Source organism: Dyella sp. 01N36, assembly GCF_056399745.1.
In genome coordinates, this window is record NZ_JBFTRY010000002.1 from 57,672 (window position 1) to 114,336 (window position 56,665).

At 64.9% G+C, this 56,665-nt stretch carries 50 protein-coding genes (2 of these 50 only partly in view); 31 read left to right on the forward strand and 19 right to left on the reverse strand.

Annotation, left to right across the window (positions count from 1 at the left end):
• The 3 genes in view from AC1DMG_RS00960 to pcp are tightly spaced (at most 24 nt apart) and all read left to right on the forward strand, a layout consistent with a single transcriptional unit that may run on beyond the window.
• Positions 1 to 472, forward strand: partial view of a DUF969 domain-containing protein gene (locus tag AC1DMG_RS00960; protein WP_441602766.1) — the 3' portion only. Its footprint begins 224 nt before the window's first position; 472 of the gene's 696 nt are visible here — the last part of the coding sequence; the start codon falls outside the window, past its left edge; its stop codon occupies positions 470 to 472.
• Positions 473 to 474: 2 nt separating this feature from the next.
• The gene (locus tag AC1DMG_RS00965) at positions 475 to 1,443 is read left to right on the forward strand and encodes a 5-oxoproline transporter, DUF979 family subunit (protein ID WP_441602765.1); all 969 of its coding nucleotides are present in this window, start codon (positions 475 to 477) and stop codon (positions 1,441 to 1,443) included.
• Positions 1,444 to 1,467: 24 nt separating this feature from the next.
• Positions 1,468 to 2,118 carry a pyroglutamyl-peptidase I gene (pcp, locus tag AC1DMG_RS00970; protein ID WP_441602764.1) on the forward strand — a complete coding sequence of 217 codons (651 nt, stop codon included), beginning with the start codon at positions 1,468 to 1,470 and terminating at the stop codon, positions 2,116 to 2,118.
• Between the two features lie 69 nt (positions 2,119 to 2,187).
• On the opposite strand, the gene AC1DMG_RS00975 is transcribed toward pcp, so the two are convergent.
• Positions 2,188 to 4,977, reverse strand: coding sequence for a TonB-dependent receptor (locus AC1DMG_RS00975; protein WP_441602763.1), 2,790 nt, complete (start codon positions 4,975 to 4,977; stop codon positions 2,188 to 2,190).
• A 78-nt stretch (positions 4,978 to 5,055) separates the two neighbouring features.
• Positions 5,056 to 6,150, reverse strand: coding sequence for a glucokinase (glk, locus tag AC1DMG_RS00980; protein ID WP_441602919.1), 1,095 nt, complete (start codon positions 6,148 to 6,150; stop codon positions 5,056 to 5,058).
• A gap of 454 nt (positions 6,151 to 6,604) precedes the next feature.
• On the opposite strand from glk, the gene AC1DMG_RS00985 reads away from it, so the two are divergent.
• The 4 genes from AC1DMG_RS00985 (at position 6,605) to nagA (ending at position 11,281) form a co-directional block, all read left to right on the forward strand.
• On the forward strand, positions 6,605 to 7,891 hold the full coding sequence (locus tag AC1DMG_RS00985) for a sugar MFS transporter (RefSeq protein WP_046970698.1): 1,287 nt from the start codon (positions 6,605 to 6,607) through the stop codon (positions 7,889 to 7,891).
• Positions 7,892 to 7,977: 86 nt separating this feature from the next.
• Positions 7,978 to 9,030, forward strand: a complete 1,053-nt coding sequence (locus AC1DMG_RS00990) for a LacI family DNA-binding transcriptional regulator (RefSeq protein WP_477180105.1) — start codon at positions 7,978 to 7,980, stop codon at positions 9,028 to 9,030.
• A gap of 62 nt (positions 9,031 to 9,092) precedes the next feature.
• Entirely contained in the window at positions 9,093 to 10,127 is a 1,035-nt protein-coding gene (locus AC1DMG_RS00995) for an SIS domain-containing protein (RefSeq protein WP_477180100.1), read from the forward strand.
• Positions 10,127 to 11,281, forward strand: a complete 1,155-nt coding sequence (nagA, locus tag AC1DMG_RS01000) for an N-acetylglucosamine-6-phosphate deacetylase (RefSeq protein ID WP_441602761.1) — start codon at positions 10,127 to 10,129, stop codon at positions 11,279 to 11,281. The genes AC1DMG_RS00995 and nagA overlap by 1 nt, the downstream gene beginning before the upstream one ends.
• Before the next feature lie 167 nt (positions 11,282 to 11,448).
• Here the strand turns inward: nagA and AC1DMG_RS01005 are convergent, their stop codons facing one another.
• Entirely contained in the window at positions 11,449 to 11,946 is a 498-nt protein-coding gene (locus AC1DMG_RS01005) for a hypothetical protein (RefSeq protein ID WP_441602760.1), read from the reverse strand.
• A 342-nt stretch (positions 11,947 to 12,288) separates the two neighbouring features.
• The gene (locus AC1DMG_RS01010) at positions 12,289 to 13,932 is read right to left on the reverse strand and encodes an LTA synthase family protein (protein WP_441602759.1); all 1,644 of its coding nucleotides are present in this window, start codon (positions 13,930 to 13,932) and stop codon (positions 12,289 to 12,291) included.
• 276 nt (positions 13,933 to 14,208) lie between these two features.
• Here AC1DMG_RS01010 and AC1DMG_RS01015 point away from each other — a divergent pair, with 276 nt between their 5' ends.
• The 4 genes from AC1DMG_RS01015 to thrC all read left to right on the forward strand — a co-directional run bounded on the left by AC1DMG_RS01015 (position 14,209) and on the right by thrC (position 20,399).
• On the forward strand, positions 14,209 to 16,197 hold the full coding sequence (locus tag AC1DMG_RS01015) for a bifunctional 2',3'-cyclic-nucleotide 2'-phosphodiesterase/3'-nucleotidase (protein ID WP_477180101.1): 1,989 nt from the start codon (positions 14,209 to 14,211) through the stop codon (positions 16,195 to 16,197).
• Between the two features lie 802 nt (positions 16,198 to 16,999).
• Positions 17,000 to 18,094 (forward strand): homoserine dehydrogenase family protein, encoded by a 1,095-nt coding sequence (locus AC1DMG_RS01020; protein WP_441602917.1) that lies wholly within the window; start codon positions 17,000 to 17,002, stop codon positions 18,092 to 18,094.
• A complete protein-coding gene (locus AC1DMG_RS01025) occupies positions 18,094 to 19,071 on the forward strand; it encodes a homoserine kinase (RefSeq protein ID WP_441602757.1) in 978 nt (325 codons plus the stop codon). Before AC1DMG_RS01020 ends, AC1DMG_RS01025 begins: the two co-directional genes overlap by 1 nt.
• Positions 19,068 to 20,399, forward strand: coding sequence for a threonine synthase (gene thrC / locus AC1DMG_RS01030; RefSeq protein ID WP_441602756.1), 1,332 nt, complete (start codon positions 19,068 to 19,070; stop codon positions 20,397 to 20,399). Before AC1DMG_RS01025 ends, thrC begins: the two co-directional genes overlap by 4 nt.
• A 188-nt stretch (positions 20,400 to 20,587) precedes the next feature.
• On the opposite strand, the gene AC1DMG_RS01035 is transcribed toward thrC, so the two are convergent.
• Positions 20,588 to 21,940, reverse strand: a complete 1,353-nt coding sequence (locus tag AC1DMG_RS01035; RefSeq protein WP_441602755.1) for a GH1 family beta-glucosidase — start codon at positions 21,938 to 21,940, stop codon at positions 20,588 to 20,590.
• 149 nt (positions 21,941 to 22,089) lie between these two features.
• Between AC1DMG_RS01035 and AC1DMG_RS01040 the strand changes: the two genes are divergently transcribed.
• Positions 22,090 to 23,181: an ABC transporter ATP-binding protein gene (locus tag AC1DMG_RS01040; RefSeq protein WP_441602754.1), complete on the forward strand. Its 1,092-nt coding sequence runs from the start codon at positions 22,090 to 22,092 to the stop codon at positions 23,179 to 23,181.
• Positions 23,182 to 23,189: 8 nt separating this feature from the next.
• On the opposite strand, the gene AC1DMG_RS01045 is transcribed toward AC1DMG_RS01040, so the two are convergent.
• From AC1DMG_RS01045 to AC1DMG_RS01080, 8 genes are all read right to left on the reverse strand, one after another.
• Positions 23,190 to 24,011, reverse strand: a complete 822-nt coding sequence (locus AC1DMG_RS01045) for a carbohydrate ABC transporter permease (protein ID WP_441602753.1) — start codon at positions 24,009 to 24,011, stop codon at positions 23,190 to 23,192.
• Entirely contained in the window at positions 24,008 to 24,886 is an 879-nt protein-coding gene (locus AC1DMG_RS01050) for a carbohydrate ABC transporter permease (protein ID WP_441602752.1), read from the reverse strand. Before AC1DMG_RS01050 ends, AC1DMG_RS01045 begins: the two co-directional genes overlap by 4 nt.
• A complete protein-coding gene (locus AC1DMG_RS01055) occupies positions 24,883 to 26,193 on the reverse strand; it encodes a sugar ABC transporter substrate-binding protein (RefSeq protein WP_441602751.1) in 1,311 nt (436 codons plus the stop codon). The genes AC1DMG_RS01050 and AC1DMG_RS01055 overlap by 4 nt, the downstream gene beginning before the upstream one ends.
• Positions 26,194 to 26,196: 3 nt before the next feature.
• Positions 26,197 to 27,654: a glucoamylase family protein gene (locus AC1DMG_RS01060; RefSeq protein ID WP_441602750.1), complete on the reverse strand. Its 1,458-nt coding sequence runs from the start codon at positions 27,652 to 27,654 to the stop codon at positions 26,197 to 26,199.
• 80 nt (positions 27,655 to 27,734) lie between these two features.
• Positions 27,735 to 30,764, reverse strand: a complete 3,030-nt coding sequence (locus AC1DMG_RS01065; RefSeq protein WP_441602749.1) for a TonB-dependent receptor — start codon at positions 30,762 to 30,764, stop codon at positions 27,735 to 27,737.
• 32 nt (positions 30,765 to 30,796) lie between these two features.
• Positions 30,797 to 31,843 carry a LacI family DNA-binding transcriptional regulator gene (locus AC1DMG_RS01070; RefSeq protein ID WP_441602748.1) on the reverse strand — a complete coding sequence of 349 codons (1,047 nt, stop codon included), beginning with the start codon at positions 31,841 to 31,843 and terminating at the stop codon, positions 30,797 to 30,799.
• A 245-nt stretch (positions 31,844 to 32,088) separates the two neighbouring features.
• Complete coding sequence (locus AC1DMG_RS01075; RefSeq protein ID WP_441602747.1) at positions 32,089 to 32,880, reverse strand: carboxylesterase family protein; 792 nt, start codon at positions 32,878 to 32,880, stop codon at positions 32,089 to 32,091.
• A gap of 51 nt (positions 32,881 to 32,931) precedes the next feature.
• On the reverse strand, positions 32,932 to 33,501 hold the full coding sequence (locus tag AC1DMG_RS01080; protein ID WP_441602746.1) for a hydrolase: 570 nt from the start codon (positions 33,499 to 33,501) through the stop codon (positions 32,932 to 32,934).
• Between the two features lie 202 nt (positions 33,502 to 33,703).
• Here AC1DMG_RS01080 and AC1DMG_RS01085 point away from each other — a divergent pair, with 202 nt between their 5' ends.
• From AC1DMG_RS01085 to ilvA, 11 genes are all read left to right on the forward strand, one after another.
• Positions 33,704 to 34,258: a TetR/AcrR family transcriptional regulator gene (locus tag AC1DMG_RS01085; RefSeq protein ID WP_441602745.1), complete on the forward strand. Its 555-nt coding sequence runs from the start codon at positions 33,704 to 33,706 to the stop codon at positions 34,256 to 34,258.
• 397 nt (positions 34,259 to 34,655) lie between these two features.
• On the forward strand, positions 34,656 to 36,263 hold the full coding sequence (locus AC1DMG_RS01090) for a 2-isopropylmalate synthase (RefSeq protein WP_441602744.1): 1,608 nt from the start codon (positions 34,656 to 34,658) through the stop codon (positions 36,261 to 36,263).
• Between the two features lie 16 nt (positions 36,264 to 36,279).
• Positions 36,280 to 37,218 (forward strand): branched-chain amino acid transaminase, encoded by a 939-nt coding sequence (locus tag AC1DMG_RS01095; protein ID WP_441602743.1) that lies wholly within the window; start codon positions 36,280 to 36,282, stop codon positions 37,216 to 37,218.
• Positions 37,218 to 38,627 carry a 3-isopropylmalate dehydratase large subunit gene (gene leuC, locus AC1DMG_RS01100; RefSeq protein ID WP_441602742.1) on the forward strand — a complete coding sequence of 470 codons (1,410 nt, stop codon included), beginning with the start codon at positions 37,218 to 37,220 and terminating at the stop codon, positions 38,625 to 38,627. Before AC1DMG_RS01095 ends, leuC begins: the two co-directional genes overlap by 1 nt.
• Positions 38,628 to 38,811: 184 nt before the next feature.
• Positions 38,812 to 39,396 (forward strand): 3-isopropylmalate dehydratase small subunit, encoded by a 585-nt coding sequence (leuD, locus tag AC1DMG_RS01105; RefSeq protein ID WP_441602741.1) that lies wholly within the window; start codon positions 38,812 to 38,814, stop codon positions 39,394 to 39,396.
• Positions 39,393 to 40,490 (forward strand): 3-isopropylmalate dehydrogenase, encoded by a 1,098-nt coding sequence (gene leuB / locus AC1DMG_RS01110; protein ID WP_441602740.1) that lies wholly within the window; start codon positions 39,393 to 39,395, stop codon positions 40,488 to 40,490. Before leuD ends, leuB begins: the two co-directional genes overlap by 4 nt.
• Before the next feature lie 29 nt (positions 40,491 to 40,519).
• Positions 40,520 to 42,238 carry a dihydroxy-acid dehydratase gene (gene ilvD, locus AC1DMG_RS01115; protein WP_441602739.1) on the forward strand — a complete coding sequence of 573 codons (1,719 nt, stop codon included), beginning with the start codon at positions 40,520 to 40,522 and terminating at the stop codon, positions 42,236 to 42,238.
• A complete protein-coding gene (gene ilvC / locus AC1DMG_RS01120) occupies positions 42,235 to 43,248 on the forward strand; it encodes a ketol-acid reductoisomerase (RefSeq protein ID WP_441602738.1) in 1,014 nt (337 codons plus the stop codon). Before ilvD ends, ilvC begins: the two co-directional genes overlap by 4 nt.
• A gap of 219 nt (positions 43,249 to 43,467) precedes the next feature.
• Positions 43,468 to 45,309 (forward strand): biosynthetic-type acetolactate synthase large subunit, encoded by a 1,842-nt coding sequence (gene ilvB, locus AC1DMG_RS01125; protein WP_441602737.1) that lies wholly within the window; start codon positions 43,468 to 43,470, stop codon positions 45,307 to 45,309.
• A 22-nt stretch (positions 45,310 to 45,331) separates the two neighbouring features.
• Complete coding sequence (gene ilvN / locus AC1DMG_RS01130) at positions 45,332 to 45,574, forward strand: acetolactate synthase small subunit (protein WP_477180102.1); 243 nt, start codon at positions 45,332 to 45,334, stop codon at positions 45,572 to 45,574.
• Positions 45,571 to 47,133 (forward strand): threonine ammonia-lyase, biosynthetic, encoded by a 1,563-nt coding sequence (gene ilvA / locus AC1DMG_RS01135; RefSeq protein WP_441602736.1) that lies wholly within the window; start codon positions 45,571 to 45,573, stop codon positions 47,131 to 47,133. The genes ilvN and ilvA overlap by 4 nt, the downstream gene beginning before the upstream one ends.
• A gap of 94 nt (positions 47,134 to 47,227) precedes the next feature.
• Here ilvA and AC1DMG_RS01140 read toward each other — a convergent pair whose 3' ends face one another.
• Positions 47,228 to 47,584 carry a VOC family protein gene (locus AC1DMG_RS01140; protein WP_441602735.1) on the reverse strand — a complete coding sequence of 119 codons (357 nt, stop codon included), beginning with the start codon at positions 47,582 to 47,584 and terminating at the stop codon, positions 47,228 to 47,230.
• A 259-nt stretch (positions 47,585 to 47,843) separates the two neighbouring features.
• On the opposite strand from AC1DMG_RS01140, the gene ubiA reads away from it, so the two are divergent.
• The 4 genes from ubiA to AC1DMG_RS01160 all read left to right on the forward strand — a co-directional run bounded on the left by ubiA (position 47,844) and on the right by AC1DMG_RS01160 (position 51,123).
• Positions 47,844 to 48,737 carry a 4-hydroxybenzoate octaprenyltransferase gene (gene ubiA / locus AC1DMG_RS01145; RefSeq protein ID WP_441602734.1) on the forward strand — a complete coding sequence of 298 codons (894 nt, stop codon included), beginning with the start codon at positions 47,844 to 47,846 and terminating at the stop codon, positions 48,735 to 48,737.
• Positions 48,738 to 48,920: 183 nt separating this feature from the next.
• Positions 48,921 to 49,349 carry a YciI family protein gene (locus AC1DMG_RS01150; protein ID WP_441602733.1) on the forward strand — a complete coding sequence of 143 codons (429 nt, stop codon included), beginning with the start codon at positions 48,921 to 48,923 and terminating at the stop codon, positions 49,347 to 49,349.
• A gap of 20 nt (positions 49,350 to 49,369) precedes the next feature.
• The gene (locus AC1DMG_RS01155; protein ID WP_441602732.1) at positions 49,370 to 49,792 is read left to right on the forward strand and encodes a VOC family protein; all 423 of its coding nucleotides are present in this window, start codon (positions 49,370 to 49,372) and stop codon (positions 49,790 to 49,792) included.
• Positions 49,793 to 49,857: 65 nt separating this feature from the next.
• Positions 49,858 to 51,123 carry an RNA polymerase sigma factor gene (locus AC1DMG_RS01160; RefSeq protein WP_441602731.1) on the forward strand — a complete coding sequence of 422 codons (1,266 nt, stop codon included), beginning with the start codon at positions 49,858 to 49,860 and terminating at the stop codon, positions 51,121 to 51,123.
• A gap of 6 nt (positions 51,124 to 51,129) precedes the next feature.
• On the opposite strand, the gene AC1DMG_RS01165 is transcribed toward AC1DMG_RS01160, so the two are convergent.
• Together AC1DMG_RS01165 and AC1DMG_RS01170 are read right to left on the reverse strand one after the other, a co-directional pair.
• Complete coding sequence (locus tag AC1DMG_RS01165) at positions 51,130 to 51,267, reverse strand: hypothetical protein (protein ID WP_441602730.1); 138 nt, start codon at positions 51,265 to 51,267, stop codon at positions 51,130 to 51,132.
• 2 nt (positions 51,268 to 51,269) lie between these two features.
• Complete coding sequence (locus AC1DMG_RS01170; protein WP_441602729.1) at positions 51,270 to 51,686, reverse strand: hypothetical protein; 417 nt, start codon at positions 51,684 to 51,686, stop codon at positions 51,270 to 51,272.
• Between the two features lie 193 nt (positions 51,687 to 51,879).
• On the opposite strand from AC1DMG_RS01170, the gene AC1DMG_RS01175 reads away from it, so the two are divergent.
• A complete protein-coding gene (locus AC1DMG_RS01175) occupies positions 51,880 to 52,719 on the forward strand; it encodes a DoxX family membrane protein (protein ID WP_441602728.1) in 840 nt (279 codons plus the stop codon).
• On the opposite strand, the gene AC1DMG_RS01180 is transcribed toward AC1DMG_RS01175, so the two are convergent.
• Positions 52,704 to 53,048 (reverse strand): carboxymuconolactone decarboxylase family protein, encoded by a 345-nt coding sequence (locus AC1DMG_RS01180; protein WP_441602727.1) that lies wholly within the window; start codon positions 53,046 to 53,048, stop codon positions 52,704 to 52,706. The two genes, AC1DMG_RS01175 and AC1DMG_RS01180, sit on opposite strands and share 16 nt — an antisense overlap.
• Before the next feature lie 217 nt (positions 53,049 to 53,265).
• Here AC1DMG_RS01180 and AC1DMG_RS01185 point away from each other — a divergent pair, with 217 nt between their 5' ends.
• Both AC1DMG_RS01185 and AC1DMG_RS01190 read left to right on the forward strand, forming a co-directional pair.
• Positions 53,266 to 53,883 carry a PAS domain-containing protein gene (locus AC1DMG_RS01185; protein WP_441602726.1) on the forward strand — a complete coding sequence of 206 codons (618 nt, stop codon included), beginning with the start codon at positions 53,266 to 53,268 and terminating at the stop codon, positions 53,881 to 53,883.
• 236 nt (positions 53,884 to 54,119) lie between these two features.
• Complete coding sequence (locus AC1DMG_RS01190; RefSeq protein ID WP_441602725.1) at positions 54,120 to 54,632, forward strand: DUF5615 family PIN-like protein; 513 nt, start codon at positions 54,120 to 54,122, stop codon at positions 54,630 to 54,632.
• Here the strand turns inward: AC1DMG_RS01190 and AC1DMG_RS01195 are convergent.
• Positions 54,629 to 55,351 carry a ComF family protein gene (locus tag AC1DMG_RS01195; protein ID WP_441602916.1) on the reverse strand — a complete coding sequence of 241 codons (723 nt, stop codon included), beginning with the start codon at positions 55,349 to 55,351 and terminating at the stop codon, positions 54,629 to 54,631. The genes AC1DMG_RS01190 and AC1DMG_RS01195 overlap by 4 nt on opposite strands.
• A 15-nt stretch (positions 55,352 to 55,366) precedes the next feature.
• Positions 55,367 to 55,573 (reverse strand): hypothetical protein, encoded by a 207-nt coding sequence (locus tag AC1DMG_RS01200; protein ID WP_441602724.1) that lies wholly within the window; start codon positions 55,571 to 55,573, stop codon positions 55,367 to 55,369.
• A 144-nt stretch (positions 55,574 to 55,717) separates the two neighbouring features.
• On the opposite strand from AC1DMG_RS01200, the gene bioB reads away from it, so the two are divergent.
• Positions 55,718 to 56,665, forward strand: the 5' portion of a protein-coding gene (gene bioB, locus AC1DMG_RS01205; RefSeq protein ID WP_441602723.1) for a biotin synthase BioB. 57 nt of this gene lie beyond the right edge of the window; 948 of the gene's 1,005 nt are visible here — the first part of the coding sequence; it begins with the start codon at positions 55,718 to 55,720; the stop codon falls past the right edge of the window.

Consider the following 56,665-nt stretch of genomic DNA (forward strand, 5'->3'; position numbering starts at 1 on the left):
CCTGCGCGAGCACGCCCAGCAATGGATGAACCGCCTGCGCGGCTTCACGCTGGCCCGGCTCTTGATCGGTTATCTGTTCATACGCGAAGTGCTCGCCATGTTCGGGCTCACCGGCGTCGCCGGCGCCGCACAGACAGTGCGCCCGCTGCTGGCGCCGATGGGCGAGGCCGCGGCCGAGAAGATCAAGCCTGACCTGAGCGACGCCGAGCGCGACGAAGTGCGCGCGGTCGCTGCCGCCACGGACAACATCGGCCGCTTCTTCGGCGAGGATGTCTTCATCGCGTTGGGCGCGGTGCTGCTGGTCCAGGGCTTCTACGCCCAGCACGGCATCGATCTCACGCCACTGGCCATCGCATTGTGGGCGCTGCCCACGGCCATCGCCGCCTTCGTGATCCAGTCGGTACGCGTGTGGTTGTTCCAGCGCCGCCTGCAGCGGCGCGCCGCGCTCGCCCGCGTCGAAGCGGAAGCCTGAGCATGTTGCGCATCGAATACGCGTACTGGCTGATTGCAGCTTTCCTGTTCTACACCGCCTGGCGCAACGCGCGTGCGCAACAGATCGCTCGCGCCTCCTTCTGGGCGCTGCTGGGCCTGCTGTTTGCCGGTGGCGACGTGGTGCTGGCGCAACAGAAGGCCGGCAACGCCCTGCCTGCGCAGATCGCCGGATGCATGGTGATCGCACTCGCGCTGCTCGCGCCCCGCCTTCGCCGCCAGGCCCACCCGGAGACGGCCAGTGCATCGGCACGCGAGGCGTCCGCCCTGCGCCTTGGCCACAAGCTGTTTGTGCCCGCCCTGCTGATTCCACTGGTGACCTTGCTGGTGGCCTTGTTCGGCGAACATCTGTCCATCGGCGGTTACGCGCTGTTCGCCAAGCCGCAGATGACCTTGACCGGGCTGACGCTCGCCTGCGTGCTCGCGCTGTTCGCGGCGGCGCGCGTGGCGCAGGCGCCGCTGCATCAGGGCTTGTCGGAAGGCCGGCGCCTGCTCGATGCGATCGGCTGGGCGGCGCTGTTGCCGCTGTTGCTGGCCGCACTGGGCGAAGTGTTTACCCAGAGCGGCGTTGGCGCGGCGATCTCGGCGCTGGCGCAGATGATCCTGCCCGAGGGCAATGCCTTCTTGTGCCTGCTGGTGTTCTCGCTGGGCATGGTGTTGTTCACCGTGATCATGGGCAATGCGTTCGCCGCATTTCCGGTGATGATGGCGGGCATCGGACTGCCGCTGCTGGTGCATCGCTACGGCGCCAACCCGGCCATCCTCGGTTCCATGGGCATGCTGTGCGGCTATTGCGGCACCCTGCTCACGCCCATGGCGGCCGACTACAACCTGGTGCCGGCAGCACTGCTGGAGCTGCGCAATCCCTATGGCGTGATCCGCGCGCAGGCGTGGAGCGCTGCCAGCATCTTCGTCGCCACCTTCGTCATCATGTGGCTGCTGGTCTTTCGCTGACGCCGCACGACTTGAGATCCGATCATGAGCCAACCGCGCATCCTGCTGACCGGTTTTACGCCGTTCGGGAATGAAGACATCAACCCATCATGGGAAGCCGTGCGCGCGCTCGACGGCAAGCACATCGCTGGCCATCGCGTGGTGGCCCGGTTGCTGCCGACGGCCTTCGCCGATTCGCAGCGCGAGCTGGCGCTGGCCATCGACGAGGTGCAGCCCAAGCTGCTGCTGGGCGTCGGGCAGGCTGGCGGACGTAGCCGACTATCGATCGAACGGATAGCGATCAATGTGCAGGACGCCCGCATTGCCGACAATGCCGGAGCACAGCCGATTGACATGGCCATCGTTGAGGACGGCCCCGCGGCGTACTTCAGCACACTGCCGATCAAGGCCATGCTCAAGGCACTGCTCGCCGAAGGGCTGCCGGCCGAAGTGTCCAATACGGCGGGCACCTTCGTGTGCAATCACGTGGCGTATCTGATGCTGCACCTGGCCGAGCAGCATCGCGGACTGCGCGCGGGTTTTATCCACATCCCCTACCTGCCCTCGCAGGCGGCGCGCTTTCCGAACGCGCCCAGCATGAGCAAGGACGACGTGGTGCGCGCCCTGTCCATCGCGTTGGAGGTAGCGGCCACGCAGCACACCGACGATCGTTACGGCGCCGGCGCCCTCGACTGAGCGACGCCGCGACGCATAAAAAGAGGGCCTGGCAAGACGCCAGGCCCTTACCGGGGAGGTTTGGGTAAATCAGAGCTTGAAGTGCGCTTCGAGGATGTACTCGCGACCACTGGCGTATTCGTTGGCCAGTTCCGTCATGCTGGAACCGTAGAACTGCTTGTAGGTCGAGTTGAGCAGGTTCAGCGCGTCGAAGGTGACCGACATGTGATCGTTGAACTTGTAGCCCAGCGAGGCATCGAGTTCCTTGTAGCTGTCGGTATACGAATCGGGCGCACCGGCCACGTAGCCGCCTGCCAGATACTTGCTGCGATAGTTGTACGCAATGCTGGCACTGTACGGACCCTTCTCGAAGTACGGCGAGAGGTTGTACGAGTCCTTGGAGTTGTACGGCAGCGGGCCGCCGGCCGCGGTGCTCGAATCGGAGTACGTGAAGTTGGCACGCAGACCGAAACCGCTGTCACCGAAGGCCTGCTGGTAGCTGATCGCGGCGCCCTTCACCTTGGCGCGACCGCCATTGATCGGCGCGGAGACGCTGTACTGGCAGAAGCCGGCCAAGGTACACATGCCGTTGTTCACCAGCATCTGGCCGGTGGAACCCTGGATCAGTTCCGCCCACGAACCGTTCTGGCGACCCTGCACGGTGGCGGCATTGACCACGTAGTTCAGCACGTTCTTGTAGAAGCCCGAGACCGCGATCACCGACTCGTTGTTGAAGTACCACTCGCCGGACAGGTCGAAGTTCACCGACCGATACGGCTTGAGGTTCGGGTTGCCTGCGGTCGCGGTGAGCACCGTGTCGTTGGCTTCGAAGTACGGCGCCAGCTGGTTGTAGGGCGCGTACGCAATCGTCTCGGAACCCGCGCCGCGCAGGATGATGTCAGGCGCCACGTTCCAGGCGACGTTGAACGCCGGCAACCAGTCGTTGGACGTGCTGGTGGTGCCGACATAGCCAAAACCGGGCGGGAACACGCAATCCCAGGTGCTGCAGGTGCTGGGCACGTTGTAGCCGAAGGAGTCGATCTTGGTGTGCACGAAACGCACGCCAAGGTTGCCGTGCACGTTGTCGTTGCCGAAGTTCAGCTGGGCAAAGCCCGCGCTGTTCTGCTGCTGCACATTGAACGTGTTGTCCCAGTAGTCGACCGGATCGTTGGAGCTCAGCTGGTTGCCGTCGAGCACCGCGTTGTAGATCGACTGGAAGCCCAGCGTCTGCACGTGATGCACGGTGCTGCCGGACAGGCCGATGCTGGACGCGCCGCTCAGATCGCTGATGCCGCCGTAACCGATCTGGTTGAGTGTCTGGTTGGGCACGCCCACGTTGTCGATCAACAGCGACTGGCTTTCCCAGTGCGACGCCCAGCGGGCACCGATCTGCAGGCTGTTGAAGAAGCCGTCGAAGTCCTTGGTGAAGTCGGCCTGGGCATACTCGTCGCGCGCCTTGTACGGCTTGTAGCCGATGTTGCCGCCGAAGTTGTTGTCGGCCCAATAGGCCGGGTTGTTCGCCGTGGCAAGGTCGGTGTAGTTGAAGCCCTTGTTGATGTTCCAGTCGAAGCCGCCGCCGTAGAACAGTTCCTTGAAGGCCTGCGTGATGGTGTTGTCGGAGGTGCTTACGCCCAACTGCCCGTTGATGCGCCAGCCGTCGCCCTTGTAGGTGCCGCGCCAGTCGGCGCCCTTGGTACGGATGAACGACTTGCGTGCGTCGTTATCCATGAAGGTTTCGGCCGTGCTGGTGCACGAGGTGGTGTTGAAGCAGGGCGTGCCGACTTGGGTACCCGCCACCACGATGCCGTTCGGGCCTTCGGTGAGATGCGAGATGCCGGCGTAGTTGAAGCCGGCGATCGGGTACATCGACACGTTGAGGTTGTCGAGGCGATCGGTCATGTACAGCAGGCTGAGCGTGCTGTCGAAATGGTCGTTCGGCTTGTACTGCAGATTGACCAGGATGCTGCTGCGCTTCTCGGTCTGCTGGAAGTCGGCCGCGTTGAGTTCCGTTGGCATCTGGTCGGACGCCTTGAGCGTGCCGGCGGCAATCTGCCCCGCAATGGCCGGATTGGCGGCGGCGATGGCCGATACCGGCGTATAGCCGAAGATTTCCTGGCCCTGGCGATCGGTCTTTTGCTCGTAGTGCGAGAGGGAGACATCCGCACCAAACGTCTTGTCGGCGTTGTGCCAGCTGTAGAACAGCGACGCGTTCGGACGGCTCTGCTCGACCATGTCGTTGTAGTTCACGCCGAACGAACCGCTGAGCGTGTTCGCCGGCACGTCGAGCGGCTGGATGGTGTGCATGATCACCGTGCCGCCGAGGCTGCCCTCAGGCAGGCGCGCTTCCGGGCTCTTGTAGATCTCCAGCGAGCCGAGGATCTCCGGCGGCAGCAACGAGTAGTTGAAGCCGCGGTTGGGACTGTCGCCGTAGAGCCACATGGCCTGCGCGATCGGATGGCCGTCAAGGAACGAGAGGTTCAGGCTGGGATCGATGCCGTTGATGCTCACGCGCTGCGTGGCGCCGAACGCACGGTCCAGCGTGACGCCGGGAATCTGCGCCAGTGCTTCGGCCACGTTGGTGGCGGGGAACTTGCCGATGTCTTCGGCCGTGATGGCATCGACGATGGCGTCTGCGTTGCGCTTGGTGTCCAGCGACTGTTGCAGGCTGGCGCGGATGCCGGTGACGGTCACCGTTTCCAACTGCTTGGCCTGCGATTGGTCGGCGGTCGTCTGCGGGTTGCTGTTGTCCTGTGTCGCTGCCGCGGGTGCGGGTTGCGGCGCCGGTTGCGCAGCGGGCGCCGTATCGGCGGCGCGAAGCGAACCGGATAGACAGAGTCCAGCGATGATGCTGGCGGCTAGCAATGATTTGCGTTGTGACATGGTGTCCTCCCCTCGAAGGCAATCGGCAGCCAGCACGTGGACATGGGCTGCGGCGTGGCTGTTGGGCATGGGCCCGGTTCAGTTGGACGATCTGAGTACTTCGTTCTCCCCGGCGCGAGAGCCTGCGGACATGCCCTCTCGGTCTTGCAAGTCAAGGAACAGCCCGGCGGCGCCGATCACACCGTGCTGGCCGTGCTCCATCAGTCGTACGGGAACCTGTTGCAGGAAGGCGCGCATCACGCCTTTGTTGAAAAAGCGCTGGCGGAAGCTGCTGGCGAGCAGCACGTCGCGGATCTGCGGAAGAATCCCGCCGGCCAGGAACACGCCCCCGCGTGCGCCGTACAGCAGGCACAGATCGCCGGCAAAGCTGCCGAGCAATCCGCAGAACACCTCCAAGGCTTCGACGGCTGCCTCGTCGCCGCGCTCCAGCGCCGACTGCGTCACCTGGCTGGGCAAAGTGAGTTCGGGTGTCTGCCCGCGCAGCGTGCACAGCACGCGGTACAGGTTGAGCAGGCCGGGGCCGGACAAGGCGTGTTCGAACGAGACATACGAACGGTCGCGCGACAGCGCACGAAGAATCTCGATCTCGCGTTCGTTGCCCGGCGCCAGCGCGATCTGGCCTGCTTCGGTGGCCAGCACGGTGGCGTGCGGTTTGCCGGGCAACAGCACCGCCGAGCCCAAACCGGTGCCGGGCCCCATCACCAGCACCGGACCTTCGGCGGGCAGTGCCTCGCTTTCGATCACTGCAGTGGTGTCGGCCTGGCTGAGGAACTGGGTGGCATAGGCCACGGCTTCGAAGTCGTTGACGACGGCGAGCTCTTCGATGCCGAGGCTGTCGCGGATATCGCGAATGGAAACCGGCCAGGGCAAGTTGTCGTTGACGATGGCATCGCCCAGCACGTAACCCGCACTGGCCACGGCGCAGCGACGGATGTGCACAGAGCGATCGAGCTGGCCGACGAAGTCCTGCAGCACGGCCGTGAGGCTAGGCCAGTCGGCGCAGGCATAGCGGTGGTACTGCAGCACCGTCACCGGGCGCGTCCCATCCGGCTCGTGGCTGACCAGGCCGATGCGGGCATGCGTCCCGCCGACGTCAGCCGCCAGGAACGCCCCCGCAGGGAGCGCCAGGCGACGTGCCTCCAGACTGTGGTTACCGCGTTGCGCCACCGTCATCCCCTCGTCATTGCTGTGTCGCATTGCACGACCTGCGACCCGATTTTGGCCCGAGTCTCGCCACGGATGACAACGTTGTCAACAGGCCGTTTTTTCATGCGAAACAAGGGTTTGGCGCGGTCCAGCAATCGCAGCAAATGACGTCCTTGCCGCAAGATCATGATGCAGTGCAACACACTGTAAACAAAGGGATTTTTAACTAGTCAAAAGAGCCGTCCTGCTGCCAAAACATCGCTATTGCGGCGCAACAAGCGAGGTTTTTGCGGGGTCGGTGCAGCCACCGCTTTGTGCACCTTTGGATGACTCACTCGTGTCAGAATTTGACAACGTTACGCATAGCGTCGATAAACGCTCATCTCTCCCTCTCCTTCGCGGCGAGGGAAGGGCTTTGAGGGGGAATCGGACCGTCATGGGTCCATCGTTCAGCGGCCATCCGCGGGGAGTAAGTCCATCCATGTCTGCCACTACGCTTGCCGCTGGCGAGCCACGCTCTTCCAGCGTGGTACCGATGCTGATCATCGGCGTGCTGTTTTTCATCTTCGGCTTCGTGACCTGGCTCAACGGTCCGCTGATCACCTTCGTCAAGCTCGCCTTCAACGTCGATGACGTGTCTGCTTTCTTCGTACCGCTGGTGTTCTATTTTTCGTACTTCTTCCTGGCCATTCCCGCGTCCAGCGTGCTTCGCCGCACCGGCATGAAGAAGGGCATGGGACTGGGCTTGTTCGTGATGGCGATTGGCGCGGTGTTGTTCGGCCAGTTCGTCAGCATGCGCATCTTCTATCCGGCGCTGGCCGGATTGTTCGTGATCGGCGCGGGCCTCGCCCTGCTGCAGACCGCTTCCAATCCGTACATCAGCATCCTCGGCCCGATCGACAGTGCCGCGCAGCGTATTGCCTTCATGGGCATCTGCAATAAGGTCGCCGGTGCGCTGGCACCGTTCGTGTTCGGCGCGCTGGTGTTGTCGGGCATCGACACCTTCGACCAGCAGGTGAAGGCCGCGGCCTCGCCCGAGGCAAAGGAAGCCCTGCTCAACGCCTTCGCCGCCAAGATCCACATGCCGTACATGATCATGGCCGGCCTGCTGGTGGTGCTGGCGATCTGGGTGGTCCGCTCGCCGCTGCCGGAAATCAAGCCGTCCGGCGCCAATGCCGAGTCGGATATCGGTCACTCCAAGGGCGGCATCTTCAGCTTCCCTCACTTGTGGCTGGGCGTGCTGTGCCTGTTCCTCTACGTGGGCGTGGAAGTGATGGCGGGAGATGCCATCGGCACCTATGGCCAGGGCTTTGGCCTGCCGCTGGATGAGACCAAGCACTTCACCTCGTTCACCCTGATCGCCATGCTCGCCGGTTACCTGGCGGGCCTGGTGCTGATTCCGCGCTTCATCTCGCAGCAGAGCTACCTGGCGGTGTCCGCCGTGCTCGGCGTGCTGTTTACGCTGGGCGCGTACATCACCACCGGCCATACCTCGGTGGGTTTTGTCGCCGCGCTGGGTTTCGCCAACGCCATGATGTGGCCGGCGATCTTCCCGCTGGCCATCCACGGCCTGGGCCGCCTCACCGAGCGCGGCTCGGCGCTGCTGATCATGGCGATCGCCGGCGGCGCGCTGGTGCCGCAGCTGTTCGTGCACCTGAAACAGCACTTCAACTTCCAGCTGGTATTCATGGCGCTGATGGTGCCCTGCTACCTGTACATCCTTTACTACGGCGTTAAGGGGCACCGCGTCGGCCAGCACGCGCGCTGAAGCCTGGGTCGGCGCCCGCCGCGCCGCCAGGTAAGGCTTCGCTGGGCTACGATGCCGCTACTTACCGATTGCCGGAGTTTCTTGTGTTGCGCAACCCCACCATCAAGGATGTCGCCAAGCGTTCCGGCGTTTCGCTCAAGACCGTCTCGCGCGTCATCAACCACGAGGCCTCGGTTCGCGCCGATACGCGCGAAAAGGTCGAGCGCGCGATCGAGGCTTTGGGCTACCAGCCCAATCCTTCAGCACGTGGTCTGCGCAGCACGCATGCCTATGCGATCGGACTGGTCTACGACAACCCGAACGCGCACTACGTGATCAGCATGCAGGACGGCGTGTTGTCCRCCTGCCGCGAACGCGGCTTCGGCCTGCTGATCCATCCGTGTGATTCCTCCTCGCCCGACCTGGCGGCGGAGCTGTGCGCGCTGGTGGAACGCAATCGTCTCGCCGGCCTGGTGCTGGCACCGCCGATGTCCGAGCAGGCCGAGCTGGTCAATACGCTGATCGCCAACGACATCAGCTTCGTGCGCATCATTTCCTCGCGCGACGATCCCCATGACGGCGCGCCGTGCGTCTACATCGACGACCGCAGCGCCGCCTATGCGATCACCGAACACCTGATCCAGATGGGCCACAAGCGCATCGGCTTCCTGTGGGGCGAACCGCACCATCGCTCCAGCCCGGAGCGTTACCAGGGCTATGCCGATGCGCTGCGCGACTATGGTCTGCCGCTGGACAAGAAGCTGGTGCTGCCCGGCCGTTATGCGTTCGACGACGGTTTCCGCGGCGCCCGCAAGCTGCTTGCGCTGAAGGATCCGCCGACCGCGATCTTCGGCAGCAACGACGAAATCGCCGCGGGCGTGCTCGCCGCGGCCCGTTCGAGCAACGTGGATGTGCCGTGGGGGCTTTCCATCGCCGGCTTCGAGGACAGCCCGTTCTCCAAGCAGGCGTGGCCCGCACTCACCACCGCGCGTCAGTCCACCAGCGACATCGGCCGCCATGCGGCCCTGCAGCTGATGGCGGAATTGCAGCGCAAATCCGGCGCGGCGGTTGAACTGCCGCACAGCGAATGTTTTGTACCCGAATTGGTCGTGCGTGGATCCACCGCGCCACCGCAAACCCCGGCGCCCCGCAAGGGCTGAGGTCGCGCTCGCGCACCTTGGCCTCGCGGCATGCGCCTCGTGCATGTCACCGAGATAGGACGATGAAAGAAGCAAGCCAGACCCTGATGTACCGCGAGGCCCACGAGGCGGCCGCCGTGGTCGAGCGACAGCTGCGCGAGAATGCGCCCATCCTCAAGGCGCTCGGCGAGCAGCTGCGGGCCAGGCCGCCCCGCTTCATCGTCACCTGTGCGCGCGGCAGCTCCGATCACGCCGCTGCCTATGCCAAGTATGTGTTCGAGACCCGCCTGGGTCTGATCACCGCCTCGGCGTCGCCGTCCATTTCGTCCATCTACGACGCCGACCTGCACATGGACGGCGCCTTGTTCGTCGCCATCTCGCAGTCGGGCAAGAGCCCCGACTTGCTGCGCAGCGCGCAGGCCGCCAAGGATGCCGGCGCCCATGTGGTGGCCCTGGTCAACGTGGAGGATTCCCCGCTCGCGCAGATGGCCGACACCTTCGTGCCGCTGCGCGCCGGCCCTGAACTTAGCGTGGCCGCCACCAAGAGTTACCTCGCGACGCTTGCAGCCGTGCTGCAGCTCACCGCGCACTGGAGCAACGACGCGACGCTGCACGACGTGGTCGATCGCCTGCCCGACGATCTGCGTCGTGGCTGGGACTGCGACTGGAGCGCCATGGTGAAGGGCCTCACCGGTGCCAGCAGCCTGTTCGTGGTCGGTCGCGGTTTTGGTTTCGGCGCCGCGCTGGAAGCGGCGCTCAAGCTCAAGGAAACCTGTGGACTCCATGCCGAGGCCTTCAGCGCCGCCGAAGTGAAGCACGGCCCGATGGCCATCGTGGGTGAAGGTTTCCCGGTGCTGTTCTTCGCACAGGACGACGGCACGCAGGACAACACGATTGCCGTGGCGAACGAGTTCCGCTCGCGCGGCGCGCGCGTGTTCATCGCCGCGYCGGGCAATCACGATCCGGACAAACTGCCGCTGCCGGAAAACATCGCGCCCATCGTGACGCCGCTACTCGCCGTGCAAAGCTTCTATCGCGCAGCCAGTGCGCTGTCGCTTGCACGCGGCTTTGATCCGGACGTACCGCCGCACCTGCGCAAGGTCACGGAGACCATGTAATGAGCACGCCACTCACCGCACTCATCAATGCTCGCCTGCTGACCGATCATGGTCCGCGCGAGGGACTGGCTGTGCTGGTGCGCGGCGAGCGCATCGAAGCGATCGTGCGCGACGACGACAAGCGCATTGCGGAGGCCACGAAGCACGACCTCAAGCGCCAGCTGCTGCTGCCCGGCTTCATCGATGTGCAGGTCAATGGCGGTGGCGGCGTGCTGTTCAATGCCGAACCTACGGTGGAAGCGTTGGCGACCATCGGCGCCGCGCACCGCAAGTTTGGCACCACGGGTTTTCTGCCTACCCTGATCACCGATACCGCGGACGTGATGCGCAAGGCGCTTGATGCGGTCGATGCCGCCATCGAGCAAGGCGTGCCGGGCGTGCTGGGCATCCATCTGGAAGGCCCTTTCCTCGCGACGGCACGCAAGGGCATCCATGATGCCTCGCTGTTTCGTCTGCCTGATGCCGAAGATATCGCAGCCATCACGCGCAATCGCCGTGGCGTGGTGATGCTCACGCTCGCGGTGGAAGAAGTACCGCGCGACACCATTCGCCAGCTCAGCGAAGCCGGTGTGCTGGTGGTTGCCGGCCACACCGCGGCGACTTATCACGCCACGCGCGCCGCGCTCGATGCCGGCGTGTGCGGCTTCACCCATCTGTACAACGCGATGACGCCGCTCGGTAGTCGCGAGCCCGGCGTGGTCGGCGCCGCGCTGGACGATCCGCACAGCTGGTGCGGCCTGATCGTTGACGGCCATCATGTGCATCCGGTCGCGCTGCGCGTCGCGATTGCCGCCAAGGCCAAGGGCAAGAGCGTGCTGGTCACCGACGCGATGCCGCCGGTGGGCGCGGACAGTCCCGAGTACGTGCTCAACGGACAAACCATCATCGCCCGCGACGGCATCTGCCAGAGCGACGATGGCGTGCTCGCCGGCTCCGCGCTGGATATGGCCACTGGCGTGCGCAATCTGATGGAGATGGTCGGCTTGCCGCTGGCCGAGGCCTCGCGCATGGCAAGCGCCTATCCCGCCGCGTGGCTCGGACTGGATCGCACGCATGGTCGCATCGTCGCGGGTCAGCAAGCGGACTTCGCCGTGCTGGACAAAAACCTTGTCGTCACCGAAACCTGGATTTCAGGCGTCCGCTACGACGCCTGAAACCAACGCGATACTTTTGTGGGAGCGCACCCTGTGCGCGACAGCCGGGCGGAGCGACAGCGCTCTGACGCTGCGGTCGCGCACAGGGTGCGCTCCCACACGGTCAGCACGCTCGGCTGGCGCGCAGCCAGCGTAGATTGATCTCTGGTCGAAGCAAACCCGAAATTCTACGGTTCACAGAGTTCACCATTTTCTCTCGCGCGACGGCAGGCATAACCCCTGTAGCTGAATTCTCGCCAGCCACCCGCTCTGCCCTCGAAAACGTAGATCCACGATTGATAGACGGTGGTGGTCTGACTGATCATGGTCAGGGTCTGACCCTCACTGCCGTTTGCCGGCAACGGCATCGGCGGGCCCATATTGGGCGGGTCGAGCGGCGGACCCGGCAACATCGCTGGCCGCACGGTACCTGACGTGATCGTCAGGGTGATGCGGCCAACGTCATACGGTAGACCCAAGCCCCAACCCAGTTTGCGTCTACCGATGTTCTGCTGGTCAATAAAAGCTTTCCACGCGTCATATAGCGGCGTGCCGCGCGTGAGCACGAACGTCTGGCTGGAAGCAGCCACTGTGTAGTCAGATTCAGGTGCTGATGCCGATGCAATGACCGGCAAGGGAGCGACGGACAGGATGAGAACAAGCAAAGACGGCCTGAGCATTTTCATTTGAACTCCCGCGTTGCGGCGAGGCCTGGCTTGCCCTGCCCGCGGAATTTGCAGCGCGGACATCGGCGCTACAAATACGAGTAATCCCTGTTCTGGGGGAGCAGCACACGTTGGCAGTCGGCGTAGCCGTCTGCATGTGCATGCTGAAGGTGATGGCGATTGGAAGTCCGTCGCTGGCTGGTTGCGCACAGGGTGCACTCCTACAGCACGACTGCGGGGGCAATGCAGCTTCGGTGTAGGAGCGCACATTGTGCGCGACCGCGGCGCTCGGCGTCGCCGCTACGTCGGCTGGTCGCGCACAAGTGCGCTCCTGCAATGAAAGAGATGATCGCGTCGCGGCGCCTATTCGTACACGTGCAGCCGATTGAATATCCACGCGTGATACGACTTCACCAGGTCCGGCTGCGCGCAATCGGTGTAGAGACCGTTGCAACGTGTGCGCAGCGAAATCGCCGCTGAGAAATACGGATCGGTCGGCAGATCCGCCGCCTGCAGCACCATGCTTGGCAGCAGCGCGATGTCGAGCATCGGGTAATGCGGCAACGGCGCACCCTGGAAGTTGCTCTTGATCATGTAATACGTGAGGTAGTCCTTGACCGAGGACAGCTCATCCGGCCACGTGCGCGGCATCTCGCGGATCAAGCCACTGAACGAGGGCTGGTGATCGCCGAAGTGCACGATCACGGTAGGCTGCGCGCGATCGAGGAAATCGTGTTCCAGCCCGTGCATCGCCGCATCGGAATTGTGCAGGTTCGCCAGATAGGTGTTGAAGTTGAGCGACTCGCGCGTCGGCAGGCCCTTGAGCACGCCCTTGTTGAACGGCGCCGGCAACGAGGACAACGGATCGGTATCGTGCGGGCCGTGCTGCGCCAGCGTCAGGATCATCACGAACACCGGCTGACCGGGCTTCTTCACCTTGTCGTAGACGCGCTTGGCTGCGTCGAACATCTGCTTGTCGGTCTCTTCCCACTCTTCCAGGCCGAGCTGGCCGGCGTCGTAGAACTGATCGAAGCCGTACGCGCGATAGGCGTTGCGTCCGTTGAGGAAGGCGCCATTGGTCGGATAGATCGCCACGGTGAGATAGCCCAGGCGTTGCAGCTGACGCGGCAGGCTGTCCTGCACGTGCGGTGCGAGCACGTACGGGGCGTACATGCCGCCCGGGCCGAAGATGTCCTGCGGCATGCCGGTGAGCGTGGCGAATTCGCTCACCCAGGTGCCGCCGCCAAAGGTGTGCACGCGCATGGGGCCGGTCGAGCGCGTGCGCACGTCCGGCTTGAACATCGCCACGCGACACTCGGGGATGTTGCACTGGGTGAAATTGGCCGGATTGAAGGTGCTTTCTTCCAGCACCTGCACGATGTCCGGATAGGATTCCGGCGAACGCGGAATCGCCGCCGGCTCGCCTGACGCCGTGGAACCCCACTCCTGCTCGGCCTGGGCGTCATCGCCCATGTCCGGCATGCGCACATCCGAGTCGCTGAAGTTGACGAAGAAATTGGTGATCTGCGCGTCGTCGGAGAGTTTCTCCCACACGTTCCTCGCATGCACCTCGGCGAACGGGCCGTTGGGCAGCAGGCACACCCAGAACGCCAGGGCCCATAGCGCCATGCCGCTGAGGCGCATGCTCCATGCACGACGGCGGCTGAGATGCGCCACCAGGCGACGATCGAAATGCCACACCGCCCACAGCACCAGCGGCGTCACCACGCACACCACCAGGGACAGCATCCACAGGTGCGGGTAATGGCCCAGCGTTTCGAGCAGGCTGCTGCGCGCGTAATAGACGAAGTCCGCCGGCATCAGCGGCGAGTCCAGATAGCGCAGCTTCATCACGGACAGGAAGTTCAGGCCGAGGAACAAGCCGCCGCTTACCACCAGGGCCGTGGCGGGGCGCGCAAACGCCGACAGCAGCACGCCGAACGCGCACACCATCAGCGCAATCACGAAGGCCTGCTGCAACAAGGCGGGCTCGCGCAACGCGGTCATGCTGACGCAGAACAGGAAAAATCCTGCCGCGACCAGCCAAGGTCCGGTTTTTCTCAGAAAGCCCAGTGTTCGTTGCGGCATATGGATAAGGCCCCCTGTTTGGCCCCGGTGTCATTCGAGCGCAATTCTACGGACTTGCAACTGTCACATGCACAATGGCCGGCAACGGCCAAACGGCGCCCCTATGCGGTTCAGCAGCCGTTGCGCCGGCAAGACGACATGCCGATCTGCTAGGTTTCCCGCTTTGCCCCCGTTGCCCACCCCATGGACCGGCCGATGACCCACCGCCTTCTTCCCCTCGCCGCCCTCGCCGCCGCCGTGCTGGCGGGCTGCGCCAGCCAGACCACCAGCCATTCCGCCGCCCTGCCCGACGGCAGCCGCGCCCAGGTAGCCATCCTGGAAACCACTGACGTCCACTCCAACGTGCTCAGCTACGACTATTACAAGCAGCGCGAGGACGACACGGTGGGCTACGAGCGGGTGGCCACCCTGATCCGCCGGGCCCGCGCGCAGTACCCCAACAGCTTCCTGTTCGACAGCGGCGACACCATCCAGGGCAGCGTGCTGGCCGACTACCAGTCGCTGGTGAAGCCGGTGGGCTGCGATGAGGAGCTGGGGATTTACCGCGCCATGGATGCCATGGGCTACGACGGCGGCACCGCCGGCAACCATGAGTTCAACTACGGCCTGGGCTTTCTTTCGCAGGTCACCGGCACCCCGATGAACGTGGAAGGCGGCCACGCCAACCGCTGCGCCGGCCCGCATTTTCCGCTGGTGCTGTCCAACGTGTTCAGCAGCCGCGACGGCGCGCCCATCTTCAAGCCCTGGACCGTGGTGCAGAAGGACATCACCGTCACCGGCCCCGATGGCAGCACGCGGAAAGTGCCGCTCAAGGTCGGCATCATCGGCTTCACCCCGCCGCCGATCCTGGACTGGGACAAGCAGAATCTGGCCGGCAAGGTGACGGTCACCGGCGTGGTCGAGGCGGCGCAGAAATACCTGCCGGAACTGGAAGCGCAGCATCCGGACATCGTGGTCGCCGTGCTGCACGGCGGCCTCAACACCGCGCCGTATACCTCCGACATGGAGAACGGCGGCTGGTACCTGGCCGGCGTGCCCGGCATCGACGTGCTGCTGATGGGCCATTCGCATACCGAATTCCCGGGCCCGCACTACAAGGGCATGAAGGACGTGGATGCCGAACGCGGCTTCGTGCGCGGCAAGCCGGCCGTGATGGGCGGCTTCTTCGGCAAGGACCTGGGCGTGATCGACCTGGCCTTGCAGCGCAAGGACGGCCACTGGGTGATCGACGACAGCCAGACGCACAGCGAAGTGCGTCCTATCTGCCCCAAGAAGAACGACTGCGTCCCGGCCGACCCGGCCATCGCACCGCTGGTGAAGCAGGCGCATGAAGCGGCCGTGCAATACGTCAATACGCCGATCGGCGAGACGCGCGTGCATCTGAGCAGCTACTTCGCCGACGAGGGCAATATGACGGCGCTCGCGCCGATCAACGCCGCCATGCGCGATTACGTGCAAAGCGAATTGCCCAAGACGCATCCGGAACTGGCCAAGCTGCCGGTGCTCTCCGCCGCCGCGGCCTTCCGCACCGGCTTCGGCGGCCCGGATGACTACACCGACATCGCCGTGGGACCGCTCACCCTGCGTAGCGCCGCAGATCTGTATTTCTATCCGAACACGCTCTCAGCCGTGAAAGTCGACGGTTCCGGGCTCAAGGCCTGGCTGGAAAAAGCAGCCGAGCGCTTCAACCGCATCGACCCCAGCAAGGACGGCGAGCAGGAACTCATCAGCGACCGCCTGCCCGGCTACAACTTCGACCAGATCCAGGGCGAGCTGAGCTATCAGATTGATGTCACCAAGCCGGCCGGCGAACGCATCGTCAAGCTCAGCTACAAGGGCAAGCCGGTGAAGCCCGACCAGCARTTCRTCGTSGCCACCAACAACTACCGCGCCAGCGGCGGCGGCAACTTYCCCGGCCTGGWCGGCAACAACATCGTGCTGGCCGCGCCGGACGGCGCCCGCGAAATCCTGGCCAAGTGGCTGCAGCGCAAGCAGACCCTGACCGCCAAGGATCTGCCCGTTACTTCGTGGCATTTCGTGCCGGTGAAGACGCACGGTGAGGTGGTGTTCAAGGCCGCCTCGAACAAGCAGGATGTGGCGCGCGAAGCGGGGCTGAAGAACATCCGCCAGCTCAAGGACAACGGCGACGGCACGGCGGTGTACGCGATCGACCTGTCGCATTAAACCGGCCACTGGCGGTGAACGCGCGGCGGCGTAGACTGCGCCGCGCGTTCACCCAGGGCATGCTCGGAGGCAAAGCCTTGCAAGGCGACAAGACGTACTGGTTTCCCGCAAAACGTGACGGCTGGGGTTGGGGCTTTCCCACCACGTGGCAGGGCGGGACTGAGCGTTTGTGGGAGGCCACCCTGTGGGCGACCGCCGCGCCACGTCGTCATCGCTCCGTAGGGTAGTCGCGCACAGGGTGCGCTCCCACAAGAAGCCTCCCGCTTGACGCACCCTTGTAGGAGCCCACTTGTGGGCGACCGCGACGCGACAGCGGCGCCGCTTCGCAGGTGAGGTCGCGCACAAGTGCGCTCCTACACAAGAGCGGTTCGCGCAACGGCGGCATCGAACTGCTACACCGCTGCAACACCTTGTAACGCCGCCTCGACGACTCGCTCTGGCCACCCCGAAAGTTTCAAACGAATCTGTTGACTGCAGTGCAGCATCGGGCCTAAGGTCGAGCCATGTCGCCATCTATTGCGCCAGCACGCAAGTTCCAGCACCCGGTCCACACTGGGTGCGCGTCGCTGTCCGCCGGCGCCATGACCCACGCCACCACCACCACCACGACCACTATTACCACCAGGTCGGGGTGGAGCTGCGTGCGCGAATAAGTTTCTGACGCAAACGGCCCCGCCCTCGATGAGGCGGGCCGGCGCACACTCCGACTCCCTCTGCGAGCACGGGCCATCCACAAGGAGAGGCCATCGTGAACGCTGTCGCAGCACCTTCGCTCGAACAACCGTCGTTACCGCCACATGCCATGGCGCTGCCGACGACCACCGCGCGCCAGCGCGTCCTCGCCGTGGGCCTGGTCGGTCCCGGCCGCGTCGGCAGCGCCTTGCTCGAGCAGCTGCGAACCGCCCAGCCGCGGCTTGCGCGTGCCGGATTGGAGCTGCGCTTATGCGCCGTGGCTGCCAGCCGCCGCATGTGGCTGGATGCGGACGATCCTGAGCTCAACGGTCGTCACGGCAGCGCGCAAACCTGGCGTCCGAGCAACCTCGACGAATTCGCCGCGCATCTGCGTGGCGACGATGGCCGCCATGCGCTGGTAATCGATTGCAGCGCCAGCGAAGCGGTGGCATCGCACTATGCCGAGTGGCTCGCTGCCGGCTTGCACGTGGTGACGCCGAACAAGCTGGCCAGCAGCGGCCCGCTGGCGCGACTGCAGGCGATCCGCGCCGCTTCCTTCAGCGGTGCCCGCTTCCGTTACGAAGCGACCGTGTGCGCCGGCCTGCCGGTGGTGCAGACGCTGCGCGACCTGCTCGACACCGGCGACGAATTGCTCGCGGTGGAAGGCATGTTCTCCGGCACGCTCGCATGGCTTTGCCATCGCTACGACGGCAGCCGCCCGTTTTCGGAGCTCGTGCGCGAAGCCCACGCCCTGGGCTATACCGAGCCCGATCCGCGCGATGATCTTTCCGGGCTGGACGTGGCGCGCAAACTGGTGATTCTTGCGCGCGAGGCGGGTTGGTCGCTCTCGCTGGAAGATGTGGACGTGCAGAGCCTGGTGCCGCGCGAGCTGGCCGAGGTGGCGGCCGATGAAGTGATGGACCAGCTGCATCTGCTCGACGCGCCGATGGCGCAGCAGGTGGCGCATGCCCAGGCCCAGGGCTGCGTGCTGCGCCATGTCGCCAGCCTCGACGCCAAAGGCCATGCCAGCGTGCGGCTGGCGCTGTTGCCGGCCTCGCATCCGTTCGCCCATACGCGGCTCACCGACAACATCGTACAGTTCACCACGCACCGCTATCGCGACAACCCGATGCTGGTGCAGGGTCCTGGCGCCGGGCCGGAAGTGACGGCGGCAGGCGTATTCGCCGATCTCCTGCGTATTGCCGAAACGCTGGAGGCGCGGTGATGAATGCACAACTGATCGATCCCATGCCCATTCCCCAGCGCGCGTTGAGCGCACAAGCCATGGCCTATGCCAGCGTCGGCAACGTCGCGGTCGGCTTCGACATTCTTGGCCATAGCGTGGCCGGCGCCGGCGACCGCGCCATCGTGCGTCGCATCGACGAGCCCACCGTGCGCATCGCCGCCATCCACGGGCGCGTGACCGATCTGCCGCTGGAGGCGAGCAGCAATACGGCGGGTGCGGCGCTGCTGTCGCTGCGCCGCGCGCTTGGCCTGCGCCATGGTTTTGAAGTGGAGTTGCACAAAGGCATCGCGCTGGGTTCGGGCATGGGTGGCTCGGCTGCCTCGTGCGTGGCCGCGCTGGTGGCCGCCAACGCCTTGCTCGAACGCCCGCTGCCGCGCGAAGCGCTCTATGGCTTCGCGCTCGACGGCGAGGCCGTGGCCAGCGGCAGCCGCCACGGCGACAACCTGGGGCCGATGCTCCTCGGCGGCCTGGTGCTGGCCACGCGCGATCGATTGCTGCGTTTGCCGGTGCCCGAAAACTGGTACTGCGCGCTGGTCCATCCGCACGCCGTGCTGGAAACCCGCAAGGCGCGCGCCGTGCTCGCCGATGGCTTCTCGCTGCACGACGTGGTGGCGCAACAGGCCAACCTCGCCCTGGTGCTTACCGGCCTTCATCGTGGCGACGCGGAGCTGGTGCGCGAAGGCCTCAAGGACGTGTTGGTGGAACCAAGGCGCGCGCCGCTGGTCCCAGGCTTCGCGCGCGTGAAACAGGCTGCCCTGGATCACCACGCGCTCGGCGCAAGTATTTCCGGCGCCGGTCCCAGCGTATTTGGCTGGTATGAGCGACGCGAGGACGCCGAGCGCGCTGCGGTGGCCATGTCGGCGGCGTTTGCCGACGAAGGCCTCGCCAGCGACGTGCTGGTGTCACCCATCAACGGACCGGCCGCCACGCTGGTCGACGAGGACGAGGCCGCATGAGCGAGCCGTTGCATTACCGCAGTACGCGCAGCGCGAAACACGCGGCGCGCATCGAGGAAGTCATCGCCGCGGGCCTGGCCCCCGATGGCGGGCTGTATGTACCCGAGGCCTTGCCGCAACGGGATGCGAGCGAATTCGATGCGAGCCAGACGCTGGCGCAGACCGCTGCCACGCTGCTGGATCCGTTTTTTCGCGGCTCCTCACTTGCCCATGAACTTCCGGCGATCTGCCGTGAAGCGCTCGACTTCGATACGCCGCTGCGACCGCTGGCGTATCGCGACGATGCCTCGGTGCTGGAACTTTTCCATGGACCGAGCGCCGCATTCAAGGACGTGGGCGCGCGCTTTCTGGCCGCCTGTTTCCGACGTCTGCGAGGTGATGCGCAGTCGCCGCTGACGATTCTTGTGGCAACTTCCGGCGACACCGGCGCTGCGGTGGCCGCCGCGTTCCATCGTCAACCCGGTGTGCGTGTGGTGATCCTCTATCCGGATGGCCGCGTGTCGCCACGCCAGGCGCACCAGCTCGGCTGCTTCGGCGACAACGTGCAGGCACTGCGCGTGGACGGCACGTTCGACGATTGCCAACGCATGGTGAAGGCCGCGCTCAACGACGGCTCGCTGCAGCAGCGTGTGCCGATGTCCTCGGCCAACAGCATCAGCCTCGGCCGCCTGCTGCCACAGATGAGCTACTACGCGCAGGCCTCGCTGAGCTGGTGGCATCGGCACCGCGCACCGCTCAACTTCATCGTACCCACCGGCAACCTCGGCAACGCGCTGGCCTGCGTGTGGGTGCGCGACATGGGATTGCCGGTCGGAGAAATCCACCTCGCCTGCAATGCCAACGCCACGCTCAGCGATTACTTCGACGGCTCGCCCTACTCGCCACGTCCGGCCGTCGCCACTCTGGCCAATGCGATGGATGTAGGCGCACCCAGCAATTTCGAGCGGCTGCGCTGGACCTATCCGCACGACCATGAGCTGCGCCTGCAGCTGCATGCGAGCAGCGTCGACGACGACGCGATCCGCGAAACCATCGTGCGGCACGCATGCGACCATGGCGAGGTGTTCTGTCCGCATACGGCCACAGCGATGCATGTGCTCGATGGCATGGGTTCGACGGGGCTGCCTTGGGCGGTCGTCGCCACGGCGCATCCGGCCAAGTTCGACAGCGTGGTCGAGCCGTTGATCGGCCGTCAGCTGGACGTGCCGCCGGCTTTGGCGGCGATGTTGCAGCGTCCGGCGTATGCGGAGCCGATGGCGGCCAGCGACGATGCGTTGAAGTCGTGGCTGGATGGGCGGGTGGAAAGCGCTCGGGCGGCGGCCGGCTAAATAAGGGCCATGCCTATCCCTGTGGGAGCGCACCCTGTGCGCGACCGCGGCGCGATGTCGTCACCGCTCCGTGAGGTGGTCGCGCACAAGTGCGCTCCTACACGAGATCTGCGCACGCGGCCTGTCGTCGCCGCTCCGTCATCAGGCTGTCGCGCACAGGGTGCGCTCCCACAGTAAGCAGCCTGTTGTCAGGTATCCAGCACCGCGCCATGGGTTTCAATCACGCTCGCATAAAGCTTCGCCGTCGCCTTCGGCGTGCGTTTCTGCGTGGCGAAATCCACATGGTAGAGACCGAAGCGCTTGGCAAAACCCAGCGACCATTCGAGGTTGTCCAGCAACGACCACGCGTAATAGCCCTTGACGTTCACGCCTTGCTCGATGGCATGGTGCATCGCCTTGAGGTGCTCGCGCAGGTAGCTGCTGCGCAGCGGGTCTTGCACGATATCGCCCTCGGCCACGGGCGCGTCATAGAAAGCCGAACCGTTCTCGGTGACGTAGATGGGGATATCGCCGTAGCGATCCTTGAACCACGTGAACATGTCCGTGAAGCCCTGTGCATGCACTTCCCACCCTGTCTCCGTATACGTCGTGTTGGGCTGTTTCACCGGCACGGCTTTCAACGGATAGGCGTTCGGATCGTTCTTCACCACCGCACGCGTGTAGTAGTTGAGGCCGACAAAATCGACCTTCTGCTTGGTGAGCTTGAAGTCGTCTTCCGGGAAATCCGGCCAGGCAGGCCCAAAGATTTCCTTGAGCTCCGGCGGATAGCTGCCCAGCAGCGCGGGATCGGCGAACTGCTCGTTCATATAGGCATGCGCGCGGCGTGTGGCGGCGATGTCTTCCGGGCTGTTGGAGGCGGGATATTTCGGCTCGATATTGAACACCACGCCGATCTCGTGCTTGCCTTCCGCACGATATGCCTGGATGCCCGCACCGCTGGCGCGCATGAGATTGTGCGCGGCAATCGGCGCCTCGTACTTGCTGCGATGTCCCGGCGCCAGCGCGCCATGCAGGTAACCGCCATCGGTGACGACCCAGGGCTCGTTGAGCGTGGTCCAGCGCTTCACGCGGCCGTCCAGCGCCTTGTACATCACGCTGGCGTACTCGGCGAACCAGTGGGCGATATCACGATTGAGCCAGCCGCCACGGTCGTCCAGCGCCGCGGGCAAATCCCAGTGGAACAACGTGGCGTTGGGCTCGATGCCGTTTTCCAGCAACTCATCGACCAGGCGCGAATAGAAGTCCAAACCCTTCTGATTGATGCGACCGGTGCCTTCGGGCAAGACGCGCGCCCACGCAATGCTGAACCGGTAACCTTGCAGGCCGAGCGCGCGCATCAGCTGCACGTCATCCTTGTAGCGGTGGTAGTGATCGCAGGCGATGTCGCCGGTGTCGCCATTGGCCATCATGCCGGGCGTATGCGCGAAACGTTCCCAGATGCTCGGACCCGCGCCGTCGGCCAGGGGTGAGCCTTCGATCTGATAGGCCGAGGTCGCGGCGCCCCAATGGAAGCCTGGGGGAAAGCGATAGCTCTGGGTCATTGGAAAGAATCCCCTATGCCGCAGTGCGGCTTGATGTAAACGATTACATACTGAGAATAGCGGAGCGCGGCCGAGATGTGCACCGGTTGCATCCACATTCGTATACGGTGAGCCATGCAGCCGCCGGAAAGAAGGAGCGTCAGGCGTCGATGGCAACGGTGAATCTGGATCGCATCAGCAAGGTCTACTCCAACGGCCATATCGGTGTGGCCGAAGCAAGCTTCGATATCGCCGATGGCGAACTGCTTGTCCTGGTGGGCCCGTCGGGCTGCGGCAAGACCACGCTGCTGCGCATGATCGCGGGCCTGGAGTCGATTTCCTCCGGCACGCTGAGCATTGGCGGGCGCGTGGTGAACGAGGTCTCGCCGAAAGATCGCGACATCGCCATGGTGTTTCAGAACTACGCGCTGTATCCGCACATGACGGTGGCGGAGAACCTCGCCTTTGGCCTGCGCCTGCGCGGCAAGACCAAGGCGGAGATCGACCAGCGCGTCACGCAGGCTGCCAAACAGCTGGAAATCGAGCATCGCCTGACGTCGCTGCCGGCGGCGTTGTCCGGCGGCCAACGCCAGCGCGTGGCGCTGGGCCGCGCCCTGGTGCGCGAACCGAAGGTGTTTCTGCTGGACGAGCCGCTGTCCAACCTGGACGCCAAGCTGCGCCTGTCGATGCGCGTGGAAATCGCGCGCCTGCATCGCCAGCTCGGCGCCACCATGATTTATGTCACCCACGACCAGGTTGAAGCGATGACGCTGGGCCAGCGCATCGTGGTGCTCAACGGCGGGCAGATCCAGCAGATCGACACACCGATGGGGCTGTATGAAAAGCCCGCGAACCTGTTCGTGGCCGGTTTTCTTGGTTCGCCAGCGATGAATCTGCTGCGCGGTCCGCTGCGCCACGGCAACGGCTGGCAGCTCGACACGCCGCAAGGCAGCGTGCGATTGGGCGCGCTCGACGCGCAGACGCCCGAGCTGCTGCCGTGGATCGATCGCGAAGTGGTGATCGGCGTGCGTCCCGAAGATCTGCGTCCTGCGGGTGAAGCGAGCGCAACGCTGAGCGCCGTGCTGGAAGTGACCGAGCCGGTCGGCAACGAGATCTTCCTCAACCTGCGTCGCGGCGAGCAGTCGCTGGTTTCGCGCGTACCGCCCGGCGCGCTGCCCGAAGTCGGCAGCGTGATGCATTTCGAGCTGGCGCTTGATCGTCTGCATGTGTTCGACCCCCTCGCCGGCGCACGTATCGCCTGAGTGGACCATCACCCCTTCACGCTGCCCAGTAACAGTCCTTCGATGTAGTAGCGCTGCATCGCAAGGAACAAGGCAAGCACCGGTATCACGGTCACCACCGACCCGGCCATCATCAGCTCGCTGTCTTGCGCGTGCTCGCGCGAGAGCGAGGCCAATCCCAACGGCAGCGTGTAATGCTCCTGTCCGGTCAGCGCGATCAGCGGCCACATGAAATCGTTCCATGCGGTGAGAAAGGTGAAGATGGCCAGCGTCACCATGATCGGCTTGAGCAGCGGCAGCACGATCTGGCCGAAGATGCGCCACTCGCCCGCCCCGTCGATGCGCGCTGCTTCCAATAGCTCATCGGGAATGCCTCGTGCGTACTGGCGCACCAGGAAAATGCCGAAGGCGGTGGCCATCGCCGGCACGATTACCGCGCCGTAGCTGTTCACCATACCCATGTATTTCAGCATCAGGAACAAGGGCAGCATCGCCACCTGGGCCGGAATCACCAGCATGCCCAGCAGCACCTGGAACAGGCGTTCGCGTCCGGCGAAACGCAGTTTGGCAAAGGCATAACCGGCCATCACGTTGAAGGCGAGTGACAAGGCGGTGATCGCCGTCGATATCGCCAGGCTGTTGAACAGGTAGCGCCCCACGCCTGCGCGCAGGAACAGCACTTCGTAGTTGTGCCAGCTGGCATGCGCGGGCCACAGCGGCGGCGGCAGGTTGCTGGCCTCGCCCGGGCGCATGAACGACACCGAGAACATCCACAGCAGCGGAAACACCGCCACCAGCGTGCCGCCGATCAGCAAGCCGTAGATGACGGCTCGGGCGAAGCGCGGATTCATGCCGGCTCTCCGCGCCGGCCCACGCGCAACATCAGCGCGGTGACGACGAACATGATCACGAACAGCAGGAAGGCCACGGCCGAAGCGGTGCCGAAGTTCCACCATTTGAAGCCTTCGTTGTACATCAGGTACAGCACGCTGGTGGTGCTTTGCAGCGGGCCGCCTTCGGTCATTACATAAGGCTCGGCGAACAGCTGGAAATAGCCCGACACGGTGAGGATGCCCACCATCAGCAGGGTGGGCGCGAGCATGGGCAAGGTGATATGCCGGAACTGCTGCACCATCGAAGCGCCGTCGATGCGCGCCGCCTCGTAGAGGTCTCGCGGGATCGCCTGCAGACCGGCGAGGAAAATGATCATGTTGTAGCCGAAGTTTTTCCACACGGCGAACACGATGATCGACGGCATCGCCCAGTGCGGATCGCCCAGCCAGTCCACCGGGTGTATCCCGGCCAGACCCAGCGCGTAGTTCAACAAGCCGTACTTGGTGTTGAAGATGTAGCGCCACACCACCGCCACCGCGACGACCGTGGTGACGACCGGCGCGAACAGCGCGGTGCGGAACAAGGTCTTGAAGCGCACCAGCGGCGAGTTGAGCAGGAGCGCGGCGCCGAGCGAGACCATGATCGACAAGGGCACGCCGACGACCACGAAATACAGCGTATGCCCCAGTGCCGACCAGAACTTCGGCTGGTGCAGCAGATCCCAGTAATTGTTGAGCGCGACGAAGCGCAGGTGGCGGATATCCGCCAGGGCGTAGAGATCGTAGTCGGTGAGACTCAGTCCCAGCGCCGCCACTACGGGCAGCAGGAAGAACACGCCGAGCACCAGCAGTGCCGGCGCGAGAAACCACGAGGCGGCGCGCTGCCCATTCATGGCGAGGCCTCGGAAACGCGGGCGTGGTCGAGTATCCAGCGCCGTTTTTCGAGGATGCGATCGGCGCGGCGGTCGATTTCGGCAGCGGCCTGATCGATGGTCAACTCGCCCGCCACCGCCTGCGCGGCCACCAGCTGCATCTCGTTGGCGATCTGCTCCCATTCCGGCACGGGCGGGGTCGCCTTCACGTGTTCGAGCTGCTCGCGGAACGCCTGCACCTTGGGATCGGTACGCAGACTGCCGCCGTCCCAGGCGCTGCGCCGGGCCGGCATGTCGCCGAGCAGATCGTAGAAGCGCTGCTGCACGTCGGGGCGCGACAGGTATTCGATCAACGCCCACGCCTCATCCTTGTGCGCCGATCGGCGGAAGATCACCAGGCTGGAACCGCCTGCCGCACCTGTGCCGGCACCGTCGGGCCCGGGCAAGGGAGCGGTAGCCCATTCGTTCTCGCGGTCGGCGGGAAGACGCTGGCGGAACTCGCCGATGTTCCATGGACCGGAGAAATAGAACGCGTAGACGCCGCGCCCGAATTCTTCCCAGGGGTTGCCCGCTTCCACCGCGGTGATCGCCGGCGCCTGCTGCAAGCGGAACGTGTCCACATAAAACGCCAGCGCACGCTTGAAGCCGTCGCTGCGGAAATTGCCGTAGCGTCCACCGTCACGCAGCATCGATTCGGGCTGCTCCAGCGCCAGCGACATCAGCTGCTCGTATTCGTTGGTGGGCAGAAGAATGCCGTAGGTCCCCTTGCCCGGCTGGCTGAGCGCGGCGAGCATTTGTCGCCACTCGGCCCAGTTGCGCGGCGGTGCATCGAAGCCGGCGGCCTTCAACAGATCGCGGCGGTAGAACAACAGGCGCGTGTCGACATACCAAGGCACGCCGTAGAGCGCGCCGTCGATCAGGTTGGTCGACCAGATGTGGTCGAAGTAATCGTCGGGCTTTACCACCGTCGATGTCGCCACGCGTTGCTGCAATGGCGCCAGCGCCTGCAACGCGACGAACTCCGGCAGCCAGGTATTGCCGAGCTGGCTGAGGTCCGGCGTGGATCCGCCGGCAAACGCGGTGAGCAGCTTCTGATGTGCCGCGCTGAGCGGCAGCTGCTGCACCTTCACGTGAATGCCAGGATGCTCACGCTCGAACTCCGGCAGCAACTTCACCACCGCCTCGCCTTCGCGGCCGATGGTCCAGAAGGTGAGCGTGTGCGCGTCCTGCGAGGACGAGCAGCCCGCCAGCAGCAGCGCAGCGACGGACAGCAGGCGGCATGCCACCCGGCCCGTCGTTGCGTTGATGCGGCGAGACAGCTCAGGCATCGCTCATCGCTGCTTGGACTCCAGCCAGCCGCCGGTGAAGCCGGCGCGCTCCAGACCCTTGCGGACATACGGATTCTTGCGCATCACGTTCCATACAAAACCGCTGCGCCAGTTTTCAATCATCAACACGATGGGACCCTGGTCGATGCCGATCTGCTTGTCGTCCGCCCAACCCATGTTGGGCACGACGCGGCCTTCACTCGGCCTGGCGCCCGTATCGTAACTGGGGTTGAAGGCATCCACGAAACCGTACTTGCCATACACCGCGTCACCGTAGCGCTTCTTCATCTCCAATAGCGCCGGCACCACGATTTCCGGGGCAAACGCGATGGAGCCGATGGCGGCGGTGGGCGCGATGGTGCCGTCATCGGAAATGTAGTCGAGCCCGGCGCCACGTGCCGTATAGCCGTAGAACGCGCGCGTGCTGCCGTCGTCGCGTTTCACCACCGCGTCGCCCGGGCCGTTGCACGCGGTGAGGCCCCAGATGTTCTCGCCGTAGTCTTCCCAATGATTGGGATTGGCGATCGCATAGGAGCGCTGCGCGTAGGTCGCCTCGCGGCTGTTCTGGAAGTAGTCGGTGTTGTGATCCCGGCTCCAGGCATCCTGGATGCCACGGAAGTCGATCCAGCTGTGGCTGAACTGATGGCCGAACAGCGGCGCGAAGTTGAGGAAGGTGCGCCCCTGGAATTCCCCCCACTGCTTGGGATAGCTCTTGGCCCAGGCCTGCCACGCGTCATCGCTTACCGGATGCGTGGGCGATCCCATCGCCAGCACGTACACCATCATGCCTTCGTCGTAACCCTTCCAGTTGGCCGGGATGAACTTGCCGCCCGGCGTCCAGCCCATGCTGATCAACGGCGCCTTGGGCTGCATCCAGGTCCACTCGACGCGCTTGTAGATGGCGTCCGCCAGCTCGCGGATCTGCTTTTCCTTGGCGGAATGGCGATCGAAATACGTTTGCGCGAACAGCACGCCGCCGAGCAGCAGCGTGGTGTCCACGCTCGACAGCTCGACGCCGCGCCCATAGCGCTTGCCGGTCTTCATGTCGAGGAAGTGGTAGAAGAAGCCGTGATAGCCGCTGGCGTCGTCTTCGCTGTCGTTCTGCGTCGCGTCGTTGAAGAAGCGCAGCGTGGCCAGCGTGCGATCCGCCGCTTGCTCGCGCGTTACATAGCCGCGCTCCGCACCCACGCCATAGGCGGTCAGGCCGAAACCCACCGAGGCGATGCTGGCGAACGACTCGCCCGGCCAATGATCGGGAATCAATCCCGTCTTCGGATCGGCGCTGTCCCAGAACCACTGGAACGTGCGCTGTTCCAGTTCATCGATGGCGGCGCGCTGGTCTTTGGGAAGCGCGTTGTACTTGAGCCCGGCGGCGGCATCCGACGCAGGGGCCGCCCAGGCAGTGCCGATGGCGAGCGTGAGAGCGCCGACCAGGACGGCGCGAAGGAGAGGCTTGATCATGATCGGCTGCTCTTTAAAGAGAGGCCCGCAATATGCGGGCCTCGAAGTGCCGTCATCATGACGGCCATGGGGGGTGCCACTTAGAAGTTGATACCTGCAGTGACCTTGAGCGTACGCGGGTAACCCGTGATATCGCCCGTGGGGTTGTAGATCACCTGACGCTTGTTGAGCACACCATTGTTGCCGATGGTCTCGATGTAGTTGACGTAGTTGTTCCAGTTGAACGCATTGAGCAGGTCGATGCGCACATAGGCGTTGAGGTTTCCGTAGACCTTGAAGTTCTTGGTCGCCTGGAAGTCGATGTCGCGGTAACCGAACACCTTGCCACCGATCAGGAACTTGCCTTCGCCCGGCGGACGGACCGCAAAGTTCAGGCAGCCGCCGCCGTTGGTGAAGCCGCTGTCGTAGCCTGGCGCGGGTGCGCCATAGCAGGACAGGCCCAGATCGGGTACCGGGGTGGCCAGCGTCAGCTTGCTGCCGAACACGAAGCCCCACGGGCCGTCGAGCGAGCCGGTCGCCACCAGGCGATGCTTGGCGACGCCCGGAGCCGCCGAGTACGGATAGTTGCCGATCTTCTCGTAGTCAAACGCGTACTGGTCGGTCGGGTCGTTGTTGTCGTTGTTCTGCACGGCGTTCGTGTAGGTGTACGCGAACGAAGCGCTCCAGTGCGAATCCACCGTATAGGGCTTTTCGGCAGAGATCAGGAACTGGTTGGTCTTGGTCTGCAGGCCGTTGTTGCCGATGATCAGCGTGCCGTAACCCGGGATGCCGAAGCTCCACGGCTGGCTGCCGCCACCCCAGAAGGTGCCGTCCGGACGACGGTTGCCCAGCGTATAGACGATGCCGTCGTGGCTCTTGATGTTCACGAAGGCGACGCTGGTGTTCCACTCGCCGATCTTGTTGCGCATGCCGATGCTCAGCTGATCGGAATACGGCGCCTTGAGGTTGTTGTTGATCATGTCAACTTCCTTGCCCGCGTTGCTGTTGGCAACGAGCGCTTGCAGGGCAGGAATGCTCAGGTAGGCCGGGTTCCATGCCAGGCAGGTGGCGCTGGGCGTGCACGGCTGCGATGGCGTGTTGAAGAACAGCGTGGGCTGCGACAGCACCGACTTGGTCTCTTCGACCTGCAGCGATTCGTACAGGTTGCGATCGTACGAGCGGCCCCAGCCGCCGAAGATCACATGCTCTTCGTCGCCGAACAGATCGTTGGAGAAGCCCAGGCGCGGCTGGATTTCGTTCTTCTTCGCCTTGCGGTTGTTGCCGTTGCTGATGTAGTCGTTGATGTTCACGCCGCCCAGGGCGAGCGACTGCGCATAGGTCTGGCCCGCCGGTCCGTTCGGATCCTGCGAATTGAGCGCGGACACCACGCCAGCCGGCGTCTGGTAGTCGAGGTACGAAGGCGTCTTCTCATAATCCCAGCGCACGCCCAGGTTGAACGTCCAGTGGTCGTCGACCTGCCAGTCATCCTGGATGTACGTGCCGAACTGCTGGTCACGGCTGGTCGCCACCGGGCTCTGGCCCGGCGTCGGGTTGCCGAACTGCACCTTGTACGGAATCGACTCGGTGCCGTTTGGACCCACCGCATAGGTGTACAGCGCGTTGGTGTCGCCCGCGTCCTGCGCGGTCAGCTTCACCGACTTGAACTTCACGCCCATCTTGATCACGTGGTCGCCATGCCACTGGATGTCGTTGAGGGTGAAATCGTCGGAGATGGCCGGGCCCTTCTGGCCCTTGTTCTGATACGACAGCGGCGAGGAGCCGTCCACGAGCAGCGTGGAGTTCTGGTCGCTGGCGTCGGTGTACGACGCGCCGTAGCCCGTGGTGATGGGCGTGGGGTTGTACTGGGCGTCTTCGTACGTGGCCTGCAGGCGGTTGAACCAGCTGTCGGTGCTGTGATCCCAACGCAGGTCGAAGCGCTTGTCGGTGTTGCGCGTATTGAGCGAGGCATTGGCCGTGCTGTTGCCGCCGATACCGCTGATGGCGGTTTCGTCACGGTACTTGCCGCTCACTTCGATGCGGTCGCGGTCGGTCGGCTCCCAGTCCACCTTGCCGAACCAGTTGTTCTCCTTGAACGGCAGGTTGGCCGGGCCGATGCCGGCCTGCGCGCTCGCCGGCAGGTTTGCCCACAGGGCGGAGTTGCCCGTGGGTACCACGGTGATGGGGCTGTTGAATTCCTTGCCTTCATAGGCAAGGTAGAAATGCGCCTGATCCTTGAGGATGGGGCCGCCGATGTCGAAGCCGTAATCCTTCTCTTTGGAATCGACTTTCTTGTTGTTCGCCTGCTCAGAAGGCGTCTCTGCGCGCATGGCCGTGTTGGTGAAGCTGCCGAACACGTCGCCGTGGAACTCATTGGTGCCCGACTTGGTTTCGGCCGTCACCGCAGCGCTGGAGAGCTGGTCGTACTCGGCCTTGTAGTTGGACGTGATGACCTTGTACTCGGCCACCGCCAGCTGCGGGAACGGATTGCCCTGGCTGTTGTTCTGGCCGGTGACGCCGCCGGGCAGCACGTAGTTCTTCTGGCCCACGCCGTCGATATAGACGTTGATGTTGGAGCTGGCCTGCGCGCCCGAACGAAGGCTGGTGTTGCCGTTGGCGTCGCGCGTGAACACCATGCCCGGCACGGTGTCGGCGAATTCGAGGAAGTTGCGCGACGCAGCCGGCGTGGTTTCGATTTGGCGCAGGGACACCAGCTGGCCCACTTCGGAGGTCTTCACTTCCTCCAGCGTGGTGGCCGACACCGTCACGCCACCCAGGTTCTGCGCATTGGCTTCGGCCGGAGTCGCTGCAGCGGCCTGCTGCGCCGTGAGGTTCAGGGTGAAGGTGGAAGCCACCGTCACCGTCACCGTGCGCGCGGTGCCCGGACCGGCATCCACCTGATAGGTGCCCGGCGGCAGACCGACCAGCGCGAAGCTGCCGTCCTTGTCCGAATGCGTGCGGCGGGTAGCGCCCGTGGCGGTGTTCTTGGCCACCACGTCGACATCGGCGGGAGCCTGGCCACGAATGTTCGCATCCGAGCTCTGCGCCCACGAGATGGCCGGCGCGGAAGAAGCCATCGCGAGGGCAATGGCGGTAGCTAGTAAACGTTTACTTTTTTGGCGTTGAATATTCATAAGGTGTCTCCCCTCCCACAAAAGGCCGCCGCTCAGACGAGCGCCGGAGGCTGTTTCGTTGCTACGTTGGTCTGATGAGCTCCGCACGAATCGCGCACGACGACGTCGCAACGCAAAGTGCGGCTGTTGGAGCCGGTGTGCCCCTTGCCTTCCATGAGCTCGGTGAGCAGGAGCAGTGCGCTCTTGCCCAAATCTGCAATGCTGACGCCCACGGTGCTGAGCGAAGGCGAAACGTACCGTGCGATCAGGATGTCGTCGAAACCGGCCAACGCGATGTCCTCGGGGACTTTCACGCCAGCCTCTTTGAATGCCATCAGGCACCCCACCGCCGTCATATCGTTGGCAGCGAACACGGCACGCGGACGCGTCGCCTGCGCCAGTATTTCCTGGCCGGCCCGATAACCCGATTCCTCGGTGAAGTCGCCGGCAATGATGTTGAGCGTGGCCTTGGGCGCGTGCCTGGCCATCGCCGCGCGATAGCCTTTCTCGCGCTCTTGCGCGTCGTAGTTGCCGGCCGGGCCAGTGATGAAGGCCACCGATTCGTGGCCGGCATCGAGCAGATGCTTCACCATCGCCTGGGCGCCGGCGATGTTGTCGATGTTGATCGACGGATAACGCGCATGGTCGACCGGGCTGTCCAGCAGCACGGCCGGCAGGTCCGAGGGCAGGTTCCGGTCAAGGAACGGGCCATCGACGAATTCGGAAAGAATGATCATGCCGTCCACGCGGCCACGCATGGTGCGCACCGCCACCGCCGCGTCTTCCACGCCGTCGTGCGAGCTGGATACGAGCAGATGCAGGCCCTTGGCGCGTGCCGCCAGATCGATGCCGCGGATCAGTTCGGAGAAGAACTCACCGTACAGGTCGGGCAGCACCGCCCCGATCGTGTGGGTGCGGCCTGTGATCAGGCTGCGCGCGGCAGAATCGGGAACGTAGTGCAGATGAGCCGCCGCCTTGCGCACGGCATTTTGCGTTTCCGTCGTGACCCCGCCCAGGCCATTGAGCACACGGGACACCGACGCGATCGAGACTTTCGCCTCCCGCGCCACATCCTTGATGGTGGCCTTCTTGGTGGTCACATCGGCTCCTAGGACAGGGCGGCAGGGGATTCCCCGGCGGCGCTGCGGCGGAACGTAAACGTTTTCATGGAAACTTGTAAAGCCACCATTTCGGGCTTTTTTCGCTGCGCTGCAATACTTTCAAGCATAAAAACTTGCGAGCCGGGGACACAGCAACGCTGCCGCCTAGGCCGTCGGCCATATGGCGTCGCAACATCGAACGCTAAAATTTCGGTGGGGAACCAGACACGGTTGTGAACGAACCGTCAGCCTGCCGTAGCTTTGCGATGCGCAAACATCCATGGCCATAGCGCCGGCGAGTCGTAGGTCGGCACCCAGGAACCATGGTTCACACCGGGAAATTCGGTGTAACGCACTTCATCGCCGGCGCGGGTAAGCGCCTTGTTCATGGCCCGCGAATCGGCCGGCGGTACCTGGTCGTCGATCGCGCCATGGAAGATCCACATCGGCGTCGGCCTCACCCGGTTCGCCACCCAGGCGTAGGGATCGGCACCACTGGGCACGCCGTAGACCTTCAGTTCGGGCATGTCGTCGAGCCCGAGGATGCCGCCGCACACGGGCGCGGCAGCAGCGAACATGCCCGGATGATCGACCGCCAGCTGCCACACGCCATAACCGCCCATCGAGAGGCCGGTCAGGTAGAGCCGCGATCGATCGCCGTGATAGGTCGCGATGCTCTGCTCGAGAGCGGCCACGGCGGCGCGCTCCACTTCACCGCTCCACACCGTGTCGTCGGGCGCCTGGGGCGCCACCACCACGGCAGGAAATTCATCGCCATGTTTGGCCAGCCACGGCGGCAGGCCCTGCTTGAGCTGGGCTTCGTTGTCGTTGCCGCGCTCGCCGCTGCCGTGCAGGAACAACACCACCGGCCACGGGCGATCCGCCGTCCAGCCGGTGGGCACGAACACCTGGAAGGGATAGCGGTGACCATCCACCGTCACTTCGCTGGCGACGAAATGCGCGTCAGCGGCGTGCGTCGATCCGGCCAGGCCAAGCAGCAGCGAGGCTGCCATCCATCCCACGCGCTTCATCAGCATGTTCGTACTCTCCGTCAGTCGATGCCCGGAGAGTACAGACCCTTCGACGGATCAGGCCAGAGCAGCAAGAACCTGCTCCGTGGACCGCACGCGACCCAGGCGCGGGAAGATGTGCTCCACCGCGAAACGATGATGCGCGGCATCGCCCGAGCTCATGGCGTCTTCCACCAGCACCTGGTTGAAGCCCAGCTCGAAGGCCTGGCGAGCGGTGGATTCCACGCCGATATTGGTGGAAATGCCGGCCAGCACGATCTGCGTGATGCCGCGACGGCGCAGCTGCAACTCCAGTTCGGTGCCGTAGAACGCGCCCCACTGGCGCTTGGTGATGTGCAGGTCGCCCTCGGCCACGGCCAGTTCATCGGCGTAGTCCCACCAGTTGTCCGGCAGGGTGAAGTTGCGTGCAGGCTCGTCCGTCAGCGGACGCAACATGTCGCCGGCGTCGGCCGACCAGCCCACGCGCACCAGCGCCACGGGCGCCTTCAACTCGCGAAAACGCGCCGCCAGGCGACCGGCACGCTGAAAGACTTCAGCGCTCGCATGGGGGCCCGCGCCAAACGGGGCAATGCCCTTCTGCAGGTCGATCAGGACGAGCGCGGTGGTGCGGGGATCAAGCTTTTCCATGGGAGAACTCCAGCGATGTGCAGGGATCAGGCAGGGATTGCGCCGGCATCAACGTACAATCGACCCTGTTCGGGCCGCGCCCATGCGCCGGCTTTCAAGACTATTATGTGAGGACAGCCTCACATTGGAGTTTATGAGGATGTCCTCGCAAAACACAAGCCAGGGGGCGCGAGCGCCCAGCCGTCGCCGGGGCCACGAACGCGTGGCGGCGCTGCTTTCTGCGGCATCGGATTGCTTCGTCGAAAAAGGTTTCGATGCCACCACCATGACCGAGATCGCGGCTCGCGCTCAGGCCTCGATCGGCTCGCTCTATCAGTTTTTCCCTACCAAGGAGGCCGTTGCCGAGGCGCTGATCACCCAGCATGCCAACGGACTGAACGAGCGCATGGAGACCCTGGTCGCGCAAACGCCGAACTGGTCGACGGAGGAACTTGCGGCGCGGCTGATCCGCGCGTTCGCCGATTACCGCAAGCAGCATCCGGCCTTCGCCACCCTGGTCGAGGCCGCCGGTTCGCTGCCCTCGATGCTGGGCCGCACCATTCGCCAGCGCATGCGCGATTATTTGAGTCAGATTATCGCCATTCACGCGCCAGGGATTGCCGCAGGCGAGCTACGTCCGGCGGCGATGGTGGTGCAGCAATTCATGAAGGCCGCTGTCGCGCTCGAAAGCGAGCAACCGGCGAACCTGCGCAAGGCCGCGCAAAACCAGCTGCAGCAAGCACTTTCGCTCTATCTGCGAGAACTCGCGTCGCGCTGATTGCGGCGACAACTGTGTCGCACGTGCAACACGTGCGTAGGACGTCCAGCCATCTGGACGTCCGAATGCCTAACTCGACACGCGATTTAAACATTTTCAAAAGAAACTGTTGACAACCCGTCGGACGGGCCATTAGGTTCGTCTGCATGTCGCAGCGCAACAGCCATGACCGCATTGCCGAACCGATCCGTCCCCCGACGGTCGCCGGCCTGCTGCGACTTCGCACCAACCTCCTTCTTGCCCTTGTACTCGTACTCCTTATTACCAACGGAGGTGCGGGCTGAGGGCGTGTGTCCAGGTAACTAGAAAGACCACCTGAATACGACCAAAGAACCCCGCACCCGGTAACGGATGCGGGGTTTTTTGTTGCCCAAGGCGTGTGCCCATGGAGCCAGCGATGAACCCCGATAACACCCCGCCCCAGAGCGGCAACAGCGAGAACAGCGACGTGGGCGACGTAGCCGCCGAACGCCTGCGCATTTTCGATACGACCCTGCGCGATGGCGAGCAGGCACCCGGCTTTTCGATGGATCGCCGGGCCAAACTCCGCATGGCGCATGCGCTCGAGGCGCTGGGTGTGGACATCATCGAGGCCGGCTTCCCCAGCGCCTCGCCGGACGATTTCGCCTCGGTCGCGGAGATCGCCCGGGTGCTGCGCGGCCCTACCGTATGCGGCCTGGCACGCTGCCACGACAACGACATCGACGCCTGCGGCCGCGCGCTGGAAGTGGCGCGCCACGGACGCATCCACCTGTTCCTGTCCACCAGCCCGCTGCATCGCGAGCACAAGCTCAACATGAGCAAGCAGCAGGTGATCGACACGGCCTGCGCCGCCATCGAGCGGGCCAAAAAGCTGTGCCACGAGGTGGAGTTCTCCGCCGAAGACGCCATGCGCACCGAACCGGAGTACCTGGTCGAGGTGTTCAGCGCGGCCATCGCCGCCGGCGCCACCACGGTGAACGTGCCCGATACCGTCGGCTACACCACGCCCATCGAAATGGCCGAGCGCATCACCTACCTGCGCCAGCACGTGCGCGGGGCGGACCAGGTGATCTTCTCCACTCACTGCCACGACGACCTGGGCATGGCGGTCGCCAACAGTCTCGCCGGTGTTGCCGCCGGTGCGCGCCAGGTCGAATGCACCATCAACGGCATCGGCGAGCGCGCCGGTAACGCCTCGATGGAAGAAGTGGTGATGGCGTTGCGTGTGCGCGCTGCCTACTTCGGCGTGGATACCGGCATCGACGCGCGCAAGCTCTATCCCACCTCGCGCCTGCTGACCCAGCTGACCGGCCAAGCCGTCGCGCGCAACAAGGCCGTGGTCGGCGACAACGCGTTCGCGCACGAGTCCGGCATCCATCAGCACGGGATGCTCAAGCATCGCGGCACGTACGAAATCATGCGTCCGCAAGACGTGGGCATGGGCGAGACGCGACTGGTGCTGGGCAAGCACTCGGGCCGCCATGCGCTGCGCCAGCGTCTGCAGAGCCTGGGCCACGAGGTGGAAGAGGCCGCAATGGACAGCATCTTCGCGCGCTTCAAGGCGCTGGCCGACAAGAAGCGCGAAGTGCACGACCAGGACCTGGAAGCGATCGCGCTGGGCATGGATCCGGAAGCCACCGGCCCCTGGCGCATCGTGCAGCTCAACACCAACTCTCATCTGGGCGGCAGCGCGTCGGCCTCGGTGAAGCTCACCCATGACAGCGGCCATGAAGTGGGTGAAGCGGCGATCGGCGACGGCCCGGTCGATGCCGTGCTGCGTGCCATCGAGCGCGCTACCGGCACCTCGCTCGACGTCACCCAGTTCCAGGTGCGCGCCGTGAGCGAGGGCGGCGACGCGCAAGGCCAGGCCCAACTCACTGCGCGCCACGCCGAGCGCGACTGGCGTGGCTCCGGCGTAAGCACCGACATCATCGAAGCGACCGCACATGCCGCGCTCGCCATCGTCAACCGCATCGAACGACAACAACCCGTGTCGCCACGGGCTGCGGTCGCGAGCCTGTGAAACCGAGGAGCACCAAATGACGACGCCCTTCCTCTGGCACAACGGCCAGATCAAACCCTGGACCGAGGCTACGGTCCACGTCAGCACCCACGCGCTGCACTACGGCTCCTCGGTATTCGAAGGCGAGCGCGTATATGCGACGCCGCAGGGCCCGGCCTATTTCCGCCTCGCCGATCACACGCGCCGCCTGTTCGAATCGGCGCGCATCTACGAGATCGAGATCGGCTACAGCGAAGACGAGATCAACGCGGCCTGCCATGAAGTGATCCGCGCCAATCGCATGAAGTCGGCCTATGTGCGCCCCATCGTGTTCCGCGGCGCAGGCGGCCTGGGCGTGCTGCCGAAGACCGATTCGCCGGTGGACGTGGCGATCATGGCGCTGGAATGGGGCGCGTATCTCGGCGAAGCACTGGAGCACGGTGCCGACGTGTGCGTGTCCTCCTGGCAGCGCCCCGCACCGAACACCTTTCCCAGCTGGGCCAAGGCCGGCGGCAATTACCTCAGCAGCCAGCTGATCGCGCTCGAGGCGCGTCGCGGCGGCTACGCCGAAGGCATCGCGCTGGGTCATAACGGCCTGCTGAGCGAAGGCGCGGGCGAAAACCTGTTCCTGGTGAAGAACAACAAACTGCTCACGCCACCGACCAGCGCGGGCATCCTCGCCGGCATCACCCGCGAGTCGGTGATCACGCTGGCCGGCGAACTGGGCATCGTGGTGGAAGAACGCGACCTGCCGCGCGAAGCGCTATACACCGCCGACGAGATCTTCATGACCGGCACCGCGGCGGAAATCACGCCAGTGCGTTCGGTCGATCGCAAGCCGGTGGGTGCAGGACGTCCGGGCGACGTCACACGCGCACTGCAGAAGGCGTTCTTTGGCTTGTTTGATGGCACCACAGCTGACCAGTGGGGCTGGCTCACGCCCGTCCAGATCGAAGCAGCGCAGGAGGCTGCGTAATGGCAAAGACATTGTTTGAAAAAGTGTGGGACGCCCATGTCGTCGCCGCTGAAAGCGCCGACACCCCCGCAATCCTCTACGTCGATCTGCACCTGGTGCATGAAGTCACCTCGCCGCAGGCCTTCAGCGAACTGCGCGAGCGCGGTCTGAAGCTGCGTCGCCCCGATCGCATGCTGGCAACGCTCGATCACTCCACGCCCACCCTGCCCGCCGGCGCCGACGGCGAGCGTCCCTACGCGAACGCCGAAGCCAAGGCGCAGGTGTCGCAGCTGGAAACCAATTGCCGCGAATTCGGCGTTGAACTACACGGCTGGAACAGCAGCGATCGCGGCATCGTGCATGTGTTCGGCCCGGAACTGGGTGCGACCCAACCCGGCATGACCATCGTCTGCGGCGACAGCCACACCTCCACCCACGGTGCGTTCGGTGCGCTGGCATTCGGCATCGGCACCACGGAAGTCGGTCACGTGATGGCCACGCAGTGCCTGCTTCAGCGCAAGGCGAAAACGCTGGCCATCCATGTGGACGGTCATCTGTCCGCGGGCGTAGGTGCGAAGGACCTGATCCTGCACATCATCGGCGAGATCGGCGTGGACGGTGGCACTGGCTACGTCATCGAATATCGCGGCGACGCCATCGAGCAGCTGTCGATGGAAGAGCGCATGACGGTGTGCAATATGTCGATCGAAGCGGGCGCACGTGCAGGCATGATCGCGCCCGACGAAACGACATTCGCCTGGCTGAAGGGCCGTCCCCGTTCGCCGCAGGGCGCCGCCTGGGACGAAGCCGTCGCACGCTGGAAGTCGCTGCGCACGGACGATGGCGCCGAGTACGACCGCGAAGTGCGCATCGACGCGAGCAAGGTGCGTCCCACCGTCACCTATGGCACGCATCCGGGCATGGCCATCGCGATGGACAAGCCGGTTCCCGCGGCACGCAATGCTCAGGAAAAGCGCGCGCTGGATTACATGAAGGCCGAGGCCGGCAAGCCGATGCAGGGCACGCCGGTCGACGTGGTCTTCGTCGGTAGCTGTACGAACTCGCGCCTTTCGGATCTGCGCGAGGCCGCTCACGTACTGCGCGGTCGTCGCGTCGCCGATGGTGTGCGCATGCTGGTGGTGCCGGGTTCCGAAGCGGTGCGCCGCGACGCGGAGAACGAAGGCTTGCATCACGTATTCACCGCTGCAGGTGCCGAGTGGCGTGAGCCCGGTTGCTCGATGTGCATCGCCATGAATGGCGACTTCGCGCAGCCGGGACAGTTGGTGGTGAGCACCTCAAACCGCAACTTTGAAGGTCGCCAGGGCAAGGGCGCGCGCACGGTTCTGGCGAGTCCGGCCACGGCGGCAGCATCGGCCGTCGCGGGGCGCATTGCCGATCCGCGTGAGTATGCGACGGAGGTGGCCGCATGAAGGGGCGAGCTTTTCTTCCTCTCCCCTCCGGGGAGAGGACTGAGGTGAGGGGTCACTCTTGCCTCGGTCAAACATCAGAGCGCGCTTCGATGTGCGTTCCCGCGAGCACCCGCCCCTCATCCGCCCCTTCGGGGCACCTTCTCCCCGGAGGGGAGAAGGGACTTTGTCCTTCGGAGGTTTTTTAATGCGCCCGATCACCCGCCTCCACTCCCGCACCGCCGTGCTGCCGGACGAGAACATCGACACCGACCGCATCATCCCCGCGCGCTTCCTCACCACCACCGAGCGCGCCGGCCTGGGCAAGCTGTGCTTCAACGACTGGCGCTATCAGGCCGACGGCAGCGACAACCCGGCCTTCCCGCTCAATCAGCCACAGGCGAAAGGCTGCTCGATCCTCATCGCCGGCCGCAATTTCGGTTGCGGCTCCTCGCGCGAACACGCGCCGTGGGCGCTGCTCGACTACGGCATCCAGGCGGTGCTGTGCAGCGAGATCGCCGACATCTTCCGCAACAACGCGCTGAAGAACGGCCTGCTTGCCATCGTGCTGGACGAAGCCGAACACCGCTGGCTGCTGGAACACCCGGGCATCGAGCTGTCCATCGACGTGAAGGAACAAGTGATCGCCCTGCCCGACGGCGGCCATATCCATTTTCAGCTCGAAGCATTTGCCCGCCACTGCCTGCTCAACGGCGTGGACCAGCTTGGGTACCTGCAGCAACACAGCGACGCCATCACCGCCTACGAACAACGCACGGAGAAAGCTGCATGAGAGCGCACATCGTCACCCTGCCCGGCGACGGCGTCGGCCCCGAGGTCACTGCAGCGGCCGTGGCCGTGCTCGATGCCGTGGCAGCGCACTACGACCATCACTTCCATTTTGAAGAACACCAGATTGGCGGTTGCGCCATCGATGCCACCGGCGAGCCATTGCCCAAGGCCTCCCTGGAAGCCTGCAAGGCCGCCGACGCGGTGTTGCTCGGTGCGGTCGGTGGCCCGAAGTGGTCCGACCCGAGTGCACCGGTGCGTCCCGAGCAGGGTCTGCTGGCGCTGCGTGCCGCGCTGGGCGTCTACGCCAACCTGCGACCGCTGCAGGTGCATCCCGCGCTGGCCGAGCTGTCGCCGCTGAAGAACGAAAAGCTGAAAAACGTCGACGTGCTGTTCGTACGCGAACTCACCGGCGGCGCGTACTTCGGTGCCAAGACACGCACCATCGACACCGCCATCGACGAATGCAAGTACACCGTGGCTGAAGTCGAGCGCGTGACGCGTCGCGCATTCCAGCTGGCACGGGAACGCCGCAAGCACGTCACCTCGGTGGACAAGGCCAACGTGCTGGAAACCTCGCGCTTGTGGCGCAGCACCGTGCAGCGCATCGCCGGTGAATTTCCCGATGTGAAGCTGGAACACCAGCTGGTCGATTCGATGGCCATGCTGTTGCTGACCCAGCCTGGCAAGTACGACGTGGTGGTCACCGAGAACCTGTTCGGCGACATCCTCACCGATGAAGCCGCCGCGCTGGCCGGCTCGCTGGGCCTGCTGCCTTCGGCGTCGCTGGGCGAAGGCAAGGGTGGACTGTATGAGCCCATCCACGGCTCCGCGCCGGATATCGCCGGCCAGGGCGTGGCCAATCCGATTGGCGCCATTCTTTCCACCGCGATGCTGCTGCGCCATTCGCTGGGGCTGGAAGAAGAAGCGACTACGGTGGAAGCGGCCGTGGCCGAAGTGCTGGAGCACGGTCCGCATACCCGCGACATCGGCGGCGACGCCGGCACGCAGCAGGTATTGGAAGCGGTGTTGGCCGCCATCGACGAACACGCCTGCAACGCGGCAGCTTTTCTTCGCTGGGGCCGCGCCTGTGGCTGAGTCATTCGAGCATCTCTCAAGGAACACGCATGCGCAGTGATCTGATCAAGACCGGCCCCGACCGTGCCCCCGCGCGCGCCATGCTCCGCGCCACCGGCCTGGACGACGAAGCGATTGCCAGGCCGCTGGTGGCCGTCGTGCACACCTGGTCCAACGTGAGCCCGTGCAACCTCAATCTGCGCGAACTGGCCGAACATGTCGCCGACGGCATTCGCGCTGCGGGCGGCACGCCGGTGGAATTCAACACCATCGCCGTGACCGACGGCATCGCCATGGGCACGCCCGGCATGCGCGCCTCGCTGATCAGCCGAGAGGTGATCACCGACTCCATCGAGCTGGCCGTCGATGGCCACTGCCTTGACGCGATGGTGGTGCTGTGCGGTTGCGACAAGACCATTCCTGCCGCTGCGATGGCGATGGCGCGACTCAATATCCCGGCCGTCGCGATGTACGGCGGCACGATTGCGCACGGCACCCACGACAACCATCCGATCACCATCCAGCAGGTGTTCGAAGCAGTCGGTGCGCACGGCGCGGGCAAGATCAGCGATGCCGAACTGACTTCAGTGGAGCGCGATGCCTGCCCCGGCGCCGGTGCATGCGGCGGGCAGTTCACTGCCAACACGATGGCGATGGTGCTCTCCACGCTGGGCTTGTCGCCGCTGGGCTTCAATGACATCCCCGCCACACATCCAGCGAAGGCAGTGGCCGCACGCCGCTGCGGCGAGCTGGTGATGGAGTGCCTAAAAGAAAACCGCACGCCACGCGAACTGCTCACCGAAACCGCGTTCCGCAATGCCGCGCGCATGGTCGCAGCCACGGCCGGTTCCACCAACGCTGTGCTGCACCTGCTCGCCATCGCACGTGAAGCGGGTACGCCGTGGACGCTGGAGGATTTCGAGCCTGCATCGAAACACACCCCGGTGATCGCAGATCTGTTGCCTGGCGGCCGCTACACCGCGGTCGAGATGTTCGGGGCCGGCGGCAGCGCACGCGTGGCGGAAGAACTGATTGCCGCGGGCATGCTGATCGACGCACCCACCGTCACCGGTCGCAGCCTGTTCGATGAAGTCGCTGCGGCACCGCGAGCTGAAACGCAGGACGTGGTGCATCCGGTGTCAAAGCCGCTGAAGCCGCGCGGCGGCTATTCCATCCTCTACGGCAATCTCGCGCCGGACGGTTGCATCCTCAAACTCGCCGGCAAGGGCGCCAACCACTTCGAGGGACGCGCCCGCGTGTTCGAAAGCGAAGAGCAGGCGTTTGCCGCCGTTCAGGGCGGCAGCATCGAGAAGGGCGACGTCATCGTGATCCGCAATGAAGGCCCGGCGGGTGGCCCAGGCATGCGCGAGATGCTGGGCGTGACGGCGGCGCTGATCGGCCGCGGCCTGGGCGACGACGTGGCCTTGATCACCGATGGTCGCTTCTCCGGCGCCACCCACGGCTACATGGTCGGCCATATCGCACCGGAAGCGGCGCGCGGCGGCCCGATTGCGCTGCTGCACGAAGGCGATCGCATCCGCATCGACGCCGAAACGCGCCAGATCAGCACCACCGCCGATCTCGCCTCCCGTCGCGCCAGCTGGCAACCGCCTGCGCCCAAGGTCACGCGCGGCGCCATGGCCAAGTACGTCGCCCTGGTGGGCTCCGCGTCTGAAGGAGCCACCACGCAACCCATCGCATCACGCAGTCCATCCGCCTCTGTTTCCCGACACGTCAACGAAGACACGAACGCAGGAGTCACCGCATGAGCAACAACAACGACACGCTGGCCAAGGCCCGCATCGCCGTCCTGGGCTTTGGCAGCCAGGGCCGCGCCCACGCACTCAACCTGCGCGACTCCGGTCTCGACGTGGTGGTTGGCCTGCGCAAGGGTGGCCCCTCGTGGGAGAAAGCCCGCGCCGAAGGTTTCACCGTGGCTGAGCCGGGCGATGCCGTGAAGGACGCCGACCTGGTCGCCGTGCTCACGCCGGACATGGTGCAGCCGCAGCTATATCGCGAGCACATCGAGCCGAACATCAAGCCGGGCGCAGCGTTACTGTTTGCGCACGGTTTCAACGTGCACTTCAAGCAGATCGATCCGCGCGCCGACATCGACGTGATCCTGGTGGCGCCCAAGGGCCCGGGCGCGCTGGTGCGTCGCGAGTATGAAATCGGTCGCGGCGTGCCCAGCATCTGGGCCGTGCACCAGGACGTCAGCGGCCAGGCGGAAGCCCGCGCCAAGGCGTATGCCGATGGCATCGGCGGTGGTCGCGCGCTGCTGATCAAGACGGACTTCAAGGAAGAGACCGAGACCGATCTGTTCGGCGAACAGGCGGTGCTTTGCGGCGGTGCCAGCTCCCTGGTACAGGCTGGTTTTGAAACGCTGGTCGAAGCCGGTTACCAGCCGGAAATCGCCTATTACGAAGTGCTGCACGAACTGAAGCTGATCGTGGATCTGTTCTACGAGGGCGGCATTTCACGCATGCTGGAGTTCGTCTCCGAAACCGCGCAGTACGGCGACTACGTGAGCGGCCCGCGCGTGATCGATGCCGGCACCAAGGCGCGCATGAAGGACGTGCTCACCGATATCCAGGACGGCACCTTCGCGCGCAACTGGATCGCCGAATACCAGGCCGGCCTGCCGAACTACAAGAAGTTCAAGCAGGCGGACCTGGAGCATCCGGTGGAACAGGTCGGCGCCAAGCTGCGTGCTCGCATGCCGTGGCTGCAGGCGAATGCGCCCAAGCCCTCGGCTGAGCCGCTCAAGAAAGTAGGTTGATATTTGGCCGCTGCGGCTGATGCCGCAGCGGCATGCTGGTTGTTGTTCGACTTGAGAGGGGCGCTTATCCCGCAAGCATGCAAGACCCTTCCTGGCCCTCCCCCGATGATTTGGGGGAGGGCACTTTTCCAACCAACTCGATCCGCCGAAGCATCGGCGAATCTGGGGAACCCGACCATCGTGAACGTGCCACTGCAACGTGCTCTTGAAAGTCGCGACATGCCCGCTTCGACGCATGCGCTCGCCGGCCAGACCATGAGCGGTGCAGAAGTCGTCGTGCAGGTATTGGCGGACGAAGGCGTCGACGTGCTGTTCGGTTATTCGGGTGGCGCGATCCTGCCGGTGTACGACGCGGTCTTCCGATTCAATGCCACGCATCTGTCGCCGATGGGCGGCGAGCCGATGCCCTTGATCGTGCCTGCCAACGAGCAAGGCGCCGGCTTCATGGCGGCCGGCTATGCGCGCGCCTCGGGCAAGGTGGGCGTGGCCATCGTCACCTCCGGCCCGGGCGCCACCAATATGGTCACGCCGGTGCGCGATGCGATGTCCGATTCCGTGCCGATGGTGGTGATCTGCGGCCAGGTGCCCACCGGCGCGCTCGGCAGCGATGCCTTCCAGGAGGCACCGGTCAGCAACATCATGAGTCCGTGCGCCAAGCACGTGTTCCTGCTCACCGATCCCTCGCGGCTTGAAGTCACCTTGCGTACGGCCTTTGAGATCGCGCGCAGTGGACGTCCGGGCCCTGTCGTTGTCGATATCCCCAAGGATGTGCAGAACAGTCCGCTCACCTTCGCCGGTGAAGGCACGCTGCCTATTCCCGGCTATCGCGCCCGCCAGCACGCCATCCAGAGCGCACGCGTGGATGACGCGCAGTGCGAGATTTTCTTCAACGCGCTGGCAAGGGCGAAGCGTCCGCTGATCTATGCGGGTGGCGGCATCATCTCGGCGGAGTCCTCCGCCACGCTGCGCGCTTTCGTGAAGCAGTTTGGCCTGCCGGTGACCACCACCTTGATGGGCATCGGTGCGATCGACACCACTGAACCGCTCGCCTTGCATATGTTGGGCATGCACGGTACGGCCTACGCCAATTACGCCGTCGAGGACTGCGATTTCCTGCTCGCGCTTGGCGCTCGTTTCGACGATCGCGTGGCCAGCGTGCCGGAGCGCTTTGCCCCGCACGCACGCTTCATCGCACAGATCGACATCGACCCCGCCGAGATCGGCAAGGTGAAGTCGGTGGACTGGCATCATCATGGCGACCTCGACGCGACGCTATCGCGCCTGCAGCAATACGGCATCCGTCACGGCCTGCATTTCGCAAACGATGGGCGCTATGCGGACTGGCACTCCCATATTGCTGCGCTCAAGCACACGCATGCGCTGAACTACGACCGCGAGAGCGCGTTGATCCAGCCGCAGGCGGTGATCCAGGCCATCAACGAACACACCCAAGGCCGCGCCGTGATCAGCACCGGCGTGGGCCAGCACCAGATGTGGGCCGCGCAGTACTTTGATTTTCGCGAGCCGCGCCATTGGCTCACGTCCGGTTCCATGGGCACCATGGGATTCGGCCTGCCCGCCGCCATTGGTGCGCAGTTCGCGCGGCGCGACGCGGTGGTGATCGATATCGACGGCGACGCCAGCATCCGCATGAATCTGGGCGAGCTGGAAACCGTCACCACCTATGGCCTGCCGGTCAAGGTCGTCGTGCTCAACAACATCGGCGACGGCATGGTGCGCCAGTGGCAGAAGCTGTTTTTCCGTGGCCGCTTTGCATCGTCGGACAAGAGCCTGCACAAGAAGGACTTCATCAAGGCGGCGCAGGCTGATGGGTTCGAGTGGGCGAAGCGCCTGGAGGACAAGGCGGAACTGGCGGAGACCATCGCCGACTTCCTTGCCTTCGATGGCCCTGCATTTCTGGAAGTGATGATTGACCCGGATGCCGGCGTGTATCCGATGGTGGGTCCGGGGGCGACGTACGCGCAGATGATCACCGGCGATTTCATTCCGTCGCGGGTGGCACCGGCGTCGGACGGCGATGCCACCTCGGACATGTTCTGAGCATCGGCAACACGGAGCCCGCATGAGACATACGCTATCCATCCTGTTGCAAAACGAATCCGGCGCCCTGATGCGCGTGGCCGGGCTGTTCGCCGCGCGTCATTGCAATATCGACACGCTTACCGTCGCCGCCACCGAAGATCCGGCCGTCACACAACTCACCCTGGTGCTGCATGGCGCCGACGCCACCGTCGAACAGATCATCAAGCAGACGCGCAAGCTGGTGGACGTGATCGAGGTAAGCCACCCGCTCGCCACGCCATGAATGCACTTGCTGCCACGCTGGACGCGGATCCGCTGAGCGAGCACGAACTACTGCGCCAGACAGTGGGCGCGCGCGTCTACGATGTGGCGCGCGAGACATCGCTTGAGCCGGCGACGCTCCTATCCACGCGATTGGGGCAGCGTGTCTTGCTCAAGCGCGAAGACCAGCAGCCGGTTTTCTCGTTCAAGCTGCGCGGCGCCTATAACCGCATGTGTCAGCTGGACGCGGCGCAACGAGCCCGTGGCGTGATCGCCGCCTCGGCGGGCAACCATGCCCAAGGCGTGGCGTTGGCGGCGGCGCGGCTTGGCATACACGCAGTGATCGTGATGCCAGTGACGGCACCCCAGGTCAAGGTCGACGCCGTGCGTCGCTTTGGCGGCGACCAGGTCGATATCGTGCTGACCGGCGACTCCTATAGCGATGCGCAAGCCGCGGCGGCACGACTGCAGCACGAACACGGCTACACCTTCGTCCATCCGTTCGACGATCCCGCGGTGATCGCCGGGCAGGCCACCGTGGGCATGGAAATCCTGCGCCAGCATCCCGGGCCACTGCACGCCATCTTCGTGCCCGTCGGCGGTGGCGGTTTGCTCGCTGGTATCGCCGCTTATGTGAAGGCGCTGCGTCCGGATGTGAAAGTGATCGGCGTTCAGACCTGCGACTCCGATGCGATGGTCCAATCACTGGAGGCAGGCGCACCGGTATCGCTGTCGGAAGTCGGCCTGTTTGCGGATGGCACGGCCGTGAAGCGTGTGGGCGATCTCACCTTTGCGCTGTGCCAGCGCCATGTGGACGCCATGCTGCGGGTGGATACGGACGCGATCTGCGCGGCCATCCGCGATGTCTTCCAGGACACCCGCAGCGTGCCCGAGCCTGCCGGCGCACTCGCGCTGGCCGGGCTCAAGCAATACGTCGCCACGCATGGCGCTTCGGAACACCCGATGGTGGCCGTCGTCTCAGGCGCCAACCTCAATTTCGACCGGCTGCGCTTTGTGGCCGAGCGCGCGGAAGTGGGCGAGCAGCGGGAAGCGGTGTTCGCGGTGACCATACCCGAGGAACGCGGCAGCTTCCGCCGTTTCTGCGAGGCACTGGATCAGCGCAGCATCACGGAATTCAACTACCGCATCGGCAATGCCAGCCAGGCGCATATCTTCGTCGGCATACAGACTGCGCATCGCGATGAGCGCGAGACGTTGATCGAGGCTTTCCGTGCCCACGATTTCGGCGTGCTCGATCTCACCGACGATGAACTGGCCAAGCTGCACCTGCGCCACATGATAGGTGGCAGCTCACCGCTGGCGCGCGACGAGCAGCTGTTCCGTTTCGAGTTTCCCGAACGCCCGGGCGCGCTGACGCGCTTTCTGGGGCATATGCATCCGGACTGGAATATCAGCCTGTTCCATTACCGCAATCAGGGGGCGGATTACGGGCGCATCCTGGTCGGAATTCAGGTGCCGCCGGATGAACGGATCCTGTTTCAGGCGTTTCTGGACACACTCGGCTATCCGTATCGCGACGAGAGCGAGAATCCGGCGTATCGGTTGTTGTTGAGGGAATGAGGCACGTCAGTCGCGCACAGGGTGCGCTCCCACAGGGACCCCACAGGGGGCTGGATCCTCCTGTGGGAGCGCACCCTGTGCGCGACGCTCTCCGTCACGACTCGACCACCTCCAACTCAAACACATGGTTGTCGTAATCACTGAAATACAGCGCCGTGTCCTCGCGGGCCATCTGATAATCCAGCGCCAGCTCGTCCATGCGCCGCGCGCAATCGAGCTGCTCCTGCTTGGTCACGGCGAACGCGATGTGGTCGCCGTTGCGTGACGCGGGACCGCTGCCGCGGATCAGGGCAAATTCCAGCCCCGCCAGCGCCACGATGACTTCCGGATGGCTATCGGCCGGATCTTCCTCGCGCAAAATGCGCGCATCCTCGAACACGCCGGTCAACAGCTCGGCCGTGCGCGTGGGATGGGCAACGATCAGGGCGACGTGGCTCAGGGCTTTGGGCACGGGCTCATCTCCAGTCGGGAAAGTGGAAAGTTTAGGCCGCTTTATGACCGTGTTGCGACAAGGTGCGCCCCGCAAACCGGCGCTGCGTCACGCTACCCACGGCGGTGGGCCACGCTACACTTCATGGATGGCTCCTACTTCCCGCAAGCGCCAGCGGCGCAACCTGCCGACTACGAGTACACCGCGTCCGCGCCCTGGCGCGGGCTCTAGACCGGCGCGCTCGACGCAGCCCGCGGATAGCTCCTCCCGCGCCACGCGCGTGCTCGACTGGCTGCTGCAGCGTTTGCCGGCGCCCTATCGCAGCAAGGCGCGCGACTATCTGGTGCTGACCCGCATGGATCGCCCGATCGGCGCGCTGCTGTTGCTGTGGCCGACCTGGTGGGCGCTGTGGCTGGCGGCCTCGGATTTCCCGCCGCTGAAGCTGCTGGTGATCTTCACGCTGGGTGTGTTCTCGATGCGTGCGGCCGGCTGCGCCATCAACGATTTCGCCGACCGCAAGCTTGATCCCCAGGTGGAACGTACGGCAGGGCGACCTATCGCGGCCGGACGTGTGACGCCGCGCGAGGCCCTGATCATCTTCGCCAGCCTGTTGGTGTTCTCCTTCGTGCTGGTGCTGTTCACCAACAAGCTCACCATCTGGCTGTCCTTCGCGGGCGCCGGTCTGGCGGCGATCTACCCGTTCACCAAGCGCTACACACACCTGCCGCAAGTCGTGCTGGGTGCGGCGTTCGGCTGGGCGATCCCGATGGCGTTCGCGGCCGTGATGAATACCGTGCCGCCGGTGGGCTGGCTGCTGTTCATCGCCAACATCATCTGGTCGGTGGTGTACGACACCCAATACGCCATGGTGGACCGCGACGAGGACATCAAGGCCGGCGCCAAATCCACCGCCATCCTGTTTGGCGACGCGGATCTGCCGATCCTGGGCATTCTGATGGCCACCTTCCTGCTGGCGATGCTGCTGGTGGGCCAGCGCGCGATGCTGGGCTGGCCCTACTGGATGGGCCTGCTGGTGGCCGCTGGCCTGTTCGGCTGGCAGATGTGGCGCATCCGCAGCCACGACCGCGCCGCCTGCCTGTGGGCCTTCCGCAACAACAACTGGCTGGGCATGGCGGTCTGGATCGGCATCGTGCTGGCGCTGGCGTTCCGCTAAGCAACACCCCTCTCGTCATCACCTGTGGGAGGGCACCCTGTGCCCGACGCGGCATCGCCAATCGCCGCGCCGCCGGGTTGTCGCGCACAGGGTGCGCTCCCACAGGTTTCTTCGCCTACCCTGTCGATTCCACCGGGGCTCCTTCGTCGTGTGCATAAGAGCCACACTCACAGGAGCAAGCACATGCGATTCGTAGCCATGGTCAGGGCCACCCGGGCCTCCGAAGCCGGCGAGATGCCGAGCGAAAAACTGCTGACCGAGATGACCCGCTTCAACGAGGAGCTGGTCAAGGCCGGGGTGATGCTGGCCGGCGAAGGTCTGCACCCCAGCAGGAGCGGTGCACGCGTGCGCTACGAGGGCGACCAGCGTACTGTCATCGACGGCCCGTTTACGGAAACCAAGGAGCTGATCGCCGGTTTCTGGGTACTGCAGCTGAGCTCGCTGGAAGAGGCCATCGAGTGGATGAAGCGCGCACCCAACCCGTTCGATGACGGCGCCTCGGAAATCGAGATCCGCCGCGTCTTCGAAGCGGAGGATTTCGGCGATGCCTTCACGCCCGAAGCGCGCGAATTGGAAGCACAGCAGCGCGCCCGCATGGGCGATCCACGCTGAACCCGCCAGGAGATGTCACCATGCTGATCCAGCCCTATCTGTTCTTCGACGGCCGCTGCGAGGAAGCCCTCGCCTTCTACGGCAAGGCCGTCGGCGCGCAGGTGCAAACGCTGATGCGATTCAAGGACAGCCCCGAACAACCGGGCGACCAGGCCGCCGGTCCACGCCCTGCGCATGGCGAGAAAATCATGCATGCCTCGATGCGGATCGGCGAATCGCTGGTCAATGCATCCGATGGCGAATGTGGTGGCACGCCGGATTTTCGCGGCTTCTCGCTGGTGATCAATGCCAAGGACGATAGCGAGGCCAAGCGCTCGTTCGAGGCCTTGCTGGAGGGCGGCGGCGAGGCGTCCATGCCGCTGTCCAAGACCTTCTTTGCCTCCAGCTTCGGCATGTTGCGCGATCGCTTCGGCGTGCACTGGATGGTGATGTCGCCACCCTGATTCCGGCGGCGGCATGGTGCGCGCGAACTTGCGCCGCCACCGGCGTGGTGTTGTGATCGGCGGCCATGACGGCCACTGATATCCATCGCACCATCGAAGCGGTCTGGCGCATGGAATCGCCACGCCTGATCGCCGGCCTCGCCCGCATCGTCCGCGACGTGGGCGTGGCCGAGGAACTGGCGCAGGACGCGCTGGTCACGGCGCTGGAGCAGTGGCCGCAGACGGGGGTGCCGCGCAATCCGGGCGCCTGGCTGATGACTACCGCCAAGCATCGCGCGATCGACCAGATGCGGCGCCACGCGCTGCATCGTCGCAAGGAAGGGGAACTGACGCGCGAGATCGAAGACCAGCTCGAACAATCCGTGGGAGACCCGGATGCCATGCTCGACAATCCGGTCGGTGATGATCTGCTCAGCCTGATATTCACGGCATGCCATCCGGTGCTGTCCACCGAGGCGCGCGTGGCGTTGACCCTGCGCCTGCTCGGCGGCCTGACCACCAGCGAAATCGCGCGCGCCTTCCTGGTGCCCGAGCCCACGGTGGCACAGCGCATCGTGCGCGCCAAACGCACGCTCAGCGAAGCCCAGGTGCCGTTCGAAGTGCCGCGCGGCGACGAGCTCGCGGCGCGCCTCGCCTCCGTGCTGGAAGTGGTCTACCTGATCTTCAACGAAGGCTACGCGGCCACCTCGGGCAGCGACTGGATGCGTCCGGCGCTCTGCGAGGAAGCCATGCGCCTGGGCCGCGTGCTCGCTGGCCTGGCCCCGGCCGAAGCCGAGGTGCATGGCCTGGTGGCGCTGATGGAAATCCAGGCGTCGCGCACCGCCGCGCGGCAAGGGCCGCACGGCGAGCCCATCCTGCTGGGCGAGCAGAACCGCGGGCGCTGGGATCAGCTGCTGATTCAACGCGGCCTGGCCGCGCTGCAACGCGCCGAAGCACTGGGCGGCAGCGAACGTCCGTACACACTCCAGGCGGCGATTGCTGCCTGTCATGCGCGGGCGCGCACCGTGGACGCCACCGACTGGTCGCGCATTGCCGCGCTCTACGACACGCTCGCGCGCCGCCTGCCCTCGCCGGTGGTGGCACTCAATCGCGCGGTGGCTCACGCGCAGGCATTCGGCCCCGAGGTGGGCCTGAACCTGGTGGACGCACTGCGCGACGAACCCCTGCTACGCCACTATCACCTGCTGCCCAGCGTGCGCGGCGACCTGCTCGGCAAGCTGGGTCGTCATGCCGAGGCGCGCGAAGAATTCGAGCGCGCCGCCTCGCTCACACGCAACCTGCGCGAGCGGGAGTTGCTGTTGCAGCGTGCGGCCGCCAGCAGCGCGGCCTGAAGGCGATCACTGGATGGCGTGTGGCGGAAAGCACAAGATCAAGCCAAGTATCGCCGCGTAACCAAGGGCCGCCATCAACAGGCTGAGCAGCACGACAAACACCAACCGCAACACGCCCTTGGCGGCCCAGCCAAGTTTGTCCATGCCTACACCTTGCACAGCCGGTCAGCCCGATAGGCGTCCAGGCTGGGCACCGCGCCATACATCCAGTCGACGAACGCATTGCGCTCGTGCCACATCACTTCCATGTCCCACAGGCAGAACGAATAGCGCGACATGTCCTCGACCCAGCCGGTGGCATCTTCCGCCGCCACCGCGATGAACATCTCGTTGTCGTTGCCCCACCACCCCAGCACCAGATAACGCGCTTGCGCCGCTTCGTGGCAGATCGCAAAGGCCGGCGTGGTCGACCATGCGATGGGTCGCGCCCGCTTCATCGCCGCCATGCGCGGCAAGTAGCGCGAGATATCCACGGCGCCGCTGCCGGCGGCAATGGTGTAGACCTTGATGCCGTCGGCGTCCGTGTCGGCAGGCAGGTTCACGATGGGGCGGGGGCGATACATGGCCTTGGCTTCCTCTGAAGCGGGATCAAAAGAACGGGGCTCGCCGGCGCATCATCGCACTCCATTGCGCCACGCCGTATCTGCCGATTTAATGGCGCGGCGGGCAGCCCCTGGGAGCCCGTGGCCGCCCCAGGGCCGCCCTCGCATCGAAGCGCTGTCCTCCCTCTGTCCGTTCATGGTGAAGGAGCAAGGCATGGAACGTTCGTATCGGGCATCAACCTCGGTGCTGACTGGCAGCGGCGCGTGGGGCAACAGCGCTGCGCAGACACACCTGTCCCAGCAGTGGCTGGCCCTCTGCATGATGTCGCTGGGCGCGCTGGGCTTCATCTACGGCGACGTCGCCCTGGTGTGGCAGCACCTGCCGATCGAGCACATGCCGGGGGCGCGGCCGATCGCCTATCTGTTTGCGCTGATCGAACTGGTGGCCGGCATCGGACTGCTGCTGCGCAGCTGGGCAAAGCCCGCATCGGTCTTGCTGGTGGTCTTCATGCTGGTGTGGACGGTATTGCTCAAATTGCCCGCCGTGATCGTGGTGCCCTCGATGGAGGCCACCTGGCTGGGCCTGGGCGAGATTGCGGTGATCTTCGCGGCTGCGTGGGTGTTGTTTGCCGGCCATCTGGGCGAACGCAGCGACGGGTTGCGCCATCTCACCGGGCGACGCGGCGTGCGCGCGGCGCGCGTGGTGTTTGCGCTATCGCTGCCGATGATCGGCCTGTCTCACTTTGTTTACAGCGAGCAGACCGTAGCGCTGATTCCGACCTGGTTGCCGTACCCCCTGGGCTGGGCGTATTTCACCGGCGCCTGCAGCATCGCCACCTGCCTGGCGGTGCTGTTTGGCGTATTGCCGCAGCTGGCGGCAAGGCTCGAGGCGGCGATGCTATGGATCATCACCCTACTGGTGTGGGTGCCCACGGTGGTCGCCACGCCTCATGACCGCACCGGCTGGACCGCGCTGGCGATTTCCGCCGCCATCGCGTGCGGGGCCTGGGTGGTCGCCGACTCTTACCGAGCCGTGCCCTATCGTTCCGCCTGATAGCTGTGGACGGCATCGAGCACGCGCGCTGAATACACCAGCGCCGCGCCGGCATTCATGGCCACCGCCACGCCCAGCGCTTCGGCAATTTCATCCGGGGTGGCGCCCTGCTTCAGCGCCTCGGCGGTGTGCACCGTGATGCAGCCGTCGCAGCGGGTGGTGACCGCCACCGCCAGCGAGATCAGTTCGCGCGTCCTGGCGTCCAGGTGACCGGTCTTGCTGCCGGCGGCGGACAGGGTCTGGTAGCCGGCCACGGTGTCGGGGCTCAGCTTGGCGATCTCGCCGATGCGGCCGAGCAGCTGTTTGCGGTATTCAGGCCAATTCAACATGGCGCTCTCCAGGGGACACAACACCTTCATGCTGCGCCCGATCGACGGGGCGCGTGAATAAGCCAGCATGGATACCTCGATGGTTCGGTACCGGACGGCCCGCGTCTTGCAGGTCGTCTGAAAAACATCGACAAGCACGCTTGCGGGGCTTGGTATTGCCGACCCGTTCTGTTCGAATCGCAGTCACACGCGCACCGGGTGACTGAGGAAATCGCACATGCATCAAACTGGGTTTGAAGGCGCCTTGTTCGCATCCATTGGCCTGTCTCCCCTTGCGACCCTGGTCACCAACCCGCGTCTGCCGGATAACCCGATCGTCTGCGTCAATGCCGCCTTCTGCGAGCTCACCGGCTACCAGGAGGATGAAATCCTGGGCCGAAACTGCCGTTTCCTGCAGGGCGCCGGCAGCGAGCCCGATCAGCGGGCCTTGCTGCGCGACGCCATCGCCAACGGGCGACCCTCGTTGACCGTGCTCACCAATTACCGCAAGGACGGCACCGCGTTCCGCAATGCCGTGATGGTGGCGCCTCTGATCGGCGCCGACGGCGCCGTCGAGTACTTCATCGGCTCGCAGATGGACGTCTCCGGCACCCCCGATCGCGCGCACAACCAGCGTATCGCCCATGCCTCAGCCCTGGTGGGCGCACTCACGCCACGGCAAAAGCAGGTGCTGGAACACATGTCGCGCGGCATGCGCAACAAGCAGATCGGCGATTTGCTGGGCATCGAAGAGAAGACCGTGAAGATGCACCGCGCCAGCCTGCTCAAGCGACTCGGGGCGACCACCAGCGCCGATGCCATCCGCATCGCGATCGAGGCAGGCAGTCCGCACTGACAACGTTGTCGTTCGCCGACCCTGGCCTAAAGGTCGTATTGCTCTGGTAACGATGCGGGCGTTAGAAAAGAACGAGGGGAATCACGATTGCGCGCGTTCGTGCTGCGAGTGGCTTGCCACGCGGGATGACAGCGCGCGACAACCCCGCCGATCGCTGCGCCAGCACCGCCGGTGCGTGCAAGTCGCAGGCTGATCGGCCGTGCTTTTGAACGCAGCAAGCGGGGACGTGCAGCGTCATGTGGCGGGAACTCGAAAGTTCCAGGGATCGCAATGCGCCCGAAGAAGGCAACGTGGAAAGCCGCGCGCGGTTTCTGGTCGATGCATCGTTTCCGCCGCGTGGCGTTGAACTGCTGCGTTCGGCAGGCGCCCAGGTTTGGACGTCCGCCGACTGCGGGCTGCTGGGTCAGACCGACGCCGCCCATGCTGCCTATGCGCTGGCGCATGAACGGGTGCTGCTCACCTGCAATCCCGACTTTCTCGATCTGCAGCGATTTCCGCTGCAACGCGGCTCGGCCATCTTCGTGTTTCATTTCGGCAGCGGATCGGTGAACGACCTGCGCCGGGCGCTGCGCTGCCTCGCGCCCGTACTGGGCAGCAGCTGTTTCAGCGCAGGCTGCACGGTCGAGGCGAGCAGCACGGGATGGGCGCGCTACCACTGCCATGGCAACGGGACTCGCCAGCGCCGCAAGTACCGCCTCTGGCACGGCAAGCTGCAGGAGTGGATGGGCGAATCCTGCGAGACCGCTTAGGTCTTTGCCGCTGGCGCGCGCGCCAGCGCCCAGACATCGACGCGTCGGACTCCCGCCCGCTTCAGCACGCGCGCACATTCGCTCAGCGTGGCGCCAGTGGTCATCACGTCGTCAAACAGCGCCACGTGCCCGGGCCACGCCGTATGCGGTCGTACGTTGAAGGCGCCGCGCACGTTGCGGCGACGGGCCAGTGCGCCAAGTTCAGTTTGCGCCGGTGTGGCCCGCGAGCGGATCAAGGCGTCGACGTGGAGCGAGGGACCAAGCCGGCTTGCCAGCGGCTTACCCAGCTCGATCGCCTGGTTGTAGCCGCGTTCGCGCAGTCGGCCGGCATGCAGCGGCACCGGCAGCAGCCACGCCGGCATGTTCGACGGTGGCCATTCCCGCAACCATAGCGACGAGAGCACGCGACCCGCGGCCAGGTCGGCGCCGAACTTGAAACGCGATTCCAGACGGTCCAGTGGCCATGCGTAACGAAATGGCACCCAGGCCGAATCCCACGGCGGCGGACGGCGCTGGCATTGGCCGCATAGTTCGGCCGCCTGGGGCAGGGGCAGCGCGCAGCGAGCGCAACACGCCTGGTTGCGCGGTAACTCGGCGGCACACTGGCGGCACAGATCCAGCCCGTCGGCGCCCGCGGCGCCGCACAGCAGGCAGCGATAGGGGAGTACAAAACGTTGCAGCGCCCCAAGCAGGGGTCGCCCGAGCGGTAGCGCGTCCATGCGCATGGGCCATCCTTAGTTTCGTGGCTTGTAAATGGCTGCGTCGAGGCCCGCCCAAAGATGGATGACCCAGCCCATTTTGACGATCCAGAGCACGGCGGCGAGCACGATCATGACGAGGGCAATCCAGGGGCGCCGTTGCAGTAGCTGCCCCAGCCCGGGTATGAGCAAGCTGCAGATGGCCGCCGGCACCGATCCAATGCCGACCTGTCGTGCATTCATGCCAACAACTCCCGCGGAGTGAATGCTTCGATGGTAGCGGCAGCCATACGTCCGCGCATCGTCAACCCGCGCCTTTCATCGAAAGTTGACAAGAAAACGCGCGCTGCCACACTTGTCCTCATCCCCAACCCCAGAGCTGTCGCCATGGCCCAACCCATCCGTCACGACTGGACGCGCGCCGAAGTGGCTGCGCTGTTCGCGCTGCCGTTCAACGAACTGCTGTTTCGCGCGCACAGTGTGCATCGCGAACACCACGATCCGAACGCCGTGCAGGTGTCCACCCTGCTCTCCATCAAGACCGGTGGCTGCCCGGAAGATTGCGCCTATTGCCCGCAGGCGGCGCGCTATGACACCGGTGTGCAGGCGCAGAAACTGATGAGCGTGGAAGCGGTGCTCGAACAGGCCAAGGCCGCCAAGAGCGCCGGCGCCAGCCGCTTCTGCATGGGCGCCGCCTGGCGCAGCCCCAAGGACCGCGACGTGCAGAAGGTCGCCGAGATCGTGCGCGCCGTGAAAGGCCTGGGCCTGGAAACCTGCGCCACGCTGGGCATGCTCAATGGCGAACAGGCCAAGACCCTCAAAGGCGCGGGCCTGGACTTCTACAACCACAACCTGGACACCGCGCCGGAGTTCTACGGCGAGATCATCCACACCCGCCAGTACCAGGATCGCCTGGACACGCTTGAACACGTGCGCGAAGCCGGCCTGAAAACCTGCTGCGGCGGCATCGTGGGCATGGGCGAAACGCGCGACCAGCGCGCCGGCCTGCTGCAGACCCTGGCCAACCTGCCCGAACATCCCGAATCGGTGCCGATCAACCAGCTGGTACAGGTGGAAGGCACGCCGCTCAGCGGCACTGAAGCCATCGACCCGTTCGATTTCGTGCGCACCATTGCCGTCGCCCGCATCCTGATGCCCGCCTCGATGGTCCGCCTCTCCGCCGGCCGCCAGCAGATGGACGACGCCGTGCAGGCGCTGTGCTTCTTCGCCGGCGCTAACTCGATTTTCTACGGCGAAAAGCTGCTCACCACCGGCAACCCGGACGTGGAACACGACCGCCAGCTGTTCCAGCGTCTGAACCTGCATGCATTGGAA

What these genes read in the sequence shown, in the direction of transcription:
- AC1DMG_RS01080 (WP_441602746.1), bottom strand. Translation starts at nt 33,501, where the DNA reads ATGGAAAAGCTTGATCCCCGCACCACCGCGCTCGTCCTGATCGACCTG.
- AC1DMG_RS01025 (WP_441602757.1), top strand. Translation starts at nt 18,094, where the DNA reads ATGAATGCACAACTGATCGATCCCATGCCCATTCCCCAGCGCGCGTTG.
- pcp (WP_441602764.1), top strand. Translation starts at nt 1,468, where the DNA reads ATGAGCCAACCGCGCATCCTGCTGACCGGTTTTACGCCGTTCGGGAAT.
- AC1DMG_RS01065 (WP_441602749.1), bottom strand. Translation starts at nt 30,764, where the DNA reads ATGAATATTCAACGCCAAAAAAGTAAACGTTTACTAGCTACCGCCATT.
- AC1DMG_RS01165 (WP_441602730.1), bottom strand. Translation starts at nt 51,267, where the DNA reads ATGGACAAACTTGGCTGGGCCGCCAAGGGCGTGTTGCGGTTGGTGTTT.
- AC1DMG_RS01075 (WP_441602747.1), bottom strand. Translation starts at nt 32,880, where the DNA reads ATGCTGATGAAGCGCGTGGGATGGATGGCAGCCTCGCTGCTGCTTGGC.
- AC1DMG_RS01190 (WP_441602725.1), top strand. Translation starts at nt 54,120, where the DNA reads ATGTGGCGGGAACTCGAAAGTTCCAGGGATCGCAATGCGCCCGAAGAA.
- ilvC (WP_441602738.1), top strand. Translation starts at nt 42,235, where the DNA reads ATGAGCAACAACAACGACACGCTGGCCAAGGCCCGCATCGCCGTCCTG.
- ilvB (WP_441602737.1), top strand. Translation starts at nt 43,468, where the DNA reads ATGCCCGCTTCGACGCATGCGCTCGCCGGCCAGACCATGAGCGGTGCA.
- AC1DMG_RS01160 (WP_441602731.1), top strand. Translation starts at nt 49,858, where the DNA reads ATGACGGCCACTGATATCCATCGCACCATCGAAGCGGTCTGGCGCATG.
- AC1DMG_RS01045 (WP_441602753.1), bottom strand. Translation starts at nt 24,011, where the DNA reads ATGAATCCGCGCTTCGCCCGAGCCGTCATCTACGGCTTGCTGATCGGC.
- leuB (WP_441602740.1), top strand. Translation starts at nt 39,393, where the DNA reads ATGAGAGCGCACATCGTCACCCTGCCCGGCGACGGCGTCGGCCCCGAG.
- AC1DMG_RS01170 (WP_441602729.1), bottom strand. Translation starts at nt 51,686, where the DNA reads ATGTATCGCCCCCGCCCCATCGTGAACCTGCCTGCCGACACGGACGCC.
- AC1DMG_RS01195 (WP_441602916.1), bottom strand. Translation starts at nt 55,351, where the DNA reads ATGGACGCGCTACCGCTCGGGCGACCCCTGCTTGGGGCGCTGCAACGT.
- AC1DMG_RS01180 (WP_441602727.1), bottom strand. Translation starts at nt 53,048, where the DNA reads ATGTTGAATTGGCCTGAATACCGCAAACAGCTGCTCGGCCGCATCGGC.
- leuD (WP_441602741.1), top strand. Translation starts at nt 38,812, where the DNA reads ATGCGCCCGATCACCCGCCTCCACTCCCGCACCGCCGTGCTGCCGGAC.
- glk (WP_441602919.1), bottom strand. Translation starts at nt 6,150, where the DNA reads ATGACGGTGGCGCAACGCGGTAACCACAGTCTGGAGGCACGTCGCCTG.
- AC1DMG_RS01200 (WP_441602724.1), bottom strand. Translation starts at nt 55,573, where the DNA reads ATGAATGCACGACAGGTCGGCATTGGATCGGTGCCGGCGGCCATCTGC.
- AC1DMG_RS01005 (WP_441602760.1), bottom strand. Translation starts at nt 11,946, where the DNA reads ATGAAAATGCTCAGGCCGTCTTTGCTTGTTCTCATCCTGTCCGTCGCT.
- ilvA (WP_441602736.1), top strand. Translation starts at nt 45,571, where the DNA reads ATGAATGCACTTGCTGCCACGCTGGACGCGGATCCGCTGAGCGAGCAC.
- AC1DMG_RS01175 (WP_441602728.1), top strand. Translation starts at nt 51,880, where the DNA reads ATGGAACGTTCGTATCGGGCATCAACCTCGGTGCTGACTGGCAGCGGC.
- AC1DMG_RS00965 (WP_441602765.1), top strand. Translation starts at nt 475, where the DNA reads ATGTTGCGCATCGAATACGCGTACTGGCTGATTGCAGCTTTCCTGTTC.
- ilvD (WP_441602739.1), top strand. Translation starts at nt 40,520, where the DNA reads ATGCGCAGTGATCTGATCAAGACCGGCCCCGACCGTGCCCCCGCGCGC.
- leuC (WP_441602742.1), top strand. Translation starts at nt 37,218, where the DNA reads ATGGCAAAGACATTGTTTGAAAAAGTGTGGGACGCCCATGTCGTCGCC.
- thrC (WP_441602756.1), top strand. Translation starts at nt 19,068, where the DNA reads ATGAGCGAGCCGTTGCATTACCGCAGTACGCGCAGCGCGAAACACGCG.
- AC1DMG_RS01055 (WP_441602751.1), bottom strand. Translation starts at nt 26,193, where the DNA reads ATGCCTGAGCTGTCTCGCCGCATCAACGCAACGACGGGCCGGGTGGCA.
- AC1DMG_RS01020 (WP_441602917.1), top strand. Translation starts at nt 17,000, where the DNA reads ATGGCGCTGCCGACGACCACCGCGCGCCAGCGCGTCCTCGCCGTGGGC.
- AC1DMG_RS01090 (WP_441602744.1), top strand. Translation starts at nt 34,656, where the DNA reads ATGAACCCCGATAACACCCCGCCCCAGAGCGGCAACAGCGAGAACAGC.
- AC1DMG_RS01010 (WP_441602759.1), bottom strand. Translation starts at nt 13,932, where the DNA reads ATGACCGCGTTGCGCGAGCCCGCCTTGTTGCAGCAGGCCTTCGTGATT.
- nagA (WP_441602761.1), top strand. Translation starts at nt 10,127, where the DNA reads ATGAGCACGCCACTCACCGCACTCATCAATGCTCGCCTGCTGACCGAT.
- AC1DMG_RS01060 (WP_441602750.1), bottom strand. Translation starts at nt 27,654, where the DNA reads ATGATCAAGCCTCTCCTTCGCGCCGTCCTGGTCGGCGCTCTCACGCTC.
- ilvN (WP_477180102.1), top strand. Translation starts at nt 45,332, where the DNA reads ATGAGACATACGCTATCCATCCTGTTGCAAAACGAATCCGGCGCCCTG.
- AC1DMG_RS00975 (WP_441602763.1), bottom strand. Translation starts at nt 4,977, where the DNA reads ATGTCACAACGCAAATCATTGCTAGCCGCCAGCATCATCGCTGGACTC.
- AC1DMG_RS01040 (WP_441602754.1), top strand. Translation starts at nt 22,090, where the DNA reads ATGGCAACGGTGAATCTGGATCGCATCAGCAAGGTCTACTCCAACGGC.
- AC1DMG_RS01155 (WP_441602732.1), top strand. Translation starts at nt 49,370, where the DNA reads ATGCTGATCCAGCCCTATCTGTTCTTCGACGGCCGCTGCGAGGAAGCC.
- AC1DMG_RS01150 (WP_441602733.1), top strand. Translation starts at nt 48,921, where the DNA reads ATGCGATTCGTAGCCATGGTCAGGGCCACCCGGGCCTCCGAAGCCGGC.
- AC1DMG_RS00985 (WP_046970698.1), top strand. Translation starts at nt 6,605, where the DNA reads ATGTCTGCCACTACGCTTGCCGCTGGCGAGCCACGCTCTTCCAGCGTG.
- AC1DMG_RS01185 (WP_441602726.1), top strand. Translation starts at nt 53,266, where the DNA reads ATGCATCAAACTGGGTTTGAAGGCGCCTTGTTCGCATCCATTGGCCTG.
- AC1DMG_RS01095 (WP_441602743.1), top strand. Translation starts at nt 36,280, where the DNA reads ATGACGACGCCCTTCCTCTGGCACAACGGCCAGATCAAACCCTGGACC.
- AC1DMG_RS01035 (WP_441602755.1), bottom strand. Translation starts at nt 21,940, where the DNA reads ATGACCCAGAGCTATCGCTTTCCCCCAGGCTTCCATTGGGGCGCCGCG.
- AC1DMG_RS01050 (WP_441602752.1), bottom strand. Translation starts at nt 24,886, where the DNA reads ATGAATGGGCAGCGCGCCGCCTCGTGGTTTCTCGCGCCGGCACTGCTG.